Annotated in this window: 49 protein-coding genes and 2 tRNA genes (1 of these 51 running past the window's edge); 13 read left to right on the top strand and 38 right to left on the bottom strand. The window is 62.2% G+C overall.

Features of this window, described 5'->3' with window-relative positions; all coding sequences use genetic code 11:
- The 8 genes from GW587_RS12040 to GW587_RS12005 all read right to left on the bottom strand — a co-directional run.
- On the bottom strand, positions 1–1,981 hold the start of the coding sequence (locus GW587_RS12040; RefSeq protein WP_166102900.1) for a pilus assembly protein. The gene continues 2,603 nt to the left of window position 1, outside the view; 1,981 of the gene's 4,584 nt are visible here — the first part of the coding sequence; its start codon is at positions 1,979–1,981; its stop codon lies off the left edge, out of view.
- Positions 1,982–2,009: 28 nt separating this feature from the next.
- On the bottom strand, positions 2,010–2,594 hold the full coding sequence (locus GW587_RS12035) for a pilus assembly PilX family protein (RefSeq protein WP_166102897.1): 585 nt from the start codon (positions 2,592–2,594) through the stop codon (positions 2,010–2,012).
- A gap of 2 nt (positions 2,595–2,596) precedes the next feature.
- The gene (locus tag GW587_RS12030; RefSeq protein ID WP_166102894.1) at positions 2,597–3,811 is read right to left on the bottom strand and encodes a PilW family protein; all 1,215 of its coding nucleotides are present in this window, start codon (positions 3,809–3,811) and stop codon (positions 2,597–2,599) included.
- A 13-nt stretch (positions 3,812–3,824) separates the two neighbouring features.
- Positions 3,825–4,262, bottom strand: a complete 438-nt coding sequence (locus GW587_RS12025) for a type IV pilus modification PilV family protein (RefSeq protein WP_166102892.1) — start codon at positions 4,260–4,262, stop codon at positions 3,825–3,827.
- Entirely contained in the window at positions 4,259–4,891 is a 633-nt protein-coding gene (locus GW587_RS12020) for a pilus assembly FimT family protein (protein WP_166102889.1), read from the bottom strand. The genes GW587_RS12025 and GW587_RS12020 overlap by 4 nt, the downstream gene beginning before the upstream one ends.
- The gene (locus GW587_RS12015; RefSeq protein WP_166102886.1) at positions 4,876–5,304 is read right to left on the bottom strand and encodes a type IV pilin protein; all 429 of its coding nucleotides are present in this window, start codon (positions 5,302–5,304) and stop codon (positions 4,876–4,878) included. The genes GW587_RS12020 and GW587_RS12015 overlap by 16 nt, the downstream gene beginning before the upstream one ends.
- Positions 5,305–5,411: 107 nt before the next feature.
- On the bottom strand, positions 5,412–6,449 hold the full coding sequence (locus tag GW587_RS12010) for a sensor histidine kinase (protein ID WP_166102883.1): 1,038 nt from the start codon (positions 6,447–6,449) through the stop codon (positions 5,412–5,414).
- Positions 6,446–7,123, bottom strand: coding sequence for a response regulator transcription factor (locus GW587_RS12005; protein WP_166102881.1), 678 nt, complete (start codon positions 7,121–7,123; stop codon positions 6,446–6,448). The genes GW587_RS12010 and GW587_RS12005 overlap by 4 nt, the downstream gene beginning before the upstream one ends.
- A 207-nt stretch (positions 7,124–7,330) precedes the next feature.
- Between GW587_RS12005 and GW587_RS12000 the strand changes: the two genes are divergently transcribed.
- Positions 7,331–8,140, top strand: coding sequence for a Crp/Fnr family transcriptional regulator (locus GW587_RS12000; protein ID WP_166102878.1), 810 nt, complete (start codon positions 7,331–7,333; stop codon positions 8,138–8,140).
- Here the strand turns inward: GW587_RS12000 and GW587_RS11995 are convergent.
- From GW587_RS11995 to GW587_RS11940, 12 genes are all read right to left on the bottom strand, one after another.
- A complete protein-coding gene (locus GW587_RS11995; RefSeq protein ID WP_166102875.1) occupies positions 8,037–9,650 on the bottom strand; it encodes a CHASE3 domain-containing protein in 1,614 nt (537 codons plus the stop codon). The two genes, GW587_RS12000 and GW587_RS11995, sit on opposite strands and share 104 nt — an antisense overlap.
- A 115-nt stretch (positions 9,651–9,765) precedes the next feature.
- A complete protein-coding gene (locus GW587_RS11990; protein WP_166102873.1) occupies positions 9,766–10,398 on the bottom strand; it encodes a response regulator in 633 nt (210 codons plus the stop codon).
- Between the two features lie 141 nt (positions 10,399–10,539).
- Entirely contained in the window at positions 10,540–10,956 is a 417-nt protein-coding gene (locus GW587_RS11985; protein ID WP_166102871.1) for a MerR family transcriptional regulator, read from the bottom strand.
- A 17-nt stretch (positions 10,957–10,973) separates the two neighbouring features.
- Positions 10,974–11,321 (bottom strand): integration host factor subunit alpha, encoded by a 348-nt coding sequence (locus tag GW587_RS11980; protein WP_019919772.1) that lies wholly within the window; start codon positions 11,319–11,321, stop codon positions 10,974–10,976.
- 141 nt (positions 11,322–11,462) lie between these two features.
- A complete protein-coding gene (gene pheT, locus GW587_RS11975; RefSeq protein ID WP_166102869.1) occupies positions 11,463–13,889 on the bottom strand; it encodes a phenylalanine--tRNA ligase subunit beta in 2,427 nt (808 codons plus the stop codon).
- A 123-nt stretch (positions 13,890–14,012) separates the two neighbouring features.
- Positions 14,013–15,032, bottom strand: a complete 1,020-nt coding sequence (pheS, locus tag GW587_RS11970; protein WP_166102866.1) for a phenylalanine--tRNA ligase subunit alpha — start codon at positions 15,030–15,032, stop codon at positions 14,013–14,015.
- Positions 15,033–15,141: 109 nt separating this feature from the next.
- Positions 15,142–15,501 carry a 50S ribosomal protein L20 gene (gene rplT / locus GW587_RS11965; protein ID WP_166102864.1) on the bottom strand — a complete coding sequence of 120 codons (360 nt, stop codon included), beginning with the start codon at positions 15,499–15,501 and terminating at the stop codon, positions 15,142–15,144.
- A 26-nt stretch (positions 15,502–15,527) separates the two neighbouring features.
- Positions 15,528–15,725: a 50S ribosomal protein L35 gene (rpmI, locus tag GW587_RS11960; RefSeq protein WP_099416965.1), complete on the bottom strand. Its 198-nt coding sequence runs from the start codon at positions 15,723–15,725 to the stop codon at positions 15,528–15,530.
- Positions 15,726–16,000: 275 nt separating this feature from the next.
- Positions 16,001–16,540 (bottom strand): translation initiation factor IF-3, encoded by a 540-nt coding sequence (infC, locus tag GW587_RS11955; RefSeq protein ID WP_071658961.1) that lies wholly within the window; start codon positions 16,538–16,540, stop codon positions 16,001–16,003.
- A 21-nt stretch (positions 16,541–16,561) separates the two neighbouring features.
- Positions 16,562–18,469: a threonine--tRNA ligase gene (gene thrS / locus GW587_RS11950; RefSeq protein WP_166102862.1), complete on the bottom strand. Its 1,908-nt coding sequence runs from the start codon at positions 18,467–18,469 to the stop codon at positions 16,562–16,564.
- 202 nt (positions 18,470–18,671) lie between these two features.
- Positions 18,672–18,748, bottom strand: a tRNA-Val gene (locus tag GW587_RS11945).
- A gap of 46 nt (positions 18,749–18,794) precedes the next feature.
- Positions 18,795–18,871, bottom strand: a tRNA-Val gene (locus GW587_RS11940).
- Between the two features lie 141 nt (positions 18,872–19,012).
- Here GW587_RS11940 and GW587_RS11935 point away from each other — a divergent pair.
- From GW587_RS11935 to GW587_RS11925, 3 genes are read left to right on the top strand one after another with little or no spacing between them, the layout of a single operon-like run.
- Entirely contained in the window at positions 19,013–19,954 is a 942-nt protein-coding gene (locus GW587_RS11935; protein WP_166102859.1) for a cation diffusion facilitator family transporter, read from the top strand.
- The gene (locus tag GW587_RS11930) at positions 19,951–20,958 is read left to right on the top strand and encodes a serine hydrolase domain-containing protein (protein WP_166102856.1); all 1,008 of its coding nucleotides are present in this window, start codon (positions 19,951–19,953) and stop codon (positions 20,956–20,958) included. The genes GW587_RS11935 and GW587_RS11930 overlap by 4 nt, the downstream gene beginning before the upstream one ends.
- Before the next feature lie 28 nt (positions 20,959–20,986).
- Entirely contained in the window at positions 20,987–21,628 is a 642-nt protein-coding gene (locus GW587_RS11925) for a CatA-like O-acetyltransferase (protein WP_166102854.1), read from the top strand.
- 107 nt (positions 21,629–21,735) lie between these two features.
- Here GW587_RS11925 and GW587_RS11920 read toward each other — a convergent pair whose 3' ends face one another.
- Genes GW587_RS11920 through GW587_RS11910 form a run of 3 tightly spaced genes read right to left on the bottom strand, consistent with a single transcriptional unit; the run spans position 21,736 to position 25,238 of the window.
- Positions 21,736–23,985, bottom strand: coding sequence for a RelA/SpoT family protein (locus tag GW587_RS11920; protein WP_166102852.1), 2,250 nt, complete (start codon positions 23,983–23,985; stop codon positions 21,736–21,738).
- A 7-nt stretch (positions 23,986–23,992) separates the two neighbouring features.
- Entirely contained in the window at positions 23,993–24,343 is a 351-nt protein-coding gene (locus tag GW587_RS11915) for a RidA family protein (RefSeq protein ID WP_166102849.1), read from the bottom strand.
- A gap of 16 nt (positions 24,344–24,359) precedes the next feature.
- Complete coding sequence (locus GW587_RS11910; protein WP_166102846.1) at positions 24,360–25,238, bottom strand: alpha/beta fold hydrolase; 879 nt, start codon at positions 25,236–25,238, stop codon at positions 24,360–24,362.
- 124 nt (positions 25,239–25,362) lie between these two features.
- Here GW587_RS11910 and GW587_RS11905 point away from each other — a divergent pair, with 124 nt between their 5' ends.
- The 3 genes from GW587_RS11905 to GW587_RS11895 all read left to right on the top strand — a co-directional run bounded on the left by GW587_RS11905 (position 25,363) and on the right by GW587_RS11895 (position 28,374).
- A complete protein-coding gene (locus GW587_RS11905) occupies positions 25,363–26,157 on the top strand; it encodes a 3-hydroxybutyrate dehydrogenase (RefSeq protein WP_166102844.1) in 795 nt (264 codons plus the stop codon).
- Between the two features lie 114 nt (positions 26,158–26,271).
- Positions 26,272–27,582, top strand: coding sequence for a dicarboxylate/amino acid:cation symporter (locus GW587_RS11900; protein WP_166102841.1), 1,311 nt, complete (start codon positions 26,272–26,274; stop codon positions 27,580–27,582).
- A gap of 183 nt (positions 27,583–27,765) precedes the next feature.
- Positions 27,766–28,374 (top strand): PEP-CTERM sorting domain-containing protein, encoded by a 609-nt coding sequence (locus GW587_RS11895; protein WP_229259411.1) that lies wholly within the window; start codon positions 27,766–27,768, stop codon positions 28,372–28,374.
- 188 nt (positions 28,375–28,562) lie between these two features.
- Here GW587_RS11895 and GW587_RS11890 read toward each other — a convergent pair whose 3' ends face one another.
- The 6 genes from GW587_RS11890 to GW587_RS11865 form a co-directional block, all read right to left on the bottom strand.
- Positions 28,563–29,249, bottom strand: coding sequence for a DUF7738 domain-containing protein (locus GW587_RS11890; protein ID WP_166102838.1), 687 nt, complete (start codon positions 29,247–29,249; stop codon positions 28,563–28,565).
- An 8-nt stretch (positions 29,250–29,257) separates the two neighbouring features.
- On the bottom strand, positions 29,258–29,953 hold the full coding sequence (locus tag GW587_RS11885) for a DUF7738 domain-containing protein (RefSeq protein WP_166102835.1): 696 nt from the start codon (positions 29,951–29,953) through the stop codon (positions 29,258–29,260).
- A gap of 459 nt (positions 29,954–30,412) precedes the next feature.
- Positions 30,413–31,486: a T6SS immunity protein Tli4 family protein gene (locus GW587_RS11880; RefSeq protein WP_166102833.1), complete on the bottom strand. Its 1,074-nt coding sequence runs from the start codon at positions 31,484–31,486 to the stop codon at positions 30,413–30,415.
- Entirely contained in the window at positions 31,461–33,944 is a 2,484-nt protein-coding gene (locus GW587_RS11875; protein ID WP_166102830.1) for a phospholipase D-like domain-containing protein, read from the bottom strand. Before GW587_RS11875 ends, GW587_RS11880 begins: the two co-directional genes overlap by 26 nt.
- The gene (locus GW587_RS11870) at positions 33,944–37,219 is read right to left on the bottom strand and encodes a type VI secretion system Vgr family protein (RefSeq protein WP_229259435.1); all 3,276 of its coding nucleotides are present in this window, start codon (positions 37,217–37,219) and stop codon (positions 33,944–33,946) included. Before GW587_RS11870 ends, GW587_RS11875 begins: the two co-directional genes overlap by 1 nt.
- Positions 37,216–38,052, bottom strand: a complete 837-nt coding sequence (locus GW587_RS11865; RefSeq protein WP_166102827.1) for a hypothetical protein — start codon at positions 38,050–38,052, stop codon at positions 37,216–37,218. The genes GW587_RS11870 and GW587_RS11865 overlap by 4 nt, the downstream gene beginning before the upstream one ends.
- A gap of 197 nt (positions 38,053–38,249) precedes the next feature.
- On the opposite strand from GW587_RS11865, the gene GW587_RS11860 reads away from it, so the two are divergent.
- The 6 genes from GW587_RS11860 to tssA are packed head-to-tail and all read left to right on the top strand — an operon-like array spanning position 38,250 to position 47,519.
- Positions 38,250–39,089 carry a M15 family metallopeptidase gene (locus tag GW587_RS11860; protein ID WP_371875578.1) on the top strand — a complete coding sequence of 280 codons (840 nt, stop codon included), beginning with the start codon at positions 38,250–38,252 and terminating at the stop codon, positions 39,087–39,089.
- A gap of 14 nt (positions 39,090–39,103) precedes the next feature.
- Positions 39,104–40,549, top strand: a complete 1,446-nt coding sequence (locus GW587_RS11855; RefSeq protein ID WP_166102823.1) for a hypothetical protein — start codon at positions 39,104–39,106, stop codon at positions 40,547–40,549.
- A 40-nt stretch (positions 40,550–40,589) separates the two neighbouring features.
- Entirely contained in the window at positions 40,590–44,594 is a 4,005-nt protein-coding gene (tssM, locus tag GW587_RS11850; RefSeq protein ID WP_166103739.1) for a type VI secretion system membrane subunit TssM, read from the top strand.
- A complete protein-coding gene (gene tagF, locus GW587_RS11845) occupies positions 44,591–45,577 on the top strand; it encodes a type VI secretion system-associated protein TagF (protein WP_166102820.1) in 987 nt (328 codons plus the stop codon). The genes tssM and tagF overlap by 4 nt, the downstream gene beginning before the upstream one ends.
- Before the next feature lie 2 nt (positions 45,578–45,579).
- On the top strand, positions 45,580–46,344 hold the full coding sequence (locus GW587_RS11840) for an OmpA family protein (RefSeq protein ID WP_166102817.1): 765 nt from the start codon (positions 45,580–45,582) through the stop codon (positions 46,342–46,344).
- A gap of 8 nt (positions 46,345–46,352) precedes the next feature.
- Positions 46,353–47,519 (top strand): type VI secretion system protein TssA, encoded by a 1,167-nt coding sequence (gene tssA, locus GW587_RS11835; RefSeq protein ID WP_166102814.1) that lies wholly within the window; start codon positions 46,353–46,355, stop codon positions 47,517–47,519.
- Positions 47,520–47,551: 32 nt separating this feature from the next.
- Here tssA and GW587_RS11830 read toward each other — a convergent pair whose 3' ends face one another.
- The 9 genes from GW587_RS11830 to GW587_RS11790 are packed head-to-tail and all read right to left on the bottom strand — an operon-like array spanning position 47,552 to position 57,490.
- Positions 47,552–48,244, bottom strand: coding sequence for a hypothetical protein (locus tag GW587_RS11830; RefSeq protein ID WP_166102812.1), 693 nt, complete (start codon positions 48,242–48,244; stop codon positions 47,552–47,554).
- A gap of 13 nt (positions 48,245–48,257) precedes the next feature.
- Positions 48,258–50,909, bottom strand: a complete 2,652-nt coding sequence (gene tssH / locus GW587_RS11825) for a type VI secretion system ATPase TssH (RefSeq protein ID WP_166102809.1) — start codon at positions 50,907–50,909, stop codon at positions 48,258–48,260.
- A gap of 14 nt (positions 50,910–50,923) precedes the next feature.
- Positions 50,924–52,009 (bottom strand): type VI secretion system baseplate subunit TssG, encoded by a 1,086-nt coding sequence (gene tssG / locus GW587_RS11820; RefSeq protein ID WP_166102807.1) that lies wholly within the window; start codon positions 52,007–52,009, stop codon positions 50,924–50,926.
- Positions 51,973–53,817 carry a type VI secretion system baseplate subunit TssF gene (tssF, locus tag GW587_RS11815; RefSeq protein ID WP_166102804.1) on the bottom strand — a complete coding sequence of 615 codons (1,845 nt, stop codon included), beginning with the start codon at positions 53,815–53,817 and terminating at the stop codon, positions 51,973–51,975. The genes tssG and tssF overlap by 37 nt, the downstream gene beginning before the upstream one ends.
- Positions 53,818–53,819: 2 nt before the next feature.
- Positions 53,820–54,311, bottom strand: coding sequence for a type VI secretion system baseplate subunit TssE (gene tssE / locus GW587_RS11810; RefSeq protein ID WP_166102802.1), 492 nt, complete (start codon positions 54,309–54,311; stop codon positions 53,820–53,822).
- Positions 54,312–54,326: 15 nt separating this feature from the next.
- Positions 54,327–54,818 carry an Hcp family type VI secretion system effector gene (locus GW587_RS11805; RefSeq protein WP_166102799.1) on the bottom strand — a complete coding sequence of 164 codons (492 nt, stop codon included), beginning with the start codon at positions 54,816–54,818 and terminating at the stop codon, positions 54,327–54,329.
- A gap of 39 nt (positions 54,819–54,857) precedes the next feature.
- Positions 54,858–56,342 carry a type VI secretion system contractile sheath large subunit gene (gene tssC, locus GW587_RS11800; RefSeq protein WP_166102796.1) on the bottom strand — a complete coding sequence of 495 codons (1,485 nt, stop codon included), beginning with the start codon at positions 56,340–56,342 and terminating at the stop codon, positions 54,858–54,860.
- A gap of 1 nt (position 56,343) precedes the next feature.
- The gene (gene tssB / locus GW587_RS11795) at positions 56,344–56,850 is read right to left on the bottom strand and encodes a type VI secretion system contractile sheath small subunit (protein ID WP_166102793.1); all 507 of its coding nucleotides are present in this window, start codon (positions 56,848–56,850) and stop codon (positions 56,344–56,346) included.
- 34 nt (positions 56,851–56,884) lie between these two features.
- A complete protein-coding gene (locus GW587_RS11790) occupies positions 56,885–57,490 on the bottom strand; it encodes a tetratricopeptide repeat protein (protein WP_229259410.1) in 606 nt (201 codons plus the stop codon).
- Between the last annotated feature and the right edge of the window lie 181 nt (positions 57,491–57,671).

Raw genomic sequence — 57,671 nt, 5'->3', positions numbered from 1 at the left:
TATACGGCGACAGATTGCCGAACATGCGGCCGACATTGTCCATCGCGGTGCGGATCGGGGTCGAGCCCGAGGTGGTGGTGGCGTACAGCGTGCTGTACCAGGTGGCGCGCGCGCTGCCGGTGAAGTCGGCCGGTTTCTGGTCGATCGCGCTGCCTGCGCCGGCGGCCGACAGCTTGACATAGCCGACCTTGTAATTGGCGGTGATCGGCGAGAAGGCGATGCCGACCGAGGTCTTCATCATTTGCAGGCGGCTCTTGTAGTACGCGTACCAGTTGGCGAAGTTGGTCATCTCTTCGGTGTAGGTGCAGGTCGCGCCGGCGCAATCGGTGCGCTCGCTGGTCTTCGGATAAGTCTGGCCGGCCACCAGGTTGACCCGCACGAAGGGATTCGGTCCGCTGGAACCGGCCGACAACGCCGCCGTGGTGGTTGGAATGCTGTCCATCTGCGCCGGGGTGTAGGTCCACGCCAGCGTGCCGCCGTTGTTGCCGCTGGCCAGCGTGATCGCGCCGGCGTTGGCCGCCGAGCCGCTGTCGACCACGCACACGGCGGCCGTGCCCAGGCCGCTGCGCACGCAGGCGGTGTTGTCGCCGACATAGCCTTTATAGGTGCCGCCGGTGCCGATCTTGGTGGCGATGGTGGCGGCGACCTGGACCGCGCTCTGGCTCTTGCCGACGTTCAGGCTGCTGAACAGGTCGGTGTTCGAGCCGTTGTTGTACTTGAAGGTGCCGACCGACGGCGTGCCGCTGTTGGAGGTGGTGCCGGTGAACGAAATATAGGCCGGCGCGATGCGCACCGACGGCGCGGTGACGGTGATGCCCCAGCCCGAACGCGAGCTGTCGTTGACGGTGATGCAGTTGGTCAGGTTCTTGGTGCCGGTGCAGCTGACCGGCACCACCGCCACCACGTTGTCGGCGGTCAGGGTGATGCCGAACACGCTGCAGGCCGGCACGCTGGCCTGGCCGGTCGGCGTCTTGACGCACGCGTAGTACTGGTTGGTGGTGCTGCGCGCGATGATGTTGGCGGCCACCGTGCTGGCCATGGTCTGCTGCTTGATCGCGGTGTTGGTGCCGGCGCTGGCGGTCATCACGCCGCTGGTGATGTTGACGCTGCCGCCGGATTCGGCGATCGCGATATTGCTGATGGTGAGCGCGTTGCCGCCGGCCGAGACGCCGATGGCGATGGTGCCGTACGAGGCGACCGCGCCGGCCGGCGCCGAATACGCCGGATAGATGAAGCTGCCGACGCGCTTGCCCTGGCAGGTGGTCAGCAGCTTGTCGCTGCACCAGCGCACCTTGACCGGCACTGGATAGCCGGCCGGCGCGCTGCCGCCTATGGTGGTCGACTTGCAGGTCTTCATGGTGTCGTCGGTGCAGTACTGGCCGACGCCGATGGTGTAGTAATACGGACCGGTGACGATGTCCACCGCGCTGCGGTAGGTGGCGTCCGGATAGGCGTAGGTCGAGCTGTTGAACTTGCAGTCGCTGCTGCTGCTCGACGCGCACCACTTGAGGTCGGGGAAGCCGCTGACCAGATTGATGTTGGCGGTGACGCTGTTGCCGAACAGGTCGGCCTTGTGCGCGCCGAAACCGTCGCCGCTGACCGAGGTCCAGTTGCTGGTGTTGGCCGCCGTCTGTTCCGGATAGAAGGTGCCGTCCGACTTGATCGGCACCGTGTAGCGGATCTTCGGATTGTAGTACTGCTTGTTGAAGTCCGGGCTCATGAACGGCGGATGCCCCACCGCGCAGGCGGTGACGCCGGCCACCAGCGAGACGCTGCTGCGGCACAGGTTGTCGTTGACGTAGTCCGGCGTGTAGGTCTGGTCCATCGAGCCGGAGTTATCGAACAGCAGCATCAGATTGGGCTTGACGGTGCCGGTGCCGGTGATGTTGAGCAGCGGCACCTGGGCGATCTGGGTCGGCGCGGCCATGGCCTGCGACGCCAGCACGAGCAGCAGGGCCAGCGCGGTATAGAGCTTGTTCATGATGGATCCATTCAAATAAAGCACGGCCTCACGGCCCTTTCATGACGACGCCTTGCGTCACCACATTGCCGCCGCGCACACCGAACACGCGCGCCGTCACCACGTAATGAATCTGCGCCGCGCTGGCCAGGTTGTTGGCGTCGCGCTTGAGCGTCTCGCCGAGCTGGCGCGGCCCGGCCAGGTCGGGGCGCGGCGCCGTGGTCTGGCATTTGTTGGGCGGCACGTCGTACGATCCGTTCAGGTTGCACATGCGGTGGATCACATACTCGATCCGGTTGCCGTCGTCGTCCGGCGCCAGCGTGAGCGAGCCCAGCCAGAAATTCGGATTGCTGACGGTCCAGTTCTGCGGCAGCGTCGCCACGTAGCCGGCGCCGGCCTGGTTGACCAGCAAGTCGTTCTTGTTGACCACCGTGCGCAGGTAGGTGAACGCGGCGTGCAGCCCGGCGTCGGCGGCCTTGCTCAACGCGGCGTCATACGCCAGGTTGGAGGTCGTCATCGTGCTGGAGGTGCTGGAGCGCAGCAGGTAGATGCTGCTGACCATCATCACCGTCAGCATGATCAGGATGATCGGGAGGGCGATGCCGCGCTGGCGGCTGCGGAAAAAGGAGCGCATCGTCATGGCCTGAATTGCGAGTTGAGAAACGGCACGATGGTTTCGAACACCCGGTAGCGATAGCACTTCCAGTTCAGGGTGTCGCCCGCCACCGCCACGTTGACCTGCACCGGCACCGCCGGCACGCTGGCCGGGGCGGCGCCGCCGAACACGGTCGGCAGCACGGTGGTGGCCGAGCAAGTGCCGTCGGCCGCCGGTTTTTCCGCCGTCTTGCTACGCGCCACCACGGCGATGCGCACGGCGGCGATGCGCTGGTAGTCGCCCAGGCCGCCGGTCTCGGCGTCGCCGTCGGCGTTGATCATGTCGCCGCTCCAGCGCGTGACCTGGATCCCGCCCAGCGGATTGACCTTGGAGGCGTCGATGCCGTTGCCGGAGGGATTCGGATTCCAGTCGCTGACCACGCGCGTATCGAAACCGTATTGCGCCTTGATCGACACCACGTTGTCGACCACCGTCGTGCCGGCCGCTTCGGCGCCGGCCAGGTCCGTGGCGCGCAAGCGCAGCACGCCGTTGCGCACCGACCAGGTGTGGAAGTGCAGCCGGTCCGGCTGCCCGAGGTTGTACATATAGGTGACGTTTTTCTTGTAGGCCTGGGCCATGCCGGCGATCTGGTTGTAGCGGTAGACACCGCCGGTGGTCAGCGTCATCCGGGTGTCCAGCGGCGGCGGCATGAAGCCGGACACCTGCATCAGCGTGCACGGCCGGTCCGGCGCCTGCGCCGCCACCAGCAGCACGTCCCCCGGCGAGTAGCCGTAGGGCGAGCCTTCGGAGGCCACCACGAAGTTCTCGCCGCCGTAGTCGGCCGTCATCAGCATCGAGCCGACGCCGGCGTTGGAGCTGCCGCTGTTGAACGAGATCACGTCCGGCTCGGCGCCGTTGGACTGGATCACCACCGGCGCCAGCGGCGTGACGTCGGCGCCGTCGCGCTTGACGGTCAGCAGCTGGTAGCCGCGCTGGTCGAAGAAGGTGGTGTCGCAGCCGGACACGGTACGGTCGTTCAGGCCCCAGCCGGCGATGCCGGCGTCGCCGCTCAGCGAGAACAAGGCCAGCATGCCGTTCTGCATCGAGTCGGAACCGCCGATGGCGGCGTCCTTGTTGGTCTCGCCGCTGACCACCAGGCGGGTGGCGAACAACAAGGCCAGCAGGCCGATCACCACGCTGACCATCAGTTCCACCAGGGAGAAGCCGCCGTGGCGGCGTGGCATGGATTGCATCATGTCGGTCCTCATCTCACATCGCCACGTAGGCGGTGACGTGGTGCGTGTTGGGCTCGGTGTTGGCCTTGCGCTGCCACTGGATGACGATGTTCACCTGGGCGCGGTTGGCGGCCGGCTGCGGCTGCACCGCCACCGAGATCACCGCGCCGGGAATGTTCTGCTGGGTTTCCAGCACCCATGGCTTGAGCAGCGAATTCGGATTCGCCCCCGCCACCAGGTTGTAGCCGAGCACGTTGGGCAGGTCGGCGCTCAGCGTGCCGATCAGCTTTTCGCTGGCCAGCGTGGCCTCGGCGCGCATGCCGGCGTCCGACAGCGCCGAATACGCGCGCGCCTGCAGCCCGATGGTGCCGAGCAGGCCGATGCCGAGGATGACGATGGCGATCATCACCTCCAGCAGTGCGATGCCGGACTGGCGGCCGGGCGCGGGGCGGGGTTTCAGCGTGGTCTTCATGGCGGGCAGGCGCGGTTGTCGGAGGCCGGCAGGGTCGGATTGCATTTGCTCGGCATGCCGGCCAGCGTGATCGACAGCGCCACCACCGGCACTTCGTTGGCGTAGCGGGCCGCCGGGTCGAGCCGCAGCCGGGTCAGGTTGTCGGGGAAATTGGTGTCGACCCAGCCCAGCGCGGTGTAATACACCTGCGAGGTGCCGACCGGCAGGCTGCTCGGCTGCAGCACGTCGACCGGCGGCAGCGGATCGGCGTTGCGGAACACCGAGCGGAAGCCGTTCAAGCCCTGCGGATCGTTGCCGGACGGCGTGTCGGTGGTGGACCAGCCATCGTCGTTCGGTCCGCAGGCGGTCGCCAGCGAGACGAAGCAGATGTCGACCTGCCAGTCGAACTGGCCGTTATTGCCGTTGGGCGTCAGCGAGATGCGGCTGAAGGTGTTGTGCGACACCGCCTCGCGGCGCGCCATGGCGAAGCCTTCGGCGTAGAACTCGCCGGCGCTGCGGGCGCGGTTGGTCAGCAGCCAGTTGCTGGCGTTGGGCAGGCCGATCGCCAGCATGATGCCGAAGATGGTCAGCGTCACCAGCAGCTCGATCAGCGTGAAGCCGCCCGGCCGCCGGCTTAGTTGGTGGAACATGTGCCACCCTTGTGGTCGACCCAGCAACTGGCGCTGGTGCCCCAGCCGGGTGGGCTGCCGGTGGTGGTGCGGGTGCCGTTCTGGTTGATGGTGTAGACGAAGCCGTTCATCTTGCCGATGCCGGTGGCGGTGACGGTGTAGGCGGAGGCGCTGGCCGCGCTCAGCGCGTAGGTGAAATTGGGAGTCGCGGCCGGGAAGGCGCTGGTGGTGTCGAAGCCATCGTATTTGCGCTGGTTGGACCAGTATTGTTCGGCGGCCGGCTGCACCCCGCCCAGCGCGACGAACGCCTCGCTCAGGCGGCCGCGCACCACATAGTCACTGTAGGCCGGCACCGCCACCGCCATCAGGATGCCGACGATCGCCACGGTGACCAGGACTTCGATCAGGGTAAAACCGCGTTGCATGCGTTTCATCGTCCACTCCCATAGTTTATCTCTAGCATGGAGTGTAGCCGCGCAAGCTTGCATTTCCCTGAGGAAACCCTGACAAATTCCTGACAATGAGAAATTAGCGCGATTATTCAGGGAAACCGCACGGAAAACAACGCGCCCCGGCCGTCGGCGGCGTCGCCGATCGACAAGGCGGCGCCGTGCACCGCCGCGATGTCGCGCACGATCGCCAGGCCGAGGCCGCTGCCGTGGGTCTTGTCGTCGAGCCGGACGTAGCGGCTGAACACCTGCTCGCGCTTGGCCGGCGGGATGCCGGGGCCATTGTCCTCGACGCTCAGCAGGCCGCCGTCGCCGTCCGGGCCGCAGCTGACCGTCACCGTGCCCCGCGCCGGCGTGTAGCGGATGGCGTTGTCGATCAGGTTGTCGATCAGGTCGCGCAGCAGGAAGCGGTCGCCGTGGATGCTGACCGGCCGCAGGTCGAAGCCGATGTCGATCGCCTTCAGCGACGCCTGGTCGACGAAGGACTGGATCGCGTCCTCCACCAGCGCGTTCAGCGCCAGCGGTTCGAGCCGGGTCTTTTCGAAATGATTCGGTTCGGCGCGCGCCAGCGACAGCAGCTGATTGGTCTGGCGGATCATGCGCTCGGTGGCCGACAGCATCAGCTTGACCGAGTGCGCGGTCTCCGGCTCGGCGTGGCGCGCGCCCAGCCATTCCAGCTGCGTCCGCAAGCCGGCCAGCGGCGTGCGCAGCTGATGCGCCACGTTGGCCAGGAAGTCCTGGCGCGCGCGGGCGCCCTCGCCCACCTTGTCCAGCAAGCCGTTGAAGGACGACACCACCGGCTCCAGCTCATACGGCACGTCGGCGGCGGCGATCGGCGCCAGGTCGTCGCCGTCGCGCGCGTTGAGGCCGGCGCGCAGCCGGTTCAGCGGGCGCAGCGCGCTGCTGACGGAAAACCAGACCAGCCCCACCGAGGCCAGCGTCAACACCACCTCCAGCAGCACCAGCGCGCGCAGCGTGGCTTGCCGCATCTGCTCGCGTTGCGGCCCGCTGCTGGCGGCCGCGCCGGCCGGCGCCCACGCCAGCATGTAGGTCAAGGCGCCGCCGCCCAAGTTGATCAGCAGCACCGGCACGATCAGCCACTTCAGCAGGCGCAGTCGGATGCTGGTCATGACGCGGGCGGCGTCTGCTCCAGCATGTAGCCGAAGCCGCGGATGGTGCGGATGGTGACGCCGGCGTCGGCGATCTTCAGCCGCAGCCGCGAAATATACACTTCCACCGCGTTCAGGGTCAGGTCGTCGCCCCACGGCAGGATGGCGTCGATGATCTGCTGCTTGGACACCACCCGCGCGCCGTGCTGCAACAGGTATTCCAGCACCGCCCACTCGCGCACCGACAGCTCGACCGTCTTGTCGCCGACCCGTGCCCGCTTGGCGGCCAGGTCCAGCGACAGATCGCCCAGCGCCAGCAGCGCCGGCTTGGGCGTGTTGCGCCGGACCAGCGCCTTCAGCCGCGCGACCAGCTCGGCGGTGGCGAAAGGCTTGACCAGGTAATCGTCGGCGCCCAGTTCCAGCCCGCGCACCCGGTCCTCGATGGCGTCGCGCGCCGTCAGCAGCAGCACCGGCACCTGGCTGCCGCGCGCCCGCAGGCGGCGCACCACTTCAAACCCGTCCATGCCGGGCAGGCCGATGTCGAGCACCACCACCTCCGTTTGCTCGGAACGTTGTAGGACCAGATCCGCCTGGGTGCCGTTGCCGAGCACCTCGACCGCCATGCCGTGGCCGCTCAATACACGGCTCAGGCCGTCGGCCAGGACGGCATCGTCTTCCACTACCAGTACATGCATATTCGTGCGCCACGTCGTCAGGATTTATGCATTATGCACGCGCCTTTCCTATAAGAACAGCGATGAGCAAGCGCACCGCGTAGGACCAGGACTACAGCTCCCCATGTTGCACGCCTACATTTGGGCGTCCGCCCCTCTTATGTTCGCGAACTAACAATGGCAATAAAGTTACGTCACTGTACATCGCATCAGATAGTGAGGAACACAATGAACAACACCCAACGCACCGCAACCGAAAAAGCCACCGTCTCGCGCACCATGCCGGTCGGTTCCAAAGAATTCAAGGTTGCATCCCGGCCTGTTGTCACCTTCAGCGGCACCCAGCAAAACGAATTGCTGGCCGCGCTTCCGCGCGACGTGCTGGAATCGCTGTTCGATCATCTGGAAATGGTCACCCTGCCGTTCGGCAAGGAGCTGTTCGAATTCGGCGGCGCGATGGATTATGTGTACTTCCCGACCACCGCCATCGTCTCGCTGCTGTACGTGATGGAAGACGGCGCCACCACCGAGATCGCCGTGGTGGGCCATGAGGGCGTGGTCGGCGTATCGCTGTTCGAAGGCGAGCGCGCCATGTGCAGCGCCGTGGTGCAGGCGGCCGGCTACGGCTACCGCATGAAGGCGCAGCACCTGCGCGACGCGTTCAACCAAGGCGGCGCGCTGCCGGCGCTGCTGATGCGCTACAACACCGCGCTGTTCGCGCAGATGGCGCAGAACGCCGTCGGCGGCCGTCACAGCTCGATCGAACAAAAGCTGTGCCGCTGGCTGCTGGACCGCCTGGACCGCTCGCCGGCGAACGAACTGAAGGTGACCCAGGAAATGATTTCCATCATGCTGGGCGTGCGCCGCGAGAGCATCACCGCGGCCGCCGGCAAATTGCAGGACGAAGGCTTGATCACCTACCGCCGCGGCAACATCACTGTGCTTGATCGCTCAGGCTTGGAGGCGTATGCGGGTGAGTGCTATAAGGTGGCGAAGACGGAGTACGACCGTCTGCTGCTGGATGTAGCACGCTGCTGATCACTTCGCTGATGGCGGGCGGCAAGCCCGACGTCGGCGACGCTTCAACAAACGGCGCGACCACCGGCGGATTGGCGGCAGCGCGGCGCTCCTCGGCGGGCGCGGTGTTTTGCCGGTTGCCTTCCATGCCGCGCAAGGGAATGGCGACCTCGATGCAGGTTCCCGCATCGTTGCGGCCGCGACGGATGGTCAGCGAGCCGCCCAGCAACAAAGCCCGTTCGCGCATGCCCAACAGGCCGTGCGACATGGGTTTGATGATGGTGTCGGAGGCGATGCCGATGCCGTCGTCGATGATACGCAACATCAGGCCTTCGCCGCTGTGGTTCAAAGTCACGGTGACGCGGCTGGCCTTGGCGTACTTGCGGATATTGGTCAGCGATTCCTGCACGATGCGGAACAAGGCGATCGACAGGTCGCCGGACTGGCGCGCCTCGCTCTCGATGTCGGCGCCGATATGGCAGTCGCAGCGCAGCTGCGACAGGCGGCTGAACTCGTCGCAATAACTTTCAATCGCGGCGCACAGGCCCAGATTGTCCAGCAAACTCGGCCGCAGATTTTCGACGATGCGGCGTTTCATTTCGACCGTCTCGACCAGGGTGGCGCGCGCGTGCTTGAGCTGCTCGGCCAGCTCCGGATGCGTCTTGCGCAATTGCTGCGTGACGGCGGCGATGTCCATGCTGATCGAAGTCAGGTTGGCGCCCATTTCATCGTGCAGTTCGCGCGACAGGCGCACCTTCTCTTCCTCGCTGATCGAGATCAGATGGCGCGACAACACCGATAGCTGCTCGGTCCGCTGCTGTACGGTGGATTCCAGGTTTTCGTTGGCGCTTTGCAGCGCATGTTCGGTGGCCGCGCGCACCGCGAAGCTGCGCCGCACCAGCTGATAGAACATGATCAACACCACGATGGCGACCGCGTTGATGCTCATGCCCAGCAAGACCGCCTTCTGGTATTCCTGATAGAACATGGCGCTGCGCGTGGCCAGCGTTTCGTTCTGTTCCTGCTCCATGATGACCACCAGCAGCCGGATCTCGTCCATGCTGGCGCGGTCGTCGCTGAGCTTGGCGATGTTGACGATTTCGCTCAGCCCGCCCTCGCGGTAGACATCGATGGCCTGGCTCATGATGCCGAGCCGGCGCCGCACCAGGGTTTGCAGTTGGGTCAGGTTCTTGAGCTGCGAGGGACTGTCGGCCAGCAGCTTTTCCAGTTCCTTGAATTCGGTCTCGGTATCGGCCAGCACGGTCTTGGTCGGGCCCAGGTAGGACTCGCGGCCGGACAGGAAATAGCTGCGCGTGCTGCTTTCGGCATCGAGCACCAGCACATTCAGGTATTGCAGGCGGTCGGCGACGCGCGCGGTCTGCCCCAGCAGGACCTGCGCACCGCGCAATGCTTGCAAATTATGGAACAGGCTGAATCCGTTGACGATCAGCAGCAAAGCACAGGTCACGCACAAGACGGTCTTGTACAGCGGCAGGCGATGATGCGGCGCTGTTTCGACGGTGAAATACATCCCGATGTGTTTCCTTCATTGGTTAAGCAGGCGCGGATGGGCCATGCTAACCAAATTATAGACCGTAAGGAAAACGTCTGTGCGGGAACGCACCTCAAGAGTGCGCGCCGTGTATTTATTCCAATAAATTATTTTTCATGGCGTAATAGGTCAGGTCGGAATTCGACTGCATGCCCATTTTTTCCATGATGCGGGTCCGGTAGGTGCTGACGGTCTTGATGCTCAGCGACAGCGCCACGCCGATGTCGGACACGGTGGCGCCGCGCGCCAGCCGCAGGAACACCTGGAACTCGCGATCCGACAGCTCGGTGTGCAACGCGGTGTTCGGATCGCGGTCGAAACTCTGCGCCAGCAACTCGCCGACGGTGGAGCTGACGTAACGCCGGCCCTGGAACACGGTGCGCACCGCGGTCATCAACTCGTCCGCCTCGCATTCCTTGTTCAGATAGCCGTTGGCGCCCATCTTGAACAGGTTCAGCGCGTACTGCTGCGCCGGATAACCGGACAGGATCAACACCGGCAGATCCGGCTGACCCTGGCGGATGGTGCGCAGGGTATCGATGCCGCTCTGATCGGGCATGGCGATGTCCAGCAACAGCACGTCGCAAATCTCGCGGCGCGCGATATCCAGCGCTTCGCGCCCGGTACCGGCTTCCGCCACCACGTCGAAATCGTCCGACGCCGAAAAAATCTGTTTAAAGCCAGCTCTTACAATTTGATGGTCGTCACAAATGGCAACGCGTATCATTGTTTCCTCTCGTCGTGCCCGGCCTACGCTCGGACTTACGCCACCGCGCATCAGCGTCGCTGATAATAAAATAATATTGAAAGTATAGCAGCAATCAATCCGCAAGCCGCTGCGCGCGGCAGCGGTGCGCATCTTTTCGTGCTATTCGGGCTGTAACAGGCGCAGGATCGACAGCAGCTCGCTGCGGATCATCTCACGGTCCAGCGGTGCAGCAACGCTTGAAGGATGCGCGCCGTTGACAGCCCGTCCATCATCATACTCTCCCGCAGCGCCATCGTAGGCACGACTGTCGAGTTTATTGCGCGCGCCGCTGATGGTGAAGCCCTGTTCGTACAACAATTCGCGGATACGGCGGATCAGCAGCACTTCGTGGTGCTGATAATAGCGCCGGTTGCCGCGCCGTTTGACCGGTTTGAGCTGGGTGAATTCCTGCTCCCAATACCGCAGCACGTGCGGCTTCACGCCGCACAGCTCGCTGACCTCACCGATGGTGAAGTAACGTTTGGCCGGTATCGGCGGCAAGACGACCAGTTCGGACTTGGCGAGACGATCGTTCATCACAGCTCAGCTCCCACTCAGGCGGCGCGCGCCATCGGATTGCTCTCTTCGACCATGCCCTTGAGTTTTTGGCTGGCATGGAAAGTCACGACGCGGCGCGCCGTGATCGGGATCTCTTCGCCGGTCTTGGGATTGCGGCCCGGGCGCTGCGGCTTGTCGCGCAACTGGAAATTGCCGAAGCCGGACAGCTTGACGGCCTCGCCACGCTCGAGCGCGTTGCGAATCTCGTCAAAGAAGGTCTCCACCATGTCCTTGGCCTCGCGCTTGTTCAGGCCGACCTGTTCGAACAATAGTTCGGCCAGCTCCGCCTTGGTCAGCGTAGGCAAATCTTTTTCGGCATCCTGGCGTACTTTGGCGACCTGCATGGCCCGGTGCAAATCGGCAGCCAATGCGGATTGGAGTACGGCGGAATCAACGTCGTTATTATTAATTTTCCTGCCCTGCCTTATCTAAGAACGAATGAGTCCGGCACAGGCCGGACTCCCATTAGTCAAACTACGGATGAGTTACGTGCGCAGACGGGCACCGTGTTTTTGCTTGGCCGCATCACCTACGGCGGCCATCACGGCTTCCACCACATCGTCTTGCAGCGTGTTTTGAGTATCTTGCAAGCTAAAGCGGAAAGCAAGCGATTTTTCATCCGACTCCAAACCTTTGCCACGATATTCGTCAAACAAAACAATGGCTTGCACGATCTTTCCTTGCGGAACTGATTGCACTGCTGCATTAAATGCATCGAGCAAATCCTGCGCCGGCACCGTTTGCTTGACGACCACCGCCAGATCGCGGGTCGCGCCCGGGAACTTGGAAATCTCGTCATATTTTGGCACAGGTCGTTGCTGCAAGGCAACGGCATCCACCTCGAATACCACGGCGGCGTTCGGCAGTTCGTATTTCTGCAGCCAGCGCGGGTGCAGCTCGCCGATGAAGCCGATGACTTTACCGTCCAGCAGCACGTTGGCGGAGCGGCCGGGATGCAGCGCCGGGTGCTCGGCCTTGACGAATTGCAGCGGCAGCGGCGCGAACAGATGCTCCAGGTCGGCCTTCAGATCGAAGAAGTCAACCGCGCGGCTGTCCTGGCCCCACTGTTCGTCCGCCACGCCGCCGTAGGCGATCGCGGCGACGCGCTTCGGCTGGTGGTAGCCGGCCACGGTCAGCGGACCGTCCGGGATGGCGGCGTCGCGCAGGTAGACGGCGCCGGTCTCGAACACGCGGACTCGGTTGGTCTTGCGGTTCAGGTTGTAGCGCACATTGGCCACCAGGCTGCCGATCAGCGTCGAGCGCATCACGCTCATCTGGCTGGCGATCGGGTTTTGCAGCTTGATCGGATTGGCGTTGGCGGCGAAATCCTGCTCCCACGACGCTTCCACAAAGCTCATGTTGACCACTTCCTGGAAGCCCAGGTCGGCCAGCTGGTGGCGCACCGCGAACAGCGACCGGGTGTTTTCCGGCGCGATGATCATGGTGTTGGCGGCCACCGGCGCCACGGTCGGGATGTTCTCGAAGCCGTAGACGCGCGCCACTTCCTCGATCAGGTCTTCCTCGATCTCGATGTCGAAGCGGTACGACGGCGCGGTCACGCTGAACACGCCGTCGGCCAGCGTGTACGGCAGCGCCAGGCGGGTGAAGATGTCGGCGATGACCTGGTCGTCCAGCGCCACGCCGATGACCTTCTGCGCGCGCGCGGTGCGCAGCTTGACCGGCTGGGGCTGCGGCAGGTTGACGCTCTGGTCGTCGACCGGGCCGACCTGGGTGGTGGTGGTGCCGCAGATTTCCACCAGCAGCGCGGTGATGCGTTCGATGTGCTCGACCGTGGTCGCGTAGTCGACGCCGCGCTCGAAGCGGTGCGCCGCGTCGGTCGAGAAGTTGTACTTGCGGGCGCGGCCCTGGATGGCGTTCGGCCACCAGAAAGCGGCCTCCAGGTAGATCGATTCCGTTTCCAGCGAGACGGCGGTGGCGTCGCCGCCCATGATGCCGGCCAGCGATTCGATTTCCTTGTCGTCGGCGATCACGCCGACCCACTCGTCGATGGCGACGGTATTACCGTTGAGCAGCTTCAGCGTCTCGCCCTTTTTGCCCCAGCGCACGTCCAGGCCGCCGTGGATCTTGGCCAGGTCGAACACGTGGGTCGGACGGCCCAGCTCCAGCATCACGTAGTTGGAGATGTCGACCAGCGCCGACACCGAGCGCTGGCCGCTTCGCTCGAGGCGCTGCTTCATCCAGTCCGGGGTGGCGGCCTTGGCGTTCAGGTTGCGGATCACGCGGCCGGAGAAGCGGCCGCACAGGTCCGGCGCCGAGATCTTCACCGGCAGCACTTCGGCGCTGTTGACGGCGACCGTGCGGAATTGCGGTACATTCAGCGCCACGCCGGTCAGCGCCGACACTTCGCGCGCCACGCCCAGCACCGACAGGCAATCCGCCTTGTTCGGGGTCAGCTTGATGGTGAATTTGAGGTCGTTCAGCGCGTAGTAGTCGCGGAAGTTCTGGCCGACCGGCGCGTCGTCCGGCAGTTCCAGCAGGCCGCTGCCCTCTTCCGACAATTTCAGTTCCTTGGCCGAGCACAACATGCCCTGCGACTCGACGCCGCGCAGCTGGCCGACCTTGATTTCGAACGGCTTGCCGTCCGCGCCCGGCGGCAGCACCGCGCCGGCCATGGCGCAGACGACCTTCAGGCCCGGGCGCACGTTCGGCGCGCCGCAGACGATGTTGAGCAAGGTGCCGGTGCCGACGTCGACCTGGCAGACGTTGAGGCGGTCGGCGTTCGGGTGCTTGGCCATCTCGCGCACCAGACCGACGACGACATTGGAGAATGGCGGCGCCACCGCTTCGACTTCTTCCACTTCCAGGCCGGACATCGTCAGCAGGTGGGCCAGTTCGTCCGAAGTCATCTTCGGATCGACCATGGTACGGAGCCAGTTTTCGGAGAATTGCATAATCAGCTTTCTAGTTATCGCTAGCCCGTCATTCCCGCGCAGGCGGGAATCCATAGAACGCGGGCGTCATCGCCTCAGCATGGATTCCCGCTTTCGCGGGAATGACGGTGCCGGGGTCTCGTATTAGTTGAACTGCTTCAGGAAACGCAGGTCGCCTTCATAGAACAGGCGCAGGTCGTTGATCCCGTAACGCAGCATCGTCAGGCGCTCCAGGCCGGAGCCGAACGCGAAGCCGATGTATTTTTCAGGGTCGAGGCCGAAGTTGCGCACCACCGACGGATGCACCTGGCCCGAGCCGGACACTTCCAGCCAGCGGCCCTTCAGCGGACCGGAACCGAAGGCGATATCGATCTCGGCCGACGGCTCGGTGAACGGGAAATACGACGGACGGAAGCGCACCTGCAGGTCGTCGGTCTCGAAGAAGGCCTTGACGAAGTTCAGGTACACGCCCTTCAGGTCGGCGAAGCTGATGTTCTCGGCGATCCACAGGCCTTCGACCTGGTGGAACATCGGCGAGTGGGTGGCGTCGCTGTCGACGCGGTAAGTGCGGCCGGGCGCGATCACCTTGATCGGCGGCGTGTGGCTGCGCGCGTAGCGCACTTGCATCGGCGAGGTGTGGGTGCGCAACAGCAACGGCTTGCCTTCGCTGTCGTCGCCTTCGATATAGAAGGTGTCCTGCATCGAACGCGCCGGATGGTTTTCCGGGCTGTTCAAGGCGGTGAAATTGGTCCAGTCGTTTTCAATTTCGGGGCCGTCGGCCACGTCGAAACCGATCGAGCGGAAGATCTCCTCCACCCGCTCCCAGGTACGCATCACCGGATGGATGCCGCCGCCGGCGCGGCCGCGGCCTGGCAGCGAGACATCGATGGCCTCGGCGTTCAAACGGGCTTGCAGCTGGGCTTCGGCCAGCGCGTCACGGCGCGCGGTCAGCGCGGCTTCGATCTGCTGCTTGGCGGCGTTGATCAGCGCGCCCTGCGCCTTCTTGGCGTCCGGGTCGAGCTTGCCCAGGCCCTTCATCAATTCGGTGATCTGGCCGGTCTTGCCCAGATATTTGGCTTTGGCGTTTTCCAGTGCGGCGGCGTCGTCTTTGGCCGCGTCGAAATCCTGCACTGCTGAGGCGACGAGTTGTTCCAGGGAGTCCATGCGTTTTTCTTATCCTCAATCAAAAACGGGGCACAGGTATCAACCTTTGCCCCGTTCTTTGCCGCCGGCGCGCTAATGACAGCGCGGCGACGTATCGTAAATCAATGCATTAAGCAGCGATTTTTGCTTTCACGACGTTGACAATCGCAGCGAACGCTGGCTTGTCCATCACAGCCATATCGGCCAGGACTTTACGGTCCAGCTCGATAGCAGCTTTCTTCAGACCATTCATGAAGACGCTGTACGTCACGCCATGCTCACGGGAAGCGGCGTTGATACGGGCGATCCACAGACGGCGGAAGACGCGCTTCTTGTTACGACGGTCGCGGTAAGCGTATTGGCCAGCGCGCATGACTGCTTGCTTGGCAACACGGTAAACCTTGCTGCGACGACCACGGTAACCCTTGGCCAGGTTTAATACTTTTTTATGACGGGCACGAGCTGTAACCCCACGTTTTACTCTAGGCATAGTAACTCCTTAAATTGAGTGTGAGATTAAGCGGTTGGCATCATGCGCATGACGGATTTCACGTCAGCCGCATCAACGTTCGTGATACCGCGCAGTTGGCGCTTCGATTTGGTGGTCTTCTTGGTCAGAATGTGACGCTTGAAAGCGTGGCCACTCTTGACGGTACCACCTGGACGCACGCGAAAACGTTTCTTCGCGGAGCTTTTGGTTTTCATTTTTGGCATAGCAATCTACCCTTTTGGGTAGCTCCATATCAAACAGGATTACAGGTGGCAACACTACGCTGCGCTTAGATGCCTGCTCTCACTTGTTTTTGCAGCGGATGCGAGTCCACTACATTTACTACAGCCGGCGATTATAGCCGACTTGCAGGAAATCTGCACGAAATAAAAACTGGCGCCGATGGGCGCCCGTTTCACCCCGGCAAGGCGGGGTCAGACCCCGAACGGGGTCTGACCCCAGAATCGAAACGGCGAACCCGTTCGAGACCGTCGCGGGTTTACTTCTTCTTCTTCGGAGACAACACCATAATCATCTGGCGGCCTTCCATCTTCGGGAACTGCTCGACCTGGCCGTACGGCTCCAGATCGGCCTTCAGACGTTCCAGCATGCGGAAGCCAATATCCTGGTGCGCCATCTCACGACCGCGGAAACGCAGCGTGATCTTGGTTTTATCGCCTTCATCGAGGAACTTGATGAGGTTACGCAGCTTGATATTGTAGTCGCCGTCATCGGTGCCCGGACGGAATTTGACTTCCTTCACGGCGATGATTTTCTGCTTCAATTTCGCTTCGTGAGCCTTTTTCTGCTCCGAATACTTGAACTTGCCGTAGTCCATCAAACGACAGACCGGCGGGACCGCGGTAGGCGCGATCTCGACCAGGTCGACGTTTGCTTCTTCCGCCAGGCGGAAGGCTTCGGCCAAACTCACGATACCGAGCGGCTCGTTATCGACCCCGGATAAACGCATTTCAGGGGCAGTGATTTCGCCATTGATGCGATGCGACTTGTCAGTAGCTATGGTGATTCCTTTTAAAATCTAATGAATTGCCAGTGCGATTCAGGCCTTATTGGCGACATCTTGTTGAAGTCGCTCTATCAGGGCATCGATGGACATGACGCCCAGATCGACATTACCCCGTGCCCGCACGGCGACGGTGTTGGCATCCCGCTCTTTGTCGCCCACAACCAGAATGTAAGGCAGTTTTTGGACGGAATGTTCACGTATTTTATAGGTTATTTTCTCATTACGCAAATCGGTCTGAACGCGGAAGCCGCTGCGGCGCAGCTTTTCAGCCACCTGCCCCACATATTCGGCCTGCGCGTCGGAGATGTTCAACACCGAAACTTGCACCGGAGCAAGCCACGCCGGCAGCGCGCCGGCGTAGTTTTCGATCAGGATACCGATGAAGCGCTCCATCGAACCGACGATCGCACGGTGCAGCATGACCGGCACCTGACGGCTGTTGTCGGCCGCCACGTATTCAGCGCCCAGGCGCTCCGGCATGAAGAAGTCGACCTGCATGGTGCCGACCTGCCATGGACGGCCCAGCGAATCCTTCAGGTGGTATTCGATCTTCGGACCGTAGAACGCGCCCTCGCCCGGCAACTCGGTCCAGGTCACGCCGCAGGCGCGCAGCCCGGAGCGCAGCGCGTCCTCGGCCTCGTCCCAGACTTCATCGGTGCCGATGCGGTTGTCCGGACGCAACGCCAGCTTGACGTCGATGTTGTGGAAATCGAAGTCCTTGTAGACTTCCATCGCCTGGGTGTGGAAGGACACGACTTCCGGCTCGATCTGCTCTTCGGTGCAGAAGATGTGGCCGTCGTCCTGGGTGAAGCCGCGCACGCGCATGATGCCGTGCAGCGCGCCCGACGGCTCGTTGCGGTGGCACTGGCCGAACTCGCCGTAGCGCAGCGGCAGGTCGCGGTACGAACGCATATTGCTATTGAAGATCTGCACGTGGCCCGGGCAGTTCATCGGCTTCAGCGCGTAGGAGCGATTTTCCGACTCGGTCACGAACATGTTTTCGCGATAGTTGTCCCAGTGGCCGGTCTTGCCCCACAGGCTGGAGTCCAGGATCTGCGGCGCCTTGACTTCCTGGTAGCCATTGACCTGGTACTTGTTGCGCATGTATTGCTCGACCTGCTGCCAGATGGTCCAGCCCTTCGGATGCCAGAACACCAAGCCCGGCGCCTCGTCCTGGAAGTGGAAGAAGTCCAGCTGCTTGCCCAGCTTGCGGTGGTCGCGCTTCTCCGCCTCTTCCAGTTGGAACAGGTACTGCTCCTGGTCTTCCTTCTTGGTCCAGGCGGTGCCGTACACACGCTGCAGCATTTCATTCTTGCTGTCGCCGCGCCAGTAGGCGCCGGCCAGCTTCATCAGCTTGAACACCTTCAGCTTGCCGGTCGACGGCACGTGCGGACCACGGCACAGATCGGTGAACTTGCCTTCCGAGTACAGCGACACATCCTGGTCGGCCGGAATCGACGAAATGATCTCGGCCTTGTACGCTTCGCCGATCGACTTGAAATAGGCCACGGCCTCGTCGCGCGGCAGCACCTTGCGGGTGACCGGCTCGTCCTTCTTGGCCAGTTCGGTCATTTTCTTTTCGATCGCGACCAGATCGTCGGGCGTGAACGGACGCTTGTACGAGAAGTCGTAGTAGAAACCGTTTTCGATCACCGGGCCGATGGTCACCTGCGCGTCGGGGAACAGCTCCTTGACGGCGTAGGCCAGCAAGTGGGCGGTCGAGTGGCGGATCACGTCCAGACCCTCAGGGTCCTTATCGGTGATGATGGCCAGGTCCGAATCCTTCTCGATCAGGAAGGAAGTATCGACCACCTTGCCATCGACCTTGCCGGCAAGCGCGGCTTTGCCCAGACTGGTAGCGATGCTGGTCGCCACTTGAGCAACGGTGACTGGGCCATCGAATTCACGGGCAGAACCATCAGGAAGGCGAACTGAAAGCATAGCGATCTCCATATCGGCGCAGGGGCCAAGTGTAGTACAACAAATAGATTAAACAAAAACGCGGACGAAAAAAAACGCGGGCTAGCCGCGTTTTCTCTTTTTTTGAGCAAAAAGAATCCCGATCGACTAGCGTCACTCCCAAAGCTTGGTAGTAGTTCGCGGTGTCATAACCGGATTGCCTTTCTCGCTCTTACATATATTCTGGTGGGCGGTGAGGAATTCGAATCCCCGACCCCTTGGATGTCGACCAAGTATTCTAACCAGCTGAACTAACCGCCCGTGGTACTGCAAATTTTACTACTCTTTTTACTGCCACTACATGTTCTGGTGGGCGGTGAGGAATTCGAATCCCCGACCCCTTGGATGTCGACCAAGTATTCTAACCAGCTGAACTAACCGCCCGAAGACCAGCATTATAGAGAGCGATTCGGAGAAAAACAAGGGTATTCATAGGAAACATTTACAGAACACACTATGAAGATGCGCGGCGGCATCGCCGCGCATACATTAGACTACAGCTATCCACCATTCCAACGATAAGCCATGTCAGCCGAAACCAGCATCCAGCCTAGCTCCTCGCCCTCCGCCCACCTGCACGAACACCGTGACGGCGACGCCGAGCACCGCCACTACACGGTGCAGCGCAGCCAGTCGGTGCTGGCGTGGTCGCTGGTGTTGACGCTCGGCTTCGCGGTGGTCGAAGTGGTGACCGGCTTCATGTCGAATTCGCTGGCGCTGATTTCGGACGCCGGCCACATGGTCACCGACGCCGCAGCGCTGGGGCTGGCTTTGCTGGCGCAGCTGATCGCCAAGCGGCCGCCGTCGGCGCGCCACTCGTTCGGCTTCGGCCGCGCCGAAGCGCTGGCGGCCTTCGTCAACAGCCTGGTGCTGATGCTGCTGGTCGGGTGGATCGGCTTCGAAGCGGTGCAGCGGTTCTCGCAGCCGGAGCAGGTGCATGGCGCGACGGTGTTCATCGTCGCCGGCGTCGGGCTGGTGATCAATCTGGTGCTCGCCTATATATTGTCGCGCGGCGACAGCAATATGAATACGCGCGCCGCGCTGGTCAACGTCATCGGCGACTTGCTGGGTTCGGTGGCGGCGCTGCTGGCCGGCGTGGTGATCTACTACACCGGCTGGATGCAGATCGACCCGCTGCTGTCACTGTTCGTGGCGCTGCTGATTTTAAAATCCACCATTGGCGTGCTGCGCGAGTCCTATCACTTCCTGATGGAGGGCGTGCCGGACCAGATCGATTATTTAAAGGTCGGTGCCGACCTGGAACAGATTGCCGGCGTCTGCTCGGTGCATGACCTGCACGTCTGGGACATGTCGCCCGGCCAGCCGGCGCTGATCGGCCACGTCGAAATCGTCGACCTCGAGCGCTGGCCCGAGATCCTGCACGCGATCAAAGCCATGCTGCTGGAAAAGCACGGCATCGACCACATCACCTTGCAGGCCGAAGTCGCACCGCAGGAGGTGAAATGAATCGCGCCAGGCATCTGGCCGCCGCGCTGCTGCTGGCCGGCGGCGCGGCCCACGCCGAAACGCCGCTGGCAGGCGCGCTGGCGCAATGGGATCGCGATGACCACCCCGACCTGCGCGCGGTGGTGGTGCTGCGCCACGGCGCGGTCGTCGCCGAGCGCTATTACAACGGCGAGACCGCCGACACGCTGCACGATGTCCGCTCCGCCGGCAAAAGCATCACCGCCCTGCTGGCCGGCGCGGCCGCCGATCGCGGCAAGCTCAGTGCCGCCGGCAAGGTCGGCCAATACTGGCCCGCGAGCCGGAGCAGCGCGATCGCCGACGCCACGCTCGACAACGTCCTGAGCATGCGCTCCGGCCTGGACGCCTTCGATGAGGATCCCGCCTCGCCGGGCAATGAAGACAAGATGGACGACGCCGCCGATCCGGTCGCGTTCGCGCTGGCGATTCCGCGCCAGACCGCGCCCGGCACGCAATACCGCTACAACTCCGCCACCGCCTACATCGCCGGCCTGGTGATCGAACAAGCGACCAGCACGAAGCTGGACGACTTCGCCCGCCAGACCTTGTTCGAGCCGCTGGGCATCGCGCGCTGGCAATGGATCGCGGACACGGCCGGCCATCCAAAAGGACAAGGCAACCTGTCGCTGCGCGCGCTGGATCTGGCGCGGATCGGCCAGATGGTGCTGGGCAAAGGCGTCTACGACGGCCGCCGCGTCATCAGCGCGGGCTGGATCGAGACCATGCTGGCGCCGCACGTACGCATCGGCGACACCGACCGCTATGCCGACGACTACGGCTATTTCTGGTACGCCAAAACGCAAACGGTGAACGGCGGCGCGGTGCGGGTGCACTTCGCCTCCGGCAACGGCGGCAACAAGATCTACGTGGTGCCGTCGCGCGACATGGTGGTGGCGGTGACGTCCAGCGCCTACGGCAAGGGCTACGGGCAGCTAAGGTCGGAAAACATATTGAAGGCGGTCCTGGCGGCAGATCAATTAAAATAACGCCTCGCTCCACTCAGAACCACGCACCATGCACAACTTTGAAAAACGCCGCGACCGGTACAACGCCTTCGCATCGTTCGAAAACCCCCTGGTTAATTTGAGCTTTGAATTGACGGTGCCGGACTTCCGGCCGTACTGCAAAGCCAACGGCCTGCCGCCGTTCCACTTCTTCCTGTATCACGTGCTGCACGCGCTGCAGGGCATCGACAACTTCATGTACCGCATCCACCAGGGCGAGGTCATCAAGATCGACGACTTCATGGCCTCTTACACCGTCATCAACCAGGACCAGAACCTGAACTTCGCCCGCTTCGAGATGTCGGCAGACTTGAACGAGTTCATCGCGCGCAGCGTGGCCTCCAAGCGCATCGCCGAGGCCAGCGAGAAGGTGATCAACACCAGCGAAGCCCTCAGCGAATACGACCAGCGGCGCAACATCCACATCACCTGCATGCCGTGGCTGAAGCTGAACTCGATAGAACATCCGATTTACCAGCACAAGACCTACGACATCCCCTCGTTGGCCTGGGGCCGCTTCAGCGAGCCGCGCGACGACGGCAAGCTGGCGATGACGATGGCGGTGCAGGCGCACCACGGCTTCGTCGACGGCTACCACGTCCACCTGCTGGCCGAGGCGATCTCGGCCGGCATCTCCCGCACAATGTCCTAATACTCCGGGGTCAGAGCTAAAAACTGGACACGGGCTCTACCGTAGCGGCCGCTACGGTAGAGCCCGTGTCCAGTTTTTAGCTCTGACCCCGGAGTAGGACATCGGATTTAAGCGCGGCGGGCTTCCTGCACGCCGCTCACTTCGGTGATGGCGTTCAGCGCTTTTTGCAGTTGCGCCGTGGCGCCGATTTCGGCGGTGAAGGTCATGCGCGCGAAGCCCTTGGCGCTCTGCGTGTTGACGCCGATGACGTTGATCTTCTCGCGCGAGAAAATTTCCGAAATGTCGCGCAACAACCCCTGCCGGTCGCCCGCCAGGATGAAGATGTCGACCGGGTACACCGTATCCGATCCGGCGCGCCCCCACTCGGTGACGATCACCCGCTCCGGCGCCTTGGTGCGCATCTCGGCGAAGTTCTTGCACGTGGCGCGATGGATCGACACCCCCTTGCCGCGCGTGACGAAGCCGACAATGCCATCCGGCGGCGCCGGCTTGCAGCATTTGGCCAGCTGCGTCATCAAGCCTTCGGTGCCGACCACCAGCACGCCCGACTTGGCGCCCTGCTCCACGCTCGACGCCCGGCTCTTGCCCAGCACCACCGCGTCTTCCACCTCGACCGGCTCGCCGGTGTCGTGCAAGGCGTGCTCGACCTGACGCAGGCTGAATTCATCCTTGCCCACCGACAGGAACAGATCGTCGACCTTGGCGAAGCCCAGCTTGTTGGCCAGCGCCTCCAGGTTGACCGCTGTCTTGCCTTCGCGCTGCAGCGATTTCTCCACCATGGCGCGGCCGTGCGACAGCGTTTCCTGCATGTCGATCGCATGGAACCAGGCACGGATCTTGGACCGCGTCCGCGTCGCGACCGTGTACTCGTCGCTGAGCCAGTCACGCGACGGCCCCGCCGTGCCAGGCGCGCCCTTGGCGGTGATGATCTCGCAGGTCTGGCCGTTTTTCAGCGGCGTGTTCAGCGGCACCATCACGCCGTCGACGCGCGCGCCACGGCAGCGGTGCCCGACATCGCTGTGCAGGTGATAGGCGAAGTCGACCGGCGTGGCGCCCACCGGCAATTCCAGCACCCGCGCCTGCGGCGTCAGCACGAAGATGCGGTCGTCCAGCGCGGCGGCCTTGAGCTTCTCGACCCACTCGCGCTGCTGGTCTTCCTGCCCGACCACCGCGTCGGCGACGTCGGTCTTCCACGCCAGCAGCTGGCGCAGCCAGGCGATTTTCTCGTCGTACTTCTGGCCGGCGAAGTTGGAACCGCCCTCTTCCTTGTAGCGCCAGTGCGCGGCCACGCCGTACTCGGCGAAGCTGTGCATCTCCTGGGTGCGGATCTGCACTTCCAGCGGCCGGCCGTCCTCGGCCGTCACCACCGTGTGCAGCGACTGGTAGCCATTCGGCTTCGGCCGCGAGATGTAATCGTCGAATTCCTTCGGAATCGGGGTCCAGATGTTGTGCACCACGCCCAGCACCGTGTAGCAGGTCTTGACGTCCTCGACGATGACGCGGAAGGCGCGCACATCGTACAAGTCGGTGAAGTCCAGCTCCTTGCCCTTCATCTTGCTCCAGATTGAGTAGATGTGCTTGGGCCGGCCGAACACTTCGGCCTGGATCCCGGCCGAGGCCATCTCCGATTGCAGCCGCGCGATGGCGTTGGTGACGAAGCCTTCGCGCATCATGCGCTTCTCTTCCAGCATCTTGGCGATGCGCTTGTACGCTTCCGGTTCGATGAAGCGGAACGACAAATCCTCCAGCTCCCACTTCAACTGCCAGATCCCGAGCCGGTTGGCCAGCGGCGCGTACAGGTCCAGCGTCTCGCGGCCGTAGGCGCAGGTCATGTCGTTGAACAGCTTGATGTCGGCGAAATAGCGCAAGGTCGTCACGCACGACGCCAGCCGCACCAGCACCACCCGCATGTCGGAGGCCATCGCCAGCAGCATCTTGCGCAGGGTTTCGACTTGCGCCACCGCCAGCTGCGCCGCGTTGCGGCCGCGTCCCAGGCCTTGCGAACTTTGATTCTGCGTCAGCTCGCGCAGCCGGATCAACTGGCGCACGCCGGCCACCAGGTCGCCCACGGCCGGGCCGAAGCGCGGTTCGATGATCACCGCCTGGGCGGTGTCGAGCAGCGTCAATTCAAACATCAATCCGGCGATGCGGGTCTCGACGTCGGTGCGCAGGAAGGCCAGCGTGCTGGCCACGCCGACCGAAAACTCCAGCGCCGACTGGCCGCTGCTGCCGATCTTGTCGCCATAGGCGCCGCCGGCGAAGTCCAGCGCCGCCAGCATGCGCGCGCCGTCGTCGGGCGACAAGCCCTGGACCAGTTGCTCCGACGTTGCGCTGTTGAGCGCGGTGATGGAAACCATGATGCCCCTAACGCTGCGCCGCGATAACGACGATTTCGACCAATACTTCCGGATTCGCCAGCCGCGCTTCGACGGTGGCGCGCGGCGGCGTGTGGCCGCTCGGCACCCAGTCGTCCCACACTTCGTTCATGCCGGCGAAGTCCTTCATGTCCTTGATGTAGATCTGGCAGCTGAGGATGCAGGTCTTGTCGCTGCCCGATTCGGACAGCAGGCGGTCGACGTGGCCCAGCACCTCGCGGGTCTGGCCCTGGATGTCGGCCGAGGTTTCTTCGGCGATCTGCCCCGCCAGATACACGGTCTCGTTATGAATCGCCACTTCGGACAGGCGCTTGCCTACATACAATCGTTTGATTTCCATACTTATCTTCTTCTCATTAACCCAACAGGAATTTCTTTGCGATGGCGATCTGGTCGTCATGGATGAAGGTCGGCGCGTGGCCGACGTTCGGGATTTCCACCAGCGTCGCCTTGGGGCCGCGCCGCGTCATCATGGCCGCCGTTTCCGGCGACAGCAGGTCGGACTCGGCGCCGCGGATCAGCAAGGTCGGGCACTGGATCGCGTCGTACGCCGCCCACAGCATCGCCTCGTCGGCCTCGGCCGATTCCGGCGTGGCCGAGCGGAACGGCTGTGCCAGTCCCATGTCGTAGTGACGCACCCATTTGCCATCCTTGTCCTGGCGTAGCACATCGCTGGCCAGTTTATGCCATTCCTGCTCGGTGTGCTCGCCGAAGGTCAGCGAGACGTCGCGGATGAACTTGGCGCCCATCTCGAAACTGTCGAAACGCAGGTCCTGGCCGATGTAGTCGCCGATGCGCTGCAGCGCGGTCGGCGCCAGCACCGGGCCGATGTCGTTGAGCACCAGCTTGCGGATCGGATTGTCCGGCAGCGAGGCCAGGCCCAGGCCGATCAGGCCGCCCATCGAGGTGCCGAACCAGTCCACGCTCTGTCTTTCGCCGTCTGGCAAGACACGCGCCAGCAAGGTTACGATATCGCTGACATACTGCGGGATGCGGTACAGCTGCGGGTTCTTCAGCCAGTCGGAGCGGCCGCGGCCGACGATGTCCGGCGCGATCACGCGGTATTCGCCGGCCAGCGCCTGCGCCATGCTGTCGAAATCGTCCGAGACACGGGTCACGCCGTGGACGCACAGCAGCACCTTGGGATTGTTTTCGTCACCCCATTCCTTGTAGGACATGCGATGCAGGCCGGTCAGCGACAGACATTGGACGGACTTGATTTTTGCTTCGAACATGCGGCTTCCTTGGATGGTTTTTTATGTAATGATGTTCAGAAATACCATTTTACCGGGCGTGTGATTAAAATCCTACCGAAGTGTAGCGCACCGCCCCCTTATCTCCAATCTTACAGAGGACACTATGGCAAACAAGACTTTGAACGGTAAAACCGCGCTGGTGACCGGCTCCACCTCGGGCATCGGCCTGGGCATCGCCCGCACGCTGGCGGCCGAGGGCGCCAACGTGCTGCTGAACGGTTTCGGCGTCGCCGCCGAGATCGATCAACTGCAGCTCGACCTGGCCAAGGAATTCGGCGTCAAGGTGGCCTACCACAACGCCGACATGACCAAGCCGGCCGAGATCGAAGCCATGATCGGATTCGCTGAAGAGAAATTCGGCGGCGTCGATGTGTTGGTCAACAACGCCGGCATCCAGTTCGTCGCCAACGTCGAAGACTTCCCGGTCGAAAAATGGGACGCCATCATCGCCATCAACCTGACCTCGGCCTTCCACACCTCGCGCCTGGTGCTGCCACGCATGCGCGCCAACAACTGGGGCCGCATCATCAACCTGGCCTCGACCCACGGTCTGGTGGCCTCGGCCGGCAAGTCGGCCTACGTCGCCGCCAAGCACGGCCTGATCGGCTTGACCAAGGCCAACGCGCTGGAGACCGCCACCACCGGCGTCACCGTCAACGCCATCTGCCCCGGCTTCGTGCTGACCCCGCTGGTGCAGAAGCAGGTCGACGACCGCGCCGCCAAGGACGGCATCAGCAACGACGCCGCCAAGAAAGCGCTGCTGGCCGACAAACAACCTTCGGGCGAGTTCGTCACGCCGGAGGAACTGGGCGCGCTGGCGGTGTTCCTGTGCTCGGACGCGGCCAAGCAGGTGCGCGGCGTGGCGTGGAACATGGACGGCGGCTGGGTCGCCCAATAAGTAGTATCCCTCATGCCGGACAGTTATCACGCCCAGTGATTTGCGGGTTTCCACAATAGTGATAACTGCCGGCTTGCGAGATGATTCACTCCTCAACGAACACGAGGAGACCCCGTGAAAAAGCCATTCTATAAAGTACTGTACGTCCAGGTACTATTTGCCATCGCCTGCGGTATTCTGCTGGGCGCGTTCTATCCCGACAGCGGCGTCGCCATGAAGCCATTCGGCGACGGCTTCATCAAGCTGATCAAGATGATCATCGCCCCGGTGATCTTCTGTACCGTCGTCTCCGGCATCGCCGGCATGCAGGACGTCAAGAAAATCGGCCGCGTCGGCGGCAAGGCGCTGCTGTACTTCGAAGTCATCTCGACCTTTGCGCTGGTGATCGGCCTGTTCGTGGCCAACATCGTCAAGCCGGGCGCCGGCTTCAACGCCACCGCCGCCACGCTGGACGCCAAGTCGATCGAGCAGTACACCACCAAGGCCCACGCCCAGACCACCACCGAGTTCCTGATGAATATCATCCCGAACACCGTGGTCGACGCCTTCGCCAAGGGTGACATCCTGCAAGTGCTGCTGATCGCCATCCTGTTCGGCTTCGCCATCTCGCTGCTGGGCGAGCGCGGCAAGCCGCTGATCAAGCTGATCGACGACGCCTCGGCCGCCGTGTTCGGCGTGGTCGGCATCGTCATGAAAGTCGCCCCGATCGGCGCCTTCGGCGCGATGGCCTTCACCATCGGCAAATACGGCCTCAAATCACTGCTGCCGCTGGCCACGCTGATGGGCTGCTTCTACGCCACCTGCGCCATCTTCGTCATCGTCGTGCTCGGCACTGTGGCGCGCCTGACCGGCTTCTCGATCGGCCGCTTCATCCTGTACATCAAGGAAGAACTGCTGATCGTGCTGGGCACCAGCTCGTCGGAAAGCGCGCTGCCATCGCTGATGACCAAGCTGGAACGTCTGGGCTGCTCGAAATCGGTGGTGGGCCTGGTGGTCCCGACCGGCTACTCGTTCAACCTGGACGGCACCAACATCTACATGACCATGGCCGCCCTGTTCGTGGCGCAGGCAACCAACACCGACCTGACGCTGATGCAAGAGCTGACCATCCTGGGTGTGGCGATGCTGACCTCGAAGGGCGCATCGGGCATCACCGGCGCCGGCTTCATCACGCTGGCCGCGACGCTGCACGTGGTGCCGGATATTCCGGTGGCCGGCATGGCGCTGATCCTGGGCATCGACCGCTTCATGAGCGAATGCCGCGCGCTGACCAACTTCGTCGGCAACGGCGTCGCCGCGATCGTCGTGTCGCACTGGGAGAAGGAACTGAACCACGACACGCTGAAGGCGGAACTGGCCAACCCAGGTTCGACCGTCACCGATCCCGACCTGCTGCCGTTGAAATTCCCGACGCACGCACACTAATAGAACCCCAGCAGTTGAAGCCCCGTACAGCGATGTCCGGGGCTTTTTTTGTAATCGCGAGCCGCGCGTTCGCGATCTAACATGAAACCAAGTTAAATATAACTATTGCAACTCCATGTAAAATTAGTTGGCGTCATGTCAATGGTGGGATGACTTAACTAGTTTATGTGGGGGCTTGCTCAAATGAGAAAGATTTGGAAGTTGTTGCCAGTGGCGGCAATGATCACGGGACTGAATGGCATCGCAGTGGCGCAAACCCATCTGATCGATCAGGTTTCCAACGACGCGTCGTCGAGCATCGCTCGCTTTGGCTTGAACGCCGGACTGGCCCAGTCCTTTCAGCAATCATCCACCAACATCTCGGGAGCGGCCCTGTGGATGAGCGCCTTGGCCAGCGCGCCATCGGGCACGGTGCAGATCTCACTGTGGGATGGACTGCCCACCGCGTCCGGACATCAGCTGGCGCAAGGCTCGGCCTTCGGACAGAGCGGCGCCCTGGCCGAGGTTTACTGGAACCCGGTGTCGATCCAAGCCAACACCACTTATTTCCTTGTGTTTGAGAGCAGCAGCACGCTCTTCATCGGCGGATCAGAAGGAAATCCATACTCCAACGGCCAAGCCTATGTGAATGGCTATACCCAATACAGCACACTGGATTTCACGTTCAGGACCTTTACCGACACCACCTTCGTCGCCGCCGCACCGGTGCCGGAACCTGAAACGTATGCCATGCTGCTCGGCGGCTTGGGCCTACTCGGCTACATGACGAAGCGTCGCAAGAGGAACGCGTAGCATTGCGCATTGCCGCTTCGACGGGCGGGCGCTGAGTCAGGCGCCTCGTTGACACCCGCTCGGCATGCGCTACCCCGAACTGCTGCCGTTAAAATTCCCGACGCAGGGACACTAACAAAACCCCTGCAATTCAAGCCCCGCGCGGCAGTTTCCGGGCTTTTTTCCATCCTGGATTTGGCATGTGGCGGTTAGCCGTCTTCGCCCAACGACAAGCTGAGCTCCCTCAGCTCCGCACGTTCATGGTTACCGGTAAGCTTTATAAATATGCCCACCGTCTCGCTTAACGCCCCCACAGGATGGCTGCAATCCCTCAGGCCGCAACGAAGATCACGCGTGCGATTAACGCTGGACCGTATTTCCCAGAATTGGGTTTTCCGATCGATTCCGAAACCATCTAGCTCCAAGTAACCGGGGAATAGTCCTTCAACAATCCAAGGATGCGGCACCGGCTTCCCGTTCTTGTCCAAGTCTGGAAAATCGACCTCGTTTTGTGAGGGATCTTTATTCAGATAGACCGTCACATATTCGACACGATCATCCCTCTTCATGCTGGTGCCGATTGCGATACCCAACGCCTCCCACTTGCACCACTTCGGCCACTTCTGTTCACCGCATACGCTGCCATCGCCGATAATTTTCTTCCAGCTTTGCATCGAGTCGCCGAGAACCAGTCTCCTATCATTGAGAGAGATCCTCCCGTCCTTCAAAATCAGCGCAGGCTTGCCCACTTTTGCAATTTTCCTTGGCAAACCATAGTCCTTCACGGCCAACATCTGCTTCGCCGCTTTGTCAAACGCCGATCCAACGCGGTCCCCAAAATCCTGACCATAGACATTTGCGACGGCAAACAAAACAGTGAATGGGAGCAGTGACATAAGCATCATTATTCTGTACTAGAGGTGATTCCGAATTCTCTCAGCTCTCCGTATTCATCCTCACGACTCAGCATCAGATAGATAGCGGCGTCGGGGCCAAATAATCCCCGTGGGTGAGCACAGCTCTGCAGACCACACTGCAGATCCCGCTGGCGGTCAGCACCCGCCCTCACTTCCCAAAACTTGGCATGTTTGTCGATACCAAAACCATCAAGCTCCAAATATCCGGGAAAGACGCCTTTACTTAGCCAGACCGGATCGATCGGCTTACCTTTCGCATCGCGCGGACGGGTATCGTACAGACTTTCCTCAGGGTCGCGACTGAAGTGCAGCTTCATTTGGCTAACCAATTGCGGCCGCTCGAACGTCGCGGTAATTTCGATGCCCAAGGTATCCCACTTGCACCACATGGGACGCTCACTCTTGGGGGAGCAAACTCCGCCACTACCAATCGCTTTCTTCCATTCATCCATCTGCCTCCCCAGCATCAGCTGGTGATTATTGAAATAAATGGAGATCGCAGGCTGCGCTCCCTTATCCACCTTACTCGGCCGACCATAACCCTTGATCACTCCTGTGGCCTTGGCCGCTTTTTCAAAAGCTGAGTTAAAGCGATCGCCCATGCTGGGGGAGGCAGCGGATGTCTGTCCATAGCAGGCTGGAATCGCTACAGCTAATAATATCGGTACGTATATCTTTCCCATAAATTTAACTCGCTTGGGGATTTACTATGTGAGCACTTGGCTAAGCCGACCTTTCCTGAAAGTGGAAAATCAGCGTTCCACATCAACGTTGCCGAATAGTCTTGGTAATTTTATCCCAGAGCGATAACGAGGTAACGTCGTAACTTGAAGCATGTCCCGTTAAGTCCATTTCCAAATTATCTTAGGCGCAGCAGGTGAGGGTGTTTAGCGCATAGTCTACAATAGAAAGAGAAATCTCTATCACTGCCCTTTTCTCCTGGCCAAATTGACGACACCCACTCTTCAGCACGCATACCAGCGATACTCTTTTCAGACTTACGCAATATCGATTCTTTGATGTTGAATTTTTGCATTAATGATTAGGCCTACCAAGTCGCTGGTGGAGGGTTTCACTATCGAATCAAGCTCAGCTTAGACGTCATACCCGCGTCTGCGAACCATCAATATTCTTGGCGAAAATTAACGGGCACGGATGCTACTGACAATACTACGAGCCAAGCGAAGAAACTCAGCTTTCTCCAGTGGCGTCTTTCCTAAGCTTTGCGCATGTTCGGCGTTACGCAGCACATATACCTGTACCGTAGCCTTTTCTGGACGCACACCATATTCACCTCTTACCGTAGCAAAATAACCGTAATCTTCACCAGCATCATCTCGCTTTATCTTTACAAAAGACTCTAACCCTTCCCGCCGATCGATCAGGATTTTTGAGAATGCAGGCTTTAAAAGCTGCTCTATTTTTTTCCCCATTTCATACTGTGCCCAGAAGTTCGCGATCACCATTGGGGATTCCGCATTCCGTTCCCGTATCGGATCAGAATACTCCACAGCGTTAGCGTCTCCAATCATAACTGTAACATCAGGATGCGAGGTCAATCGATATGTAACCATAATATCTCGTTCCCTCGACGCCGTCAGAGGCACGGCAGCGTAAGGAATACATAATTCACTATCACCCGCAACACTAAAGATAGGCCTGGATTTTATTGATGTCGAATATGAACGGGCGAGGTCTTTAGGAACATTCATGGTGAGCACATGTGAATCAACTTCTAGAAACAACCTTGCGTCATCATCCACACTCCATCCAATCGCATCTTTCCTAGGCGGAAAAACATCCACAACGCGTATTGTTTGGCCACTTTGAATTGGAGCTCGTTTAATATACTTACTATAATCAATTTTACTTTTAGAAAATTGATCCCTAATAGCGGATACCTCTGAGCTATTTAGCCGATCGGTGATGAAAATTTCCCCGTAATACCGCAACGAACTCCAACCTGCTGGCTCCCCATCAGCGAAGCGAAACTTCGATTTTCCTGGTTGACCACGCAGTTGGGCTAATATCCTTGCGGCGGACACCGATGCCACCTCACTGCCTCGGGGTAATTCAAGAGCCAACGTGCCGACACACTCACTCCCCCACTCTGGATTCCCAATTTCCAATGAGTCAGCCCGCACACACACAAAAAATAGAGTGCAGGTTAAAAACACATACTTAAATTGATCAGCCATAGGGCTCAGTTTTTTCATAAGATTTTTCGTTTGATGCTACCACCATTTCGGGATCGCCAGGCATTTCATGTTCCGTGTTCTTTTTATCATTATGAACAATGATACCAGTAGGATATCTTATTCTTATATTTTCATTAGCGGTCCACTCTAATGGTATCAGGGTAATGAAACCACGGACATTTTTAAGATTATTGGCGCCTGAAGCTGCCTGCTTTTTCTGCCAAAATTCTTCCTGAAAAGGCATTGGGGAGGCCAATCCACCTACCTGACCTTTACCTACCTTCAGATTATCATCCCAAGTCGGTAATATTTTGGCTGGCTGGTCCGCCCGTTTTGGTGATGGATCTTTGTTCCGGGGAATGTAAGCAAAAGCGCTATCATAGATGTCGCTATTTTTCTTCGCTCGACTCTGCACCATTTTCCAACTATCGGGATGGCCTGGTGATTCGACCGCATTCATCAAATCATCAGCACTCCGTAATCCACAGGTAATACCAAAAATCTTTTTCCAGATCTTTTTTCGAAGTTCGTGCGCAAAAACCCTTACTGGCTGGTTACTGCCCTTTCCATTGATATCCGCGCGACTTGTTTCATCATCCATGACCAACACCGCGAGCTCAGAATCTCTTTCTCCTAACAGACTACGATCATTGATATTAGCACTTCCTAACAGAGCAAATCTGTCATCGACGATCATTAGTTTGCTGTGCACATAGATCTGTTCAGTAACAAAGTAGCCGTTGAAATCATGCCAATTCCTAAGATTGAGTAACGTTACGTATTCATAACATTTCTCGATCGGCACGCTTTCATATTCGTCATTGGATTCGTCAGTGAAGACAGACAGATAATTTTTTACCTTGGCGTCCTTTAACTCTCGCGCTCTTATCAACCGGCGTATTCCATTTATTAAACTATGGCTTCCATATACCAATGTCTGCATTGTGTAATAGACTTGTACAGCTATACTGGCATCCGTCAATGCTCCTTCCGGATGTACAGGCAGAGTGATATATACGTGAAATTTCGGTTTAGAAATATCATCTAAAATAGATTTCTTCAACCGATTAAGCAGTGCCTTTAGAACGCCATTGTCAGGAAGTTTATCTAAAATAGCCTCATCAGGCGGGCCATCTGACATTTTCCGCACTAATTTTAAAGTCGTATCAGTAATTCCACCGGCTCCATTTTTTATGAACGAACCGACAGGTGAAAGATTACTAGGGTCCGCATTGCCAAGCTTTCCAAAGTCAGAGACGAAAAACTGATTTTCAATGTAAATGAAACGAGTTGCTTTTGCGATCAAATTTTTCATTGCCACATGAACATCTTGCTGACCTTTTTGGAGTTTGCTACCAGGATTAGCTGCGTGCTCTTTGGAACAATGTGCAGCAGGGGCACTGCGCAACACTTGAATCTGCGCCCTGCCCATTGTGCGAAACGCTGTAGGCGGCAATTCACGCGTCAGCTTATTATCTTTTGCACTTGTGGAGGCGTTCCATCGAAGTATGAAATTTTTCAATAGAGCAGACACTGCGGGTCCTTGGATCTTGCAGTGCACATCTTGCCAAGGCATTCGGGGCTGGCGGGTATGATCCAACTCCACAGCCACCACTGTATTCGACGAAACTCTGGGGTTATTAGACACGACATCGACGTTGCCTGGCTTACCATAAGGCACTTGCCATCCACCTCCAGCTATCTTTTTCATCTCAGCTTCAGCAGAACTTCGAACAAGACTGCGGCCAAGCACTCGTATACCAAAGCTGTCCACAGCACCCGACATTAGGTCCGGATCAACTAAGGTATCCGAGTCAGGGGAAATCTTTTTTAACGGCGGAATACTGGGGTTATAACGATTTAGCATGTGCCGGCCATCCTGGTCCGGCCGTAGATCAAAGCGGGCATCATCCATACGTCCGTAACACAGATCCATTCCACCTACATATGCAATTTTTCGATCGATGACAACTTGCTTTTGGTGGTGACTATAATATGCGTTATTAACACTGGCGAAGGATGATGAGGTTGTCACTGTTACACTACCTTTCGATCCAGCATCTTTCAAAATCTCATTTATACTCTGCAAAACAATTTTGGTCTGATCATCGTATGTTTGAATAGGCTCACGGTCATCCCAAGGCATGACATAAATATGCACGCCCCGCTTAGCGCAACGGAGAAGTAAATCATACAAGCGCACGCCCGGTAATAAAAGCGCATCCCAGTTAACTTGCCAGCCAGCAATATATATTTCACTGCTAGCTTTATCACATTCCCCGATTAAGTCAGTGAAGTAATCTCTACCGGAACAATAGGACTCAATCTTGTTCCCCTCCGTCGGCATGGAAAAGACGTCGGTGATTGTCCTGTCAACCCACAATGGCGTCGCGTGCGCCGCCACAGATGGATTTCCATTCTTGTCAACGATTTGATAAATCGTACCTGGTTGTGCAGAATCACCGTTGGCGCTCATTACGTACCCTTTTTTATCTTGTCGAACAAATTCGTTCCACTACTGCTCTTCAAATCGCTGCGAGCCACCTTGGCGTGAAAATCTTCCACGTCCACTCCATTCGTGATGAGATGGTCATCCGAGTAGCCAAGGGCATTAAGGCCATGGTAAAACTTATCCGAGTCCGACCAGTAGTCTTTGGCCACATTGATACTGAGCTGACGCGCATGACTATTTGCAATAACCCATAATCCGCTTGGTGTCCGGTTATATTCCTGCTGCAGCTTTTTTTCATCGGACTTTGACAATTTCATATTTCCATCATCGTCGCTGATCCCGGAAAGAATTATATTTTCGCTGCTTAAAGCCCCATCAATGTCATGCGCCCTAACCACTCGCCAGTCCGCATTAGGATAAGGTTCGGAGAGAACTCCCGGGGCATCTTGCAAACGCATTGCAAAGGAAAGGGCCACGACGTCAATAGCCGAGCGCGGCATCGGTGGGGCTGGATAGTTCAACCTTGTCTGAGCCGAGAAAATCTTCTTGCCCGCCCGGATGACTATTTTTCCCGGGCATTGCACGGTGATGTTCCCGCCTTCAATGGTGATATTGGCCCCACCCGCCGTCGACAAGGTGATGCTCTTCGCAGCAGCCCAATCCACCTCCGCATTCGCGCTGACGACGTTAACCTCATCGCGCGCCTGCACCTTCAGCACATCGGCCTGCGCCTGGAGGTCGATGACGTCCTTGGCCGCGATCAGTTGCACGCCGATGCCGCCCTCGCCCGCCTTGACCGCGCCGCCCAGCACACCGATGGCCTGGCCGCTGTGCGCGCGCATCTGGCCGGCGCTGATGAACTGCGTGTCGCCGCCGCTCATCAGCGAGATCGTCTCGCCGTTCGCCAGTTGCAGCGCCTGCCCCGCCGTGACGCCGATGCCGGTCTTGCCGCTGATCGCGATGATCGGCGAGCTGGCGTGCGGCAGTTGATCGTCGCCCGGCGCCGTCTTCTTCTCGCCGGCGTCGGCCTTGGCCGCGCTCACGCTGCCGTTGCCGACCATGCCGGACACCGCCGTCAACATCGCCTTCAGCGGCGCCGACGCGTCGTCGAGCGCGCTCGCGTTCGCTTTAGTCGCGCCGATGTGGCCGCTGAGCGCCACCGTCTCATGCGTCTTGGCCGCGTCACTAAAGGTCTCGCCCAGCTTGACCGCCTGCTTGAGCAGCGCGATACCGGCCGTGTTATCGCCGGCCGGATCGCGCTCGCCCGCGTTGTGATCGATCTTGTAGCTGCTGATCAGCAGCCCGGCGCCGCCGCGCACCGCGCCGTAAGCGTCGGTGCGCAACTCGGCGCCCTGCCCGCGCAAGCTGCCGCGATAGTTGTCGGCGCTGTGGATCAGATGGCCCAGCGATAATTCGCTGGCCGCGTGCGTAGAGCGCAGCTGCACGCGTCCCTGCGCATCGGTGTCGTCGAACAGCAACTGGTTGTAGCCCGATCCGCCGAACTCCTTGCTGCGCACGCCCCACTGCGCGGCGCCATTGCGATGGCCGTCGCTGTCGCCCGACGCGCCGTGCCACAACGGGCTGTTGCCTCCGGCCAGATTGCCCTGCGCCGATGGCGCATGGTCGCTGGCAGGGTTGAACGGCCTGGCCTCGCCGGCCGTGTCGCTCTGCCCTGCCGGCGTCGGCGTCACGCCGCCCTCGCCCTGGCCGTTGTACAGCGCGCCGATGATGATCGGCCGGTCGATATCGTTTTCGATGAATTGCACCAGCACCTCTTGCCCGATGCGCGGCAGGAACTGGCTTCCCATGCCGCCGCCGGCCGAACGCTGCGCGACGCGCACCCAGCAGGTGGCGTCGCCGCTGTCCTGCCAGTGGTAGCGGATGCGCACCCGGCCCAGCCGGTCGCAATACAGCTCATCGGCGCCGGACGGCTGGTCGATGCCGTCGGCGCCGATGACGATGGCGCTCTGCGCGCCCCGCGCGGTCGGCTTCGGATGGCTGCGGCCGTGGCTGCCCGCCAGTTGCGGACGCCAGATGACATCGGCCGCCACCGCTTCGAAGCTGTTGGCGTAGCCGGTCTGGCGCGCCTGCGCGACGGTCTGCGCGAAGTCGCCCGGCACGTCGGCGACGATTTCCTCCAGCAGTTCCGGGATCGGTCCGAACAATTCCGCCAAGGCCTGCTGCGCCGGCGACGGTAAATTATTAACGCCAACGCTGCGTACGCGCAGCAGCACATAGGCCGGCGGCGACTCGGACGTCGATTGCAACGGTCCCTGCGTGACGTTGATTCGAGCGCCAGCCGCCAGCGTGCGCACCGTCGAGCGGCCGCGCCACAGCTGCGCCGACGCTTCGCGGCCCTGCATCTGCAGATCCGCATAGCGCTGCGCCTGCGCCGCGTTCGCGTACGCATATTGGCCGGGCACGTCGTAGCTTTCCAGCGCCGGTAGCTTGCCCGAAGTGAGGCGCGATGGCGCGCTGGCGTTGACGGCCTGTTTGGATTTGTAGTCGTAACTGAGCAAAGTGGTCAGCGATGCCGTGACGCTGCGCCGCGCGTTCAAGGCCTGGATGGTGTCGGACGCCTCGCCGGCGCGCACGCCATGGAAGCGGATGCCGCCACCGGCCTCGCTGCTCGCGTCCTCCGGCGTCGCGCTATTCTGGCTGCTGTCGGCGAACAGCACCACGCCGACACCATCTTCCAACTGCTCGTAGCGCCAGGCCAGGCCCTCTTCGGTCAGCAAGCGCCGCACGAAGTCCAGGTCCGATTCGCGATATTGACAGCAATAGCTGCGCGCCACGGCGTCGGCCATGAACGGCTCGGCCTCCTCGCTCCAGCGCCATTGCGCCAGCGGCGCGTAGCCCTCGAACACTTCATCGACGATCTCGATGACGGTCTTGTCTTGCCACACGCGGCTGTTGCGCACCTGGCCCAGGCGCCACAACCACGGCGTCAAGCGCAAGCGGAAACGCGCCAGGCCGCCTTCACTGCCCAGCATCGCCGCCTGCGTGATATCGCCATGGAACGTGGTGCGGCTGCCGTCGGCCAGGCTGACCGACAGGCTGGCTGACTGGCCCAGCAACGGCCGCAATTCAATATGCGCGTTGGTGGACAACACGATGATGTCGCGCGCGCCGACGTCCTGCACGCCGTCGTCGGCGGCGAAGGCTTCGACCAGCAGACCGCCGGAACCGAGATCGTCGTCGCCGCCGTCACCGTCGCCCAGCGTCAGCTCATACAGGCGCGTCGCGCTGGAGAACTGCGCGAGCGCCGTCGTGATCTGCTCGATCAGCGCGACGCTCATGACTCGGAGGCGGTCTTCACTGGCGCCGGGTTCTTGCACTCGGGCTCCTTGCGCGCGGCGTTGGCGCACAGGTGCGCGCGGCATTGCGCGGCGCCGACTTCGTTCTGCAACCCGCACTGCTTCAGCAGGTAGGCCGGCGTCGACGGCGTCTTGGCCGGTTGCCCCGCCTGCACATGGGCCATCAGCGCGGCCAGCAGCGCGACGTCGCTGTCCGGCGCGGGCTTGGCTTTGGCCTTGGCCGGCTCGGTCTTCTGCGCCAGCTTGACGGTCTTGGCCTGCGGCTTCTCGGTCTTGGCCTGCGCCAGTTTCGGCTTCGGCTTGGCCGCCGCATGCGGACTTTCCAGCGCGGCGGTCAGCTCATCGCGCGGCGGCTTGGCGGCGGCTGGCGTGTCGTTCAGCATGTCCTTCAAGGAGCGCGTGTTGTCTGTGGCGGGGCTGACGGAAGCGGTGTCTTCGACGATGGTCGCGGTCTCCGGCGCGGCCGCCGCAACAGGGGGCGCGACTGCCGGAACAGGCGTCGCGGCCGGCGGCGTGATCGGAGTGGCGGCGGGCACGGTGGCGTGGGCCAGCACGGGCTCGACATCCGGCTCGCCATTCATCCAGACGACGCCACCAATGACCAGCGCGAGCAGCAGCACGCCGACACCGGCGGCAATCGCGCCCTTGTTACCTTTCTGGGACGCGGCCGGCGCGGCGGCGGCCGCGCGCGCGGGCTTGGCGTTCTTCCCTTCCAGACCGTTCAGGATGTTGTTGCGGTCCGCACCGGTTGGCTGCTCTTTGGACAGCAGGCTGGGACGGCCGGTGGACGGCGGGCGTTCATCGTCTCGTTGCAAAATAGACTCCCTTATTAATTTCACATTACTTTACGACATTCAAGAAAAATGTGGCGCAACAAAGCGTTTCAACCGTGCACGACCCGGCCCGAGCTCAGCTGTTCAATCGTGCGCGAGCTTGCCATAACTCTAATATATACTCAGAGCAATGCTTTTTAGACATTAGTTTTTATTTCCAACAGTGCGTTGAGGCCATCGTGTTTTTACTGGCGGTAACTATTTATTTTTTGCTGGCATGCCTGATCAGCTGGATGGTGCTGTTTCCGTCCGGCCGCGAGTTCGTGCTGGCGCGACTGGCCGGCGCAAGCCAGCGCATGCAGCAGCGGCTGGACCGCGCCGCGCAGCGCCGCCGCCAGGACCTCGGCGCGTTGACGCAATCGGGCCGGGCCTCGGTCAACGGCGTTGGCGCCTTTTTGCGCGAGCATTACCTGCTGTGCCTGGGCGGATTGGGCCTGTTGTGCGTGCCGCCGATGGTGGCGCTGCTGTTGTCCGGCAAGCCGACCTTGAGCGGCTACGATGCGCCGACACGCGAGATCAACACCCAGGTCGCGGGCTTGCTCGAAGGCGAACAACTGGTGCCGCCGCCGGCGCTGCCGCCGCTGGTCTTTGCCACCGCCGAAGTCCAGCTGGAACGGCCGATGCTGGTGTCGGCCAGCCGCGATTGGGCTTTGCTGGATGCCGCCTACGCGCAGCGGCTGCTGATGGCGTTCAAGATCATGAAGGAAAAGTATGGCTACGACATGGCCATCCTGGAAGGCTACCGCAGCCCCGAGCGCCAGAACACGCTGGCGGCGATGGGCTCCAGCGTCACCAACGCGGCGGCGTTCCAGAGCTGGCACCAATACGGACTGGCCGCCGATTGCGCGTTTCTGCGCGACGGCAAGCTGGTGATCTCGGAGCGCGATCCCTGGGCTCTGCGCGGCTATCAGCTGTACGGCGAAGTCGCCGAGTCGCTGGGCCTGACCTGGGGCGGCCGCTGGAAGATGATGGATTTCGGGCACACGGAACTGCGCCAAGCCGGCGTCATGAAAAAATAGGAGCACCCTGAACGATGATCTGGTTACGAAACGCCGCCCTCACCACTACCGCCTTCGGCGGCAGCTGGGGCGGTGCGATCTGGTTCTGGCGCGAGAACAACCGCATGCCGGACACCGGGGATCTGGTGCTGTATCTGCTGGTGCTGCCGGTGCTGCTGTTGACCGCATGGTGGCTGGGCCGCAAGGCATGGACGCGCATCAGCATGCCGGCCGCCGCCAGCGCCTCCACCGCTGCGGCAGTCGAGCTGACGCCGGTCGCACCCGCGCTGGCGCCCGGCCTGACGATCGCCGCCAGCGCGGTGCGTGCACCGCACGGCGCTTCGATCGCGGAGCTGCGCGGCGCGTTGGCCGGCCAGCAGGCCCGCCCGGAACTGGATAAGGAACTGTACGACGACGACGGCTACCCGATCATGAGCGCGCGCCTGCCCGACGCCGGCACCGACATCGCGAAAGAAGAATTCGGCCAGTGGCTGGGCACCCAGGCGCTGCCCGATCCGCATTTCGACGAGGGCCAATGGCGCGCGCTCGCCGCAGGCGGCGCCGTGGTCAGCGAACTCGCCGGCCAGCTCGGCATGCATCAGCATTTGCAGCCATGGCTGGAACAACAGCACGAGCGCCGCGAAGGCCGGCTGCCGCCCAACGCGGTCGCCGCCGCCGAGCCACCCGCCCTGCAATTGCTGGCGGTATGGCCGGCCGAGTGGCGCCCGGAGCAGCGCGACGCCGCGCAGCAGTGGCTGCGCCATCTCGTGGTCGAATCGGGCTGGCCGCAAGAGCGCCTGGCGCCGACCGCCGCGCCGTCGCTGGACCCGCATAGCCTGGACGATGCGGGCCAACTATTGGCGGCGCTGCTGAAGCGCGCGGCCGAAGCACAGCGCCCAAGCCTGGCGCTGGTGGTCGCGGCCGGATCGCAAGTCAGCGAAGCCGGCGTCGCGCGCCTGTCGCATCACGCGGCGCTGTTCACCTCGGCCAACGCGCAAGGCCAGATTCCCGGCGAAGGCGCCGCAGGCCTGCTGCTGGCCGACGCCGCGCAAGCGCAGCTGCTGGACGGCGCCGGCCGCAACGTATTGCAAGCGATCGTCAACGGCCGCCGTGGCGCTTCCGCCGACACGGCCAGGCGCGACACCGACACCAGCCTCGCCGACCTGACCGGCCAGGTGCTGCGCGAAGGCCAGGCCGACGCCGCGAAAGTGGCGCTGGTCGCCGCCGACACCGGCCACCGCACCAGCCGTGTGATGGAACTGATGAACCTCGTGACGGCCACCGCGCCGCAGCTCGACCCCGGCGCCGACGTGATCGGCATCGGCGCCAGTTGCGGCAGCTGCGGCGCGGTCACGTGGATGACGGCACTGGCCCTGGCCGACGCGGAAGCGCAGGACCGCGCCGGCCCGGTGCTCTGTATCAGTAACGAAGACCCGTACCGCCGCTGCGCCGCGCTGATAACGCCGGCCGCAGCGGCATGAATATTTTCCACGATTACCTGAGCAATCGAGTCCAATGATGATGCAAAAAATCTGGCTGTTCCTGATCCAACGCCCCACGCTGATCGTTATCGGCTGGCTGGCGTTCGCCGCCTTCCTGTTCCTGCTGACGGCGCTGCTGCAGCTGCCGCCGTCGCTGCCATGGATCGTGCTCGGCGTCGCGCTGGTGTTCGGCGCCGCCGTCTGGTTCTGGCGTCGCCACAAGCAGCAGCGCGCCGCCGGCCAGCTGGGCGACATGCTGGAACAGCAGGCGGTCAAGCCGGTCAAGGTCGATCCGGCGCAGCGTCAGGAAACCGAAGTGCTGCGCACCCGCATGCTGGACGCGATCGGCACCATCAAAGGCTCCAAGCTGGGCCAGACCTCCGGCAACGCCGCGCTGTACGAACTGCCGTGGTATATGGTGATCGGCAATCCGGCCGCCGGCAAGAGCACCGCCATCGCCAGCTCGGGCCTGCAGTTCCCCTTCGCCGACAGCAAGATCGTCCAGGGCGTCGGCGGCACCCGCAACTGCGACTGGTTCTTCACCACCGACGGCATCCTGCTCGACACGGCCGGCCGTTATTCCGTGGTCGACGAGGATCGCGGCGAGTGGTTCGGCTTCCTCGACCTGCTGAAAAAATACCGCAAGAAGGCGCCGATCAACGGCATCATCATCGCCGTCAGCGTCGCCGAACTGACCGGCAACCGCCCCGAGTTCGCCATCAACCTGGCCAAGAACCTGCGCCAGCGCGTGCAGGAACTGACCGAACGCCTGGCCGTGCATGCGCCGGTGTACGTGCTGTTCACCAAGGCCGACCTGATCACCGGCTTCAACGAATTCTTCCAGGACAGCGAGCGCGGTGAGCGCGACAAGGTCTGGGGCGCCACCCTGCCCTACAGCCGCAGCACCACCAGCGAACAGGTGCTCGACCAGTTCGACGCGCGCTTCGATGAACTGTACGAAGGCCTGAAAGACCTCAGCGCCGCCAACATGGCGCTGCAATGGCGCGAGCGCATGCCGCCCGGCGTGTTCACCTTCCCGCTGGAATTCAGCTCGGTCAAGGCGCCGCTGCGCACCTTCATCGCCACGCTGTTCGAGGAAAACCCGTTCCAGTTCAAGCCCGTGTTCCGCGGCTTCTACTTCACCAGCGCTTTGCAGGAAGGCGAGTCGATCTCCGCCTCGTCGCAGCGCGTGGCGCGCCGCTTCGACCTGCAACTGAAACAGGCCGACCACGAGGAAACCCACAACCAGCAGGGTTACTTCCTGCTCAACCTGTTCCGCAAGGTGATCTTCGCCGACAAGGATCTGGTGGCGCAATACGCCAGCCCCGCCAAGACGCGCGTGCGCTACGCCGCCTTCTTCGGCGCCACCGCGCTGGTCGGCCTTGCGCTGGCCGGCTGGAGCTGGTCGTACATGAACAACCGCCAGTTGGTGGCCAATGTCGAAGCGGACCTGCAACAGGCGATCAAGGTGCAGGAAAAGAGCATGGACCTGCAATCGCGCTTCAAGGCTCTGGAGATCCTGCAGGACCGCATCGAGCAGCTGGATAAATACGAAGAGAACCGCCCGCTGTCGCTGAGCATGGGCCTCTACCAGGGCACGCTGCTGGACCGCAAGCTGCGCGAGGAATACTTCAACGGCGTGCGCGAAGTGATGCTCAAGCCGGTCAGCCAGTCGCTGGAAGCCTTCCTGGCCGAAGTCAACAACGGCGCCGGCCAGTTGCAGCCGATGGCGAAACCGCTGACCGCCGCCGGCGCCAGCAACTCCGCACCGCCGAACGCCACCCAGGCCGAAGCCGCCGCCGCGATCAACAACGGCGCGCAGCAGTTCAAGGACGCATCGCCGGCCAACGCCGAAGACGCCTACAACGCGCTCAAGACCTATCTGATGCTGGGCGATAAATCGCGCGCCGAAGCCGGCCATCTGAACGATCAACTGACCCGCTTCTGGCGCGTCTGGCTCGACACCAATCGCGGCACCATGTCGCGCGAGCAGATGATCCGCAGCGCGGAACGCATGATCTCCTTCTACCTGGCGCAGGTCAACGATACCTCGTGGCCGCAGATCGATACGCGTCTCGCGCTGGTCGACCAGAGCCGCGACAATCTGCGCCGCGTAGTGCGCGGCATGCCGGCGCGCGAGCGCGTCTACGCCGACGTCAAGGCGCGTGCCGCGACCCGCTTCCCGGCGATGACGGTGGCCTCCATCGTCGGCGACCAGGACAAGGAACTGGTGCTGGGTAGCTATGCGGTGCCGGGCAGCTTCACGCGCCAGGCATGGCAAGGCTTCGTGCAGGACGCCTTCCGCGACGCGGCCAACCGCGAACTGCAAAGCGCCGACTGGGTGCTGAAGACGTCCTCCAAGGACGACCTGACGTTGGAAGGCAGCCCGGAACAAATCCAGAAATCGCTGGTGGAACTCTACAAAAACGACTACGCCAAGGAATGGCAGAAGTTCGTGCAGGGCGTGACCATCCGCGAACTAGGTACGTTCGATGTCGCCGCCAGCGCCATGAACCGGCTCGGCGATCCGCAAACCTCGCCGCTGAACAAATTGGTGAACACCGTCTACGAACAGACCTCGTGGGACAACCCGTCCTTGCTGGACGCCGGCCTGCAACGCGCGCAACGCGGCGTCAGCGGCTGGTTCAAGGAGACCGTGCTGCGCCAGAAGCCGTCGCAGCTGAACGTGAATATCCCGTCCAACGGCGGCGTGCAGAACGCCGCGCTGCCGCTCGGCCCCGTCGGCCGCGAGTTCGCCGGCGTGGCGCGGTTGGTGGTCGCCAAGGACAAGGACGCGTCGCTGATGCGCGGCTACATGGATCAACTGTCCAAGCTGCGCAGCCGCTTCAACCAGATCAAGAACCAGGGCGATCCCGGTCCGGGCGCCAAGCAGCTGATGCAGCAAACACTGGACGGCAGCGGCTCCGAGCTGGCCGACGCGCTGAAGTATGTCGACGAGCAGATGCTGATCGGGATGACCGACCCGCAAAAACTGGCCATCCGTCCGCTGCTGGTGCGGCCGCTGATGCAGACCTTCGCCGTGATCGTGCAGCCGACCGAGGCCGAGATCAACAAGGTCTGGGCGGCGCAGGTGGTGCAACCGTTCCGCCAGTCGCTGGCATTGAAATATCCGTTCACCGCCGAATCGCGCGCCGAAGCGACCAATGCCGAAATCGGCGTCGTATTCGGGCCGGACGGCGCCATCGCCAAGTTCTTCAACACCACCATCGGACCGCTGGTGGTGCGCCGTGGCGATACGTTGAGCGCCAAGACCTGGGCCAACATGGGCATCAACCTGGCGCCGCCGGTCGTGACCAGCTTCCCGGGCTGGATCGCGCCGCTGAACGCGAACGGCGTCGCCAACGCGGCCGCTTCCAGCGGTGGCGAGGCGCAGACCAACTTCGATCTGCAGGCGCTGGGCGCGGTCAGCGCGACCGAGTTCACCATCGAGATCGACGGTCAGGCGCTGCGCTGGCGCGGCCAGCCGCAGCCTTGGGTCCACATGGTGTGGCCGAATGCTCAGGGCGTGCCGGGCGCGCGCATCACCGCCATCACGCCGGAAGGCCGCAGTGTGGTGCTGCTCAACGAGACCGGTCACTTCGGCCTGAAGAAAATGGTCGACGCGGCACAGCGCAAGCGCAAGGACAATGGCGTGTTTGAGCTGAGCTGGAACAACTCCGGCGTGACCGTCACCGCCAATCTGAAGATCGTCGGCACGACCGCGCCGCCGCCAGCGCCCGCACCGGTGGCCGCGCAATCGGGCGCCGGCTTCAAGCGCCTGCGCCTGCCGGACGCGATCACCAGCGCGACCCCGGTCGCACCGGCCGCGCCGCTGACGCCGGCCGCCCCGAACGCACCGGCGGCACCCGGCACGGTTGTCCCAGCCGCATCGTCGGTACCCGGCGCAGCCGCACCGGCCGGCTCCGCGCCGACCGCACCGTCCACGCCCGGAACGCCGTCGCCGGCGCCTGCCGGAGCGGCACCGGCCACCATGCCGGCGCCTAAACCGGCCGCCGTGATCCGCACCGCAGGAGCCCAGCCATGAGCCGGGGCGCCACCACCGCCACCATCGGCTACTTCGGCAAGGTCCCCGGCCGGGGCGACTTCGTCAAGGGCAGCGACAGCCCGGCGCTGATCAAGGTGCTGGATGACTGGCTGGCCCAGGCCATGGATCTGATGAGCACCGACGCGCGCTGGAAGCTGAACTACGACGCCGTCGCGCCGCTGCACTTCGCCTTCGTCGGCCCGCGCCGGCGGCATGCGATCGCCGGCCACATCGTGGCCAGCAGCGACCAATCGTCGCGCCGCTTTCCATTCCTGATGATCAGCAGCGTCGAAGTGCCGGAGCCGGCCAGCTTTGTGCCGACCGCGCCGCTGGTGTTCAACCGCCTGTGGACCCGCCTCGCCGCCCTGAGCGCCAACGTGGTCGGCGCCGGCGATCCGACCGCCGCCTTGCAGGTGGCGTCGAGCGAAGCGATCGAGCTCGATCTGCGCAGCGCCGCCTACCAGGCCACCTTCGACGACTTCCTCGAACTGCAAACCGTCGGCGGCCTGGACGACATGCTGGCCGCCGCCGGTTTCAAAGGCTCTGTGCGACAAGTATTGCTGGCGCTGGGCATGCTGTTGCAACCGGTGCTGGCCAGCAGCTCCAGCCGGCTGGACAAGACGCTGCTGCTGCCGCTGCCGCAGGATCCGATGTACCGCAACCTGGTGGCGGCGTTCTGGATGCATCTGATCACGCCATTCCTGGCGCGCGCGGATTTCGAGCTGGCCTTGTTCCTCACCCGGCTCAATGGCAAGTCGGTGCTGCTGGTCGGCTTCAGCGGCGCCTCGCCGCAAACGCTGCACGCGATCATGGATCCGCAAGCCGCGCTGGAAACGCATATCGCTTTCGATGAGCTGGAATGGGTGGAGGAACAGGCGGTGGCCGACTACGCCGTCAAGAAACTGTCCACCTACCTGGCCCAGCCCTCGCTGTCATTGAAGTCCGCGCTCGATTCCGTCGGCACGGCATTTATCGGAACCTGAACATGCGCACCCTTTTATTCACTACATTGCTGCTCGCCGCCGGCTATGCCGGCGCCCAGGCCAACGCGCCGCAACCGGGCCAGGTGCTGGCCAGCGGCACCCTGCCCGATGAGGCCAGCAAGGCCGCCGTCCTCGGCAAGCTGCGCGAGGTCTATGGGGCCGACAAGGTGGTCGACCAGATCTCGATCGACAAGGTCTCGACGCCGGCAAACTGGAACAACTACGTGCAGAAGCTGATCACGCCGGACCTGAAGCAGATCAGCCGCGGCCAGCTGAAGATCGACGGCAGCACCGTCAGCCTGCGCGGCGAAGTCAATAACGAAGCCACGCGCCAGAAGCTGGCCAGCAATATCGCCACCACGCTGAATCCGACCTACACCGTCAACAACGGACTGCGCGTCTCGGCCGCCGACCAGGCGATCCTCGACACCACGCTGGCCAACCGCATCGTCGAATTCGAAAGCGGCAAGGCGGAGTTGACGCCGACCGGTCGAAAGATCCTCGATGAAATGACGGCCGCGCTGCAAAAGCTCAAGGACCGCAAGGTCGAGATCATCGGCCACACCGACAGCGCCGGCCTGCGCGCCACCAACCAGGGCTTGAGCCAGGCCCGCGCGGAGGCGGTCAAGGCTTACCTGGGCAGCCACGGTATCAACGGCGATCTGCTGACCGCCAGCGGCCAGGGGCCGGACCGTCCGGTCGCCAGCAACGACACCCCCGATGGCCGCGCGCGCAACCGCCGCATCGAATTCCGTATGGCTCAGTAAAGGACATCATGTACTCAGCACAAGAACTGCTTGAACCGATCAGCGATGGCCAGCCGGCCGGCGCCGACCTGTCGTTTTCGCCCGATCTCGACGCCATCGCGCTGGCGCGCAAATTCGACGATCCGTCGCTGGATCAGGGCGAATGGGTCACCGATTTGAAGGAGGCCGATTGGCCCTTCGTGGTCGCGCGCTGCACCGCGCTGCTGGCGGAAAAGAGCAAGGATCTACGGCTGGCGGTCTGGCTGACCGAGGCCGGCGCCCGAGTCCATGACCTGCGCGGCCTGGGCGAAGGCTACTTGCTGCTGGCTGGTCTATGCGATCAGTACTGGGAGCGCGGCCTGTACCCGCTGGACGAGGACGGCGACAACGATCAGCGCGTCGGCAATTTGAGCTGGATCCTGGCGCGCACGCCGGCGCTGGTGCGCGAAATCGGGCTGACAGAAAATGGCGACTATTCGACCATTGACTTCGAATCGTCACGACGGCGCGCGTCCAGCAACAACGAGGAGCAGCAAAACCGCGCGCCCAAGCTGGCCGACATGGAAACGGCAAAGCGCAACAATTCGGCGCAGTTCAAGACGGCGTTGCGCGCGGATGCGCAGTTCTGCATCGATGCGCTGCAACAGCTGGAGCGCGTATGCGACACGCGTCTGGGCAACGACAGTCCGGGCTTTTCGTCCGCGCGCGATGCCTTGCAGACGCTGTTGCACACGCTGCCGGCGCCCGCCGGTGCGAACGGGGCGGGTGCGCCTGGTGCCGACAACGGTGCGGCGTACGGCACGCTGGGCGGCGCGGGCCACGGCGGCGGAACGGCGCATGGCGCTAGCGCAGGCCATGGCGGGGTGACGCATGGCGGTGGTGCGGGGCACGATGGCGGCTCCGGCGACGTGGGCGGCGCGGGCTATGATGACGGCGCGGCGTACGGTCATGGCCAGGCGCCGATGGGCGCACCTTCGCGTCCGGGCGTGATCCAGAACCGCGCGCAGGCGGTGGCGCAGTTGCGCGCCGTGGCCGAATTCTTCCGCGCCACCGAGCCGCACAGCCCTGCCTCCTACTTCGCCGACAAGGCGGCGGCGGCCGGCGAACAGAATCTGGTCACCTGGCTGCGCTCCGTCATCAAAGACGAGGCCTCGCTGGCCCACATCGAAGAACTGCTGGGCGTTCAGCCCGAATAAAAACAAGGGCAGGCGCGGCCTGCCCTCTTTCCTTAATCGCCCACCAGCTGAATCGCATCGATCTTCTTGTAGTCATGATCGAGGTTGTTCGCGTAAGTGACCTTAACCGCCTTGGCCTTGTAAGCCGTCTTCTCGAAGGTGCGCACGAACCAGGTCCGGTTGCCGCGCGCATCCGCCTTGACGTCACTGATACCGGTCCACACCGTGTTCCACTTCCCATCGACGTCCTGCAATTCAACCTTGTTGATCGCCTGAACGCCAGCGCCGCCATTGATGATGACCCGCACCTCGGTCGCATTCACCGGCTTGGCGTAGGTGGTCTCGATCCAATCGAAACCCTTGTCGATATTATTGTTGGTCCACTCGCGGCTATCGCTAGGCCCGACCACGTTCTTGGCCAGATTGACCTCGGACGGCGTCTTGCCGTTTTCATCGCCGAACACCGAACTGGCCTTCGCGTCGGCAGCCCACTGCGCGCGCGGATCGTTGATGTACTTGTCCTCCATGATGCCGTAGTCGAGCAAGCCCTGTTTGCGTGCCAGGTCGCGCTGCTCGGCGGTCTGCTCGGCCGGCGGCGTCGCGGCCACCGGGGCGGGCGCCGGCGCGGCCGGAGCGGCGGCGGGCGTTGCGGCGGCGGCCGGCGCCTCCTCGACCTTCTCGCGCTTGTGGCAAGCCGCCAGCAGCATGGTGGAAATCAGTATGGCAATGGTGGCGTTACGTTTCATCTAAGCTCCCGGATTATTTGACGGTATATTTGAATTGACCCTGCTTGTTGGCGCTGACCTTGATCTTGGCGATCGCGGCCCCTTCCGCCATACGCGCCAGCACGGATTCGGCGATCTCCGGCAACAGCGTGCCATTCAGGATGTTGTCGACATTGCGCGCGCCGGAATCGACTTCGGTGCAGCGCGCCAGCACCGCTTCCACCAGCGCCTCGTCGTAGCTGAATTCCGCCTTGTGGTTGGCGGCGATACGCTGCTGGATCTTGCCCAGTTTGAGCTTGATAATCTGTACCAGCACGTCGTCTGGAATCGGATAGTACGGAATCACCTTCAGGCGGCCAAGGAAAGCGGGCTTGAACTGCTTCATCAACTGACCGCGTATCAGCTGCTCCAGATCTTCCGGCGACGGCATCTCTTCCGGCGACTTGTTCAGGCAGGCCTGCATCATCGCGGCCGACGCCACGTTGGAGGTCAGAATGATGATGGTGTTCTTGAAATCGATCTCGCGGCCTTCGGCGTCGTCCATCACGCCTTTGTCGAAGACCTGGAAGAACAGCTCCATCACATCCGGGTGGGCCTTCTCCACCTCGTCCAGCAGCACGACGCTGTACGGATTGCGGCGCACCGCTTCGGTCAGCACGCCGCCTTCGCCGTAACCGACGTAGCCGGGCGGCGAGCCTTTCAGGCCGGAGACGCTGTGCGCTTCCTGGTATTCGCTCATGTTGATGGTGATCAGTTTGCGCTCGCCGCCGTACAGCGTATCGGCCAGCGCCAGCGCGGTCTCGGTCTTGCCGATACCGGATGGACCGACGAACAGGAACACACCCTTGGGTTTGTTAGGGTCGTCCAGGTTGGCGCGCGAGGTGCGGACGCGCTGCGCCACCGCTTCGATCGCATGCGGCTGGCCGAGCACGCGCTGTTCCAGCATTTCCTTCAGCCGCAGCACGGTCTTGATTTCGTCCTTGACCATTTTGCCGAGCGGGATGCCGGTCCAGCCGGCGACGATTTCCGCCACCACGTGGCCGTCGACCTGCACCGGCACCATCGGCGTTTCGCCTTGCAGCTCGCGCAGTTCGGCCACCAATGCCTGGATGTCGCGGACCTGACCGCCCGCCTCACCCGCCGTCGCGGCCGCGCGTGCGGCGATGATCTGCGCCGTCAGAGCCTTCTCCTTTTCCCAACGCGCGGACAGCTCGACATGCTGCGCCTCGGCCGCGACCCGGCCCTCGCGCAATTCCTGCAAGCGCGCTTTCTGCGAAGCGCCGCCTTCGGCCTGCTCGCGCTCCAGCGACGCCGCCTCGACATCGGTACGCTCAATCTGACGCGCCAGATTCTCGATGCGCGCCGGCGTCGCATTCTGCCCCAGCGCCACCTTGGCGCAAGCGGTATCGAGCACGCTGATCGCCTTGTCCGGCAGCTGGCGGCCCATGATGTAGCGATGCGACAAACGCACCGCCTCGGTGATCGCCTCGTCGTACACGCGCACGCCGAAATGCTTTTCCATCAACGGCGCCATACCACGCAACATGGCGCAAGCCAGTTCCTCGCTCGGCTCCTCGACCTTGACGACCTGGAAGCGACGCGCCAGCGCGGCATCCTTCTCAAAATACTTCTTGTACTCGCCCCAGGTGGTGGCCGCGATGGTACGCAACTCGCCGCGCGCCAGCGCCGGCTTGAGCAGGTTGGCCGCATCGTTCTGCCCCGCCTGGCCGCCCGCGCCGATCATGGTGTGCGCCTCATCGATGAACAGGATGATCGCGTGCGGGCTTTTCTTCACCTCGTCGATGACATTCTTCAGGCGATTCTCGAACTCGCCCTTGACGCTGGCGCCGGCCTGCAACAGCCCCATGTCCAGCGTATGGATCTCCACGCCCTTCAATACATCCGGCACGTCGTCCTGCGCGATACGCAACGCCAGCCCTTCCACCACGGCGGTCTTGCCGACGCCCGCCTCGCCGGTCAGAATAGGATTGTTCTGGCGACGCCGCATCAGGATATCGATCGCCTGGCGGATTTCCTGATCGCGCCCGATGACCGGATCGACCTTGCCGTCGCGCGCACGTTGCGTCAGGTTGGTGGTGAACTGGTCCAGCGCCGGCGTCTTGGTGGACGCGCGCGCCGCCAGCTCGCCGACCGGATCGCCCCCCTCGCCCGCGCCGGAAGCCGAAGCTCCAGCGACCGGCGTCTCATCCGAACCGACGGTGAGCTTGTCCAGGTTATGCTTGATCTGTTCCAGATCGAAGCGCGCGAACAGCTTCGAACTCCGCGCCGCCAGCTGCGACAACTCCGGCTCCGTCAGCAACGCCTGCAACAGATGACCACTGCGAATCTGCGCCTGCGCATCATCCTGCAAATCCAGCGACGCGATCAACCACGCATTCTCGAACAGCTTGGGCAAACGCGGCGAAAACACCGGCGTGCGCGCATTGCCGTTCTTGAAGCGCCCGACTTCGGCGCGCAGATCGGCCTCCAGCTGGCTGATGCTGATATCGCTCTGCCGCGCGATCAACGCCACGTCGCTCTTGGGCTGCTCCAGCAACGCCAGGAACAGGTGTTCGATATCGACTTCATACTGTCCCAGCGACACGCACAGGCTGGCGGCGCGGGTGGCGGCGGCGCGGCTGGTGTCATTCAGTTTGCCGATCAGCGTCTTCAGGTTGATGCTCATGGTTTATCCTTTTTTTATGATGTCAATGCGTGTATCTCGTAACAGACGTCGCTGCGGTCCTGCTGCTGCGCCTCGGTGACCAGGAAACTGTCCCAGCCCAAACGCCCGCCGCCATCGTCGTCCAGCCGCGCGCCCTGTACATCCTCGGCGCGCAGCACCAGCTGCACTTCATATTCCAGCGACAGCCCGGTGAACATGGTCAACATGCTCTCCAGCGCCTTCGCCGCTTTACCGCCGGGCAGGAAGGATTCGTAGCCTTCCAGGTCCAGCGGTCCAATCACCAGTCGCATGCGCAGATCGCGCTGCCATACCCGCTCACCCGCCATCGCGCCGCTCCCCAGCGCCGCGTTGGCCATGCCCAGCATGGTCTGCTGACTTTCCGGCATGTCGTACCAGCAGCCGATGAACTGCTCGGCGCGCACCGGCTTGCAAAAATATTCGGACAGCACGCGCGCGATCTGCACCGCCGACGCCGGCCGTTGCGACATCGCGGTCGCGAAATAGCCGATCGATTCATCCAGCACGCCGTCGCCGCCGTCGGACAGGCGGCGCCGCAACGACGGGTTCTGCAAGCCTGCCAGCGACAGCAGCAGCGGCAGGAATTCATCCTTGCCGGTGACCTGGTACTTCAGCTCCAGCCGGTACTTGCGCCAGGCCTCGTAGAACAACGCCAGCGCGCGGTTGGAGAACGTATCCAGGAAGGCGCGCGGTCCGTCGTCCTTTTGGTACAACGCGTGCGCCGCGATGCGCTCCGTGTAATGTGCTGGCAGCGTGCCGCTGCTGCCGAGGAAACCCATGAACGCCGGCGTGATGCGGATATACCGCAGCTGCGCCGACTTCAGCGCCTCGCCGAGGCCGCGCGCATCGGTCGCCGTGTCGCGCGGCTCCGGTTGCAGCGCTTCCAGCTGGCTGGCCGGGAAGCTGAGCGAGGTCGAATTCTGGAAGCGCAGGAAGTTCGCCACCGCGCCCTCCTGCGCCGAACCGTGACGCTTGAGCCACAGCTCCAGCATCCGCACCGCCTGGAAGTATTCAAAACGATAGGGCTGCGCAAACAGCCGCTCGATTACAGCAGGCTCAAATCGCCGCTTCGTGGGGTGCATCGCAGCAGTTCCTCTCCGTTTTTATTCGACTTGATGACCAGCTGCGTGAAGCTGTTGGCGTGCACATACAGGCCGAGGAAGCGTTCGACGATCTGCGCGAAGGCGTGGATGCCGCTGCCGACGAAGGCCTCTTCGTCGACCGTCAGCGCTACCTCGATACCGCGCACCAGGCAGGCGAACGGATTCCCCGGCAGCCAGGTGTTGGCGGCCTTGTGGGCGATGGCGACGATGCCGCCGATCTGCCGCTGCGACGACGGTGAACGCGGCAGGTCGTACAGCGTCAGCATCTCGCGGAAGGCGTCCAGCCCGCCGCCGGTCAGCGACAGGTGGTTCAGCGACAGGTGCGAGATCAGGCGCCAGTGCGCGCCGCGTCCGCGTTCGAAGCGGTGCGACTGCGTCGGCTTGCGCAGGAAGCTGATGGCGCGCACGCTCGATCCGCCTTCGAGGAACAGGTCGCCGCCGCGCATGCCGTAGCTCAGCGAAGCCGGCAAGTCGCGGTTGGTGCAGCTCAGCTCCAGGCTCAGAGTGTCGGTCTCCACCTCGGCCGGATCGAAATCGATGTCGACGATGGAGATCTGCGTTTCGTAGCCGGGGCTTTTCTCGGCGATGGTCTCGTCGCGCCGCATCACCCAGTAGTGGCCGTTCTTTTCCGGCGTCTGGCCGTGGCGCAGCGAGTAGAACGGACGGAACTCCTGGATCGATTCGCCCTGCGGCGTTTGCCGCACCAGCTTCACGGATTCGATGCCCTGCACCTCGTAGGCGAAGGCGCGGCGCGCGTCGGCGAGCACCGGGTAGCTGGCGGTGGTGTGCGTCAGCCGGATTGGTTCGCCCCGCTGACGGAACAGGTTGACCACCGGCGTACAACCCAGCAGCACGTTGTTGGTCGACAGCGTCGCCAGCATGCGCGCCAGGTTGGAGTCGGTGCGCATGCCGGACAAGGCCAGATGCAGCGTGAATTCCTTGCAGCCGGCCGGCAGCACGCCGCCCACCATATTCAGGTCGATGTCGAAGAAGTTGAACTTCTCCGGGAAGCAGAAGTATTCGGTCAGCAGACGGTAGGCGGTGTGCGAGCGCGCCGAGAAGTCGATCAGCGCCTCGTCCTCTTCGAAGCCGACGGCGGCGACCGGGATTTTTTGCAGTTGCAGCCAGCGGCCGTTGCCGTCCGCTTCCACATAGGCGGCGACGGCGCGGGTGAACAGCGCGTCGCGCAGCGCGGCGCAGAAGGACGGCTCGCCGTCGATGAAGACGCGCAGCTTGCCCAACCCGAGCTGCGCCACGGTCACCTGCTCCGAGGTGCTGGACAAGGTCAGGCTGATGCTGGACGTCGCCAGCGGCGGCGGACGCACCGCTTCCGGCGCGGCGATGATGGGGGCGAAGTTGGCGCCGGTCAGCGCCAGCGGCGCCACCGTCACCGGATACGCGGTGCGGAAGGTGCAGGTCGCGCCGCGTACCGGGCGTGTGGTCAGCTGCGTGCCGCGCGCGATTTCGCTGGCGGTGGTCAGCTGCGCGGCGGCGCCGCTGAAGTCCATGCGCGCGATCGAGCACGAAGGGAACGGCCGCAGATAGTGGGGGTAAAGCACTTCGAACAGCGCTTCGGTGAATTCGGGGTAGTCGTCGTCCAGCCGTTTGGCGATGCGCGAGTTAAGCAGCGCGAACGATTCGATCATGCGCTCGATGTGCGGATCTTCGCACACCTCGCCGCCGATCAGCAGGCGGCCGGCGATCTTGGGGTAGCGTTCGGAGAATTCGCGCGAATAACGGCGCAGGAATCCCAGCTCCCTTTCGTAATACGGTAATAATTGTTCCAATCTCAGGCTCCCAGCGGTGTGGCGCGGCGCGCTTTGCTGATTGTGTAATGCAGGCTTGAGGGCTGCAGAACCGCGTCGAAATTGACAGGTTCATGAGCGCTGCTGACGACCAGCAGCGCGGTAATGGCGAAATTCAGGCGATTGACGGAATCGGCGCGCAGCTCCAGCGACGCCTGCACATTGCGCAGGCGCGGCTCGTGGCGGGCGATCGCCTTTTCCAGACAGCGGCAGATGTTGGCACGATCGTCGGAGCTCGACAGCGACAGGCCCGCGAAATCATTCAGGCCGTAGGTGACGATCGAGCGTCCGCACTCGGGAAAGCGCTTCAGGAGATCCTCCGGGATGACGGTGCGCGTGTTGAGCAGCGCTTCGAGGTCGCGCGCCACCGAGTCCTTCAAGTCCTCGATCGACAGGCGCGACACCGTGCCGCTGGATGCGCCGTTGACCGGCACATCCATCAGACGGTCGAACAGTCCCGGAGTAAATCCCTTCATTGCCGCTTGCCGCTATCAGGCCGTCTTGTTGGCCGACAGATCCCAACCGCCGGAGGTGTTACCACCCGAACCGCCGCCCACTTTTTGCTGGGTGTACTTCCACTTCACTTTCGAGTATTTCAGCGACAGGTCTTCGGTCAGGATGTTGCCCTGCTCGACCGACGGCGCCACGCTGGAGATCAGCACGTTTTCCAGTTCGATCTCGAAGTACTTGACGCGGTCGCCCTGGCCATCGGCGCGCAGGAATTCCAGCTTGGCCTTCGGCAGGGTTTTACCCGACGAGCAATTTTGCAGCAGCAGCGGCGTGGCCAGGTCGGCCAGCTTGCTGACGATGATATCTTTGTGCTCGGTGCGCTCGGCGGTGTGGCCGCCGCCGGTCGACGCGGTCGCCGACTTCGGCTGCAGCACTTCCCACTGTACCGATTTCACTTCGATCCAATCCTTGTGGGTGGTGTCCGCCGATTCGCCTTTGATACCGTCGATTTGCAGATAGACGTCGATTGCCATGGTATTCCTTTCAGTTGGTTAAAGATAAAGCTGCTACGTTTAGGTTTTGGTCGATGCCGGGAGCTCCGCGACCAAACGGAGGGAAACGGACAGCTCGTCGAGCTGGAAATGCGGACGCAGGAACGACACCGCGCGGTACACGCCGGGACGGCCGGGCACCTCGGACACCTGCACCGATGCTTCGCGCAGCGGGAACTGGGCCTTCTGTTCCTGGCTGGCGTTATCGTCCAGCAGCACGTACTGGGTCAGCCAGCGGTTCAGGAAGTCCTCGACGTTGGACGCGGCGGCGAAGCTGCCGATCTTGTCGCGCATCATGGCCTTCATGTAGTGCGCGATGCGCGACACGGCGAAGATGTACTGCAGCTGCGCCGACAGCACGGCGTTCGCGTTGGCGGCGTCGGTGTTGTACTTCTTGGCCTTCTGCGCCGATTGCGCGCCGAAGAAGGCGGCGTAGTCGGTGTTCTTGCAGTGGACCAGCGAGATGAAACCGAGGTCGCTCAATTCTTTTTCGCGGCGGTCGGTGATGGCGATCTCGGTCGGGCACTTGAGCGCCACTTCGCCTTCGTCGGTCTTGAAGGTGTGGGTCGGCAGGTCTTCCACCAGGCCGCCGCCTTCGACGCCGCGGATCGCCGCGCACCAGCCGAAGTCCTCGAAGGCCGCGGTCAGCTTGGTGCCGAAGGCGTAGGCCGCGTTACACCACAGGTATTTCTGGTGGTCGGTGCCGTCGACGTCCTCGACGAAATTGAAGCCGTCGACGGTGGTGCCGTCGACCGGGTTGAACGGCAGGCGGCCCAGGAAGCGCGGCAAGGTCAGGCCGACGTAGCGCGAGTCCTCGGATTCGCGGAACGACTTCCACTTGGCGTATTCCACGGTGTCGAAGACTTTCGACAGGTCGCGCGGCTTACCCAGGTCGCTATAGGTTTCAAGGCCGAACAGCTCCGGCGATGCGGCCGAAATGAACGGCGCGTGCGCGGCGGCGGCGATGTGCGACATCTGCTCGATGAAGTACATGTCTTCCGGCTGGCGGGTGATCTCGAAATCGCCCAGCAAGGCGCCGAACGGCGCACCGCCGAAGGTACCGAATTCTTCCTCGTAGACCTTCTTGAACATGGTGCTCTGGTCGAACTCCAGCGCGGACTGGAAGTCCTTGACCAATTCCTTCTTGGTCGCGTTGAGCATCTTGACCTTCAGGTTCTGGCCGGTGGCGGTGTTCTTGACCAGGTAATTCAGGCCGGTCCAGCTGCTTTCCAGCTTCTGGAATTCCGGCGCGTGCATCACCGCCGACAGCTGCGCCGAGATCAGGCGATCCAGTTCGGCCACGCGGGCGTCGATGGTCGCGGCCAGATTGTCGGACACCACCACGGTGCCTTCCATGACCTGGCTCACCAGTTCCGAGATCAGGTCCTTGGCGCGCGCATGCTCGACGCTCGATTTCGCGACCTTGCTTTGTTCGACGATCTGGTCCAGCAGGCCCAGTTCCGAAGTGGCGGCCGGGGCGCCGCCGGGAGTCAGTTGTGCGGACATGTCAGTCTTCCTTCTTGTTTTGCTGACCCAGTTCGGCCAGTTTCTCGGTGCTGTGCAGGACGTCGTTGAGGATGTCTTCGAGCTTGTCGTTGCCGGCCAGTTTGTTGCGCAGGTCGGCCAGCTTGGTGCGCGCTTCGAGCAGCTTGCGCAGCGGGTCGACCTGCTGCACCACCGCCTCCGGACGGAAGTCATCCATCGACTTGAACTTCAGGTCGACCGCGAACTCGCCGCCTTCCTCGCCCAACTCGTTCTTGACGCGATAGGCCGCGCGCGGCTCGACGCCCTTCAACACCTCGTCGAAATTATCGCGATCGATGTTGACGAAGGTGCGCTCCTTGAGGCGTTTCTGCTCGACTTCCGAATTGCCGCCGAAATCGCCGACGACGCCCATCACGAAAGGCAGTTCCTTGTTTTCGATGGCGTCGCCGATTTCGACGTCGTAGGTCATCTGCACCCGTGGTGGGCGGATTTTTTGCAGCTTTTTCTGCACACTTACACTTTTGGACATGGTCTTCCCCTGGTTGGCTTGCGCGGGCAAGCGGTTATTTCAAAGCGTCGAATGGATCCGCGCTGGAATCGGCGGCCTTGGCCTTGCCGCCGGCTTTCTTGGCGGCGACCTTGCCGCGCGCCGGCGCAGCGGCCGGCGTTGGCGCAGGAGCCGGCGGCACCAGCACCGACTCGCCCAGGCTTTCGCGCAGCAGCTTGGCCAGGTCTTGCGACTCGGTGCGGATCGAACCGGACAGATTGTTCTGGCGGCTCAGATCGGCCAACGAGCGGGTCGACAGGCGCAGGCCGCTGATGGCGATGATGCTGTTGGCCAGCGTATCGTTGGGGTCGCGCACCAGGACTTCCTGGGCGTTGATGATGGCATCGCCATACTGGCCCGCTTCGTAGCGGGTCTGGGCGATGCTGAGCCAAGGCGATTTATCCGTTGGATAGGCGACGGCGGCCTGCTTCCACAAGGTGACGGCTTGTTCCTTCTGGCCGGTGCCGGAAGCGGAGCCGGCCTGGGCCAACATGGATTGAAGACTAGGCTTGGCCGCGATCTGCGGCGTCTGTGGGGCGGTGGCGCAAGCGCTCAACGCGGCCACGCAGCAGAGGGCGCCGAGCAGCTTACCGGTGCGGTTGAGGGATTTTACGGTTGTCATTCTTTCCTCGAATTCGATATCAAAAAACAATATTTAAATAACAATTTCTGCAACTGGCGCTAAGTTATCAGAAATTAATTATTTACCGCGTTCAATTGAATTTAGGCGGGGTCAGTTCCGGCAACGTGCCACGAGCTCTGCCGTAGCGGCCGCTACGGCAGAGCTCGTGGCACGTTGCCGG

The sequence above is a fragment of the Duganella aceris genome, from assembly GCF_011090165.1.
Classification (GTDB): domain Bacteria; phylum Pseudomonadota; class Gammaproteobacteria; order Burkholderiales; family Burkholderiaceae_D; genus Rugamonas; species Rugamonas aceris.
The sequence above is the reverse complement of the archived record's forward strand: the minus strand, read 5'-3'. Positions and strand labels throughout refer to the sequence as shown.

Excerpts from the sequence above, each read along its gene's own strand:
- GW587_RS11935 (WP_166102859.1), top strand. The coding sequence starts at position 19,013 with ATGTCAGCCGAAACCAGCATCCAGCCTAGCTCCTCGCCCTCCGCCCAC.
- GW587_RS11875 (WP_166102830.1), bottom strand. The coding sequence starts at position 33,944 with ATGAGCGCCAACGGTGATTCTGCACAACCAGGTACGATTTATCAAATC.
- GW587_RS12000 (WP_166102878.1), top strand. The coding sequence starts at position 7,331 with ATGAACAACACCCAACGCACCGCAACCGAAAAAGCCACCGTCTCGCGC.
- tagF (WP_166102820.1), top strand. The coding sequence starts at position 44,591 with ATGAGCCGGGGCGCCACCACCGCCACCATCGGCTACTTCGGCAAGGTC.
- GW587_RS11925 (WP_166102854.1), top strand. The coding sequence starts at position 20,987 with ATGCACAACTTTGAAAAACGCCGCGACCGGTACAACGCCTTCGCATCG.
- GW587_RS12030 (WP_166102894.1), bottom strand. The coding sequence starts at position 3,811 with ATGATGCAATCCATGCCACGCCGCCACGGCGGCTTCTCCCTGGTGGAA.
- GW587_RS12010 (WP_166102883.1), bottom strand. The coding sequence starts at position 6,449 with ATGACCAGCATCCGACTGCGCCTGCTGAAGTGGCTGATCGTGCCGGTG.
- GW587_RS11980 (WP_019919772.1), bottom strand. The coding sequence starts at position 11,321 with ATGCAGGTCGCCAAAGTACGCCAGGATGCCGAAAAAGATTTGCCTACG.
- GW587_RS11910 (WP_166102846.1), bottom strand. The coding sequence starts at position 25,238 with ATGTTCGAAGCAAAAATCAAGTCCGTCCAATGTCTGTCGCTGACCGGC.
- GW587_RS11990 (WP_166102873.1), bottom strand. The coding sequence starts at position 10,398 with ATGATACGCGTTGCCATTTGTGACGACCATCAAATTGTAAGAGCTGGC.
- tssB (WP_166102793.1), bottom strand. The coding sequence starts at position 56,850 with ATGTCCAAAAGTGTAAGTGTGCAGAAAAAGCTGCAAAAAATCCGCCCA.
- tssH (WP_166102809.1), bottom strand. The coding sequence starts at position 50,909 with ATGAGCATCAACCTGAAGACGCTGATCGGCAAACTGAATGACACCAGC.
- rpmI (WP_099416965.1), bottom strand. The coding sequence starts at position 15,725 with ATGCCAAAAATGAAAACCAAAAGCTCCGCGAAGAAACGTTTTCGCGTG.
- GW587_RS11840 (WP_166102817.1), top strand. The coding sequence starts at position 45,580 with ATGCGCACCCTTTTATTCACTACATTGCTGCTCGCCGCCGGCTATGCC.
- tssC (WP_166102796.1), bottom strand. The coding sequence starts at position 56,342 with ATGTCCGCACAACTGACTCCCGGCGGCGCCCCGGCCGCCACTTCGGAA.
- rplT (WP_166102864.1), bottom strand. The coding sequence starts at position 15,501 with ATGCCTAGAGTAAAACGTGGGGTTACAGCTCGTGCCCGTCATAAAAAA.
- pheT (WP_166102869.1), bottom strand. The coding sequence starts at position 13,889 with ATGCAATTCTCCGAAAACTGGCTCCGTACCATGGTCGATCCGAAGATG.
- GW587_RS11885 (WP_166102835.1), bottom strand. The coding sequence starts at position 29,953 with ATGGGAAAGATATACGTACCGATATTATTAGCTGTAGCGATTCCAGCC.
- GW587_RS11930 (WP_166102856.1), top strand. The coding sequence starts at position 19,951 with ATGAATCGCGCCAGGCATCTGGCCGCCGCGCTGCTGCTGGCCGGCGGC.
- GW587_RS11830 (WP_166102812.1), bottom strand. The coding sequence starts at position 48,244 with ATGAAACGTAACGCCACCATTGCCATACTGATTTCCACCATGCTGCTG.
- GW587_RS11915 (WP_166102849.1), bottom strand. The coding sequence starts at position 24,343 with ATGGAAATCAAACGATTGTATGTAGGCAAGCGCCTGTCCGAAGTGGCG.
- GW587_RS12015 (WP_166102886.1), bottom strand. The coding sequence starts at position 5,304 with ATGAAACGCATGCAACGCGGTTTTACCCTGATCGAAGTCCTGGTCACC.
- GW587_RS11895 (WP_229259411.1), top strand. The coding sequence starts at position 27,766 with ATGAGAAAGATTTGGAAGTTGTTGCCAGTGGCGGCAATGATCACGGGA.
- GW587_RS12025 (WP_166102892.1), bottom strand. The coding sequence starts at position 4,262 with ATGAAGACCACGCTGAAACCCCGCCCCGCGCCCGGCCGCCAGTCCGGC.
- tssM (WP_166103739.1), top strand. The coding sequence starts at position 40,590 with ATGCAAAAAATCTGGCTGTTCCTGATCCAACGCCCCACGCTGATCGTT.
- GW587_RS11880 (WP_166102833.1), bottom strand. The coding sequence starts at position 31,486 with ATGAAAAAACTGAGCCCTATGGCTGATCAATTTAAGTATGTGTTTTTA.
- GW587_RS11805 (WP_166102799.1), bottom strand. The coding sequence starts at position 54,818 with ATGGCAATCGACGTCTATCTGCAAATCGACGGTATCAAAGGCGAATCG.
- GW587_RS11920 (WP_166102852.1), bottom strand. The coding sequence starts at position 23,985 with ATGGTTTCCATCACCGCGCTCAACAGCGCAACGTCGGAGCAACTGGTC.
- GW587_RS11890 (WP_166102838.1), bottom strand. The coding sequence starts at position 29,249 with ATGTCACTGCTCCCATTCACTGTTTTGTTTGCCGTCGCAAATGTCTAT.
- tssG (WP_166102807.1), bottom strand. The coding sequence starts at position 52,009 with ATGCACCCCACGAAGCGGCGATTTGAGCCTGCTGTAATCGAGCGGCTG.
- GW587_RS11985 (WP_166102871.1), bottom strand. The coding sequence starts at position 10,956 with ATGAACGATCGTCTCGCCAAGTCCGAACTGGTCGTCTTGCCGCCGATA.
- GW587_RS11905 (WP_166102844.1), top strand. The coding sequence starts at position 25,363 with ATGGCAAACAAGACTTTGAACGGTAAAACCGCGCTGGTGACCGGCTCC.
- GW587_RS11870 (WP_229259435.1), bottom strand. The coding sequence starts at position 37,219 with ATGAGCGTCGCGCTGATCGAGCAGATCACGACGGCGCTCGCGCAGTTC.
- GW587_RS11995 (WP_166102875.1), bottom strand. The coding sequence starts at position 9,650 with ATGTATTTCACCGTCGAAACAGCGCCGCATCATCGCCTGCCGCTGTAC.
- thrS (WP_166102862.1), bottom strand. The coding sequence starts at position 18,469 with ATGCTTTCAGTTCGCCTTCCTGATGGTTCTGCCCGTGAATTCGATGGC.
- GW587_RS12020 (WP_166102889.1), bottom strand. The coding sequence starts at position 4,891 with ATGTTCCACCAACTAAGCCGGCGGCCGGGCGGCTTCACGCTGATCGAG.
- GW587_RS12035 (WP_166102897.1), bottom strand. The coding sequence starts at position 2,594 with ATGCGCTCCTTTTTCCGCAGCCGCCAGCGCGGCATCGCCCTCCCGATC.
- tssA (WP_166102814.1), top strand. The coding sequence starts at position 46,353 with ATGTACTCAGCACAAGAACTGCTTGAACCGATCAGCGATGGCCAGCCG.
- GW587_RS12005 (WP_166102881.1), bottom strand. The coding sequence starts at position 7,123 with ATGCATGTACTGGTAGTGGAAGACGATGCCGTCCTGGCCGACGGCCTG.
- GW587_RS11855 (WP_166102823.1), top strand. The coding sequence starts at position 39,104 with ATGATCTGGTTACGAAACGCCGCCCTCACCACTACCGCCTTCGGCGGC.
- GW587_RS11790 (WP_229259410.1), bottom strand. The coding sequence starts at position 57,490 with ATGACAACCGTAAAATCCCTCAACCGCACCGGTAAGCTGCTCGGCGCC.
- pheS (WP_166102866.1), bottom strand. The coding sequence starts at position 15,032 with ATGGACTCCCTGGAACAACTCGTCGCCTCAGCAGTGCAGGATTTCGAC.
- tssE (WP_166102802.1), bottom strand. The coding sequence starts at position 54,311 with ATGAAGGGATTTACTCCGGGACTGTTCGACCGTCTGATGGATGTGCCG.